At 70.3% G+C, this 56,501-nt stretch carries 54 protein-coding genes and 1 pseudogene (2 of these 55 running past the window's edge); 30 read left to right on the top strand and 25 right to left on the bottom strand.

Translation table 11 applies throughout. The features are described from left to right. The 6 genes from ACQRWP_RS12945 to ACQRWP_RS12920 form a co-directional block, all read right to left on the bottom strand. Positions 1-724 carry the 5' portion of an aldehyde dehydrogenase family protein gene (locus ACQRWP_RS12945; protein ID WP_430502467.1) on the bottom strand. 701 nt of this gene lie to the left of the window's left edge, so only the first 724 of its 1,425 coding nucleotides appear in the window; the start codon lies at positions 722-724; the stop codon falls past the left edge of the window. Positions 725-808: 84 nt separating this feature from the next. Beyond that, complete coding sequence (locus ACQRWP_RS12940) at positions 809-1,777, bottom strand: quinone oxidoreductase family protein (protein ID WP_430502466.1); 969 nt, start codon at positions 1,775-1,777, stop codon at positions 809-811. Beyond that, positions 1,774-2,136: a hypothetical protein gene (locus ACQRWP_RS12935; protein WP_430502465.1), complete on the bottom strand. Its 363-nt coding sequence runs from the start codon at positions 2,134-2,136 to the stop codon at positions 1,774-1,776. Before ACQRWP_RS12935 ends, ACQRWP_RS12940 begins: the two co-directional genes overlap by 4 nt. Next, entirely contained in the window at positions 2,133-2,999 is an 867-nt protein-coding gene (locus ACQRWP_RS12930) for an extradiol ring-cleavage dioxygenase (protein ID WP_430502464.1), read from the bottom strand. The genes ACQRWP_RS12935 and ACQRWP_RS12930 overlap by 4 nt, the downstream gene beginning before the upstream one ends. Positions 3,000-3,029: 30 nt before the next feature. Further along, complete coding sequence (locus tag ACQRWP_RS12925) at positions 3,030-3,800, bottom strand: citryl-CoA lyase (RefSeq protein WP_430502463.1); 771 nt, start codon at positions 3,798-3,800, stop codon at positions 3,030-3,032. After that, positions 3,785-4,921, bottom strand: coding sequence for a CaiB/BaiF CoA transferase family protein (locus tag ACQRWP_RS12920; RefSeq protein WP_430502462.1), 1,137 nt, complete (start codon positions 4,919-4,921; stop codon positions 3,785-3,787). The genes ACQRWP_RS12925 and ACQRWP_RS12920 overlap by 16 nt, the downstream gene beginning before the upstream one ends. Positions 4,922-5,119: 198 nt before the next feature. On the opposite strand from ACQRWP_RS12920, the gene ACQRWP_RS12915 reads away from it, so the two are divergent. The 6 genes and pseudogenes from ACQRWP_RS12915 to ACQRWP_RS12890 all read left to right on the top strand — a co-directional run bounded on the left by ACQRWP_RS12915 (position 5,120) and on the right by ACQRWP_RS12890 (position 10,683). After that, a complete protein-coding gene (locus ACQRWP_RS12915) occupies positions 5,120-6,556 on the top strand; it encodes an amidohydrolase family protein (protein ID WP_430502461.1) in 1,437 nt (478 codons plus the stop codon). Between the two features lie 4 nt (positions 6,557-6,560). Continuing rightward, positions 6,561-7,364, top strand: coding sequence for an IclR family transcriptional regulator domain-containing protein (locus ACQRWP_RS12910; protein ID WP_430502460.1), 804 nt, complete (start codon positions 6,561-6,563; stop codon positions 7,362-7,364). Between the two features lie 68 nt (positions 7,365-7,432). Beyond that, positions 7,433-8,008, top strand: a complete 576-nt coding sequence (locus ACQRWP_RS12905; protein WP_430502459.1) for a DinB family protein — start codon at positions 7,433-7,435, stop codon at positions 8,006-8,008. Between the two features lie 204 nt (positions 8,009-8,212). After that, positions 8,213-8,302 (top strand): annotated as a pseudogene (locus ACQRWP_RS12900) (hypothetical protein); the annotation flags it as partial. 199 nt (positions 8,303-8,501) lie between these two features. Next, positions 8,502-8,897 (top strand): DUF222 domain-containing protein, encoded by a 396-nt coding sequence (locus ACQRWP_RS12895; RefSeq protein ID WP_430502458.1) that lies wholly within the window; start codon positions 8,502-8,504, stop codon positions 8,895-8,897. Positions 8,898-9,102: 205 nt separating this feature from the next. Then, on the top strand, positions 9,103-10,683 hold the full coding sequence (locus ACQRWP_RS12890) for a DHA2 family efflux MFS transporter permease subunit (RefSeq protein ID WP_430502457.1): 1,581 nt from the start codon (positions 9,103-9,105) through the stop codon (positions 10,681-10,683). Between the two features lie 54 nt (positions 10,684-10,737). Here ACQRWP_RS12890 and ACQRWP_RS12885 read toward each other — a convergent pair whose 3' ends face one another. The 4 genes from ACQRWP_RS12885 to ACQRWP_RS12870 form a co-directional block, all read right to left on the bottom strand. Beyond that, a complete protein-coding gene (locus tag ACQRWP_RS12885; protein ID WP_430502456.1) occupies positions 10,738-11,199 on the bottom strand; it encodes a DUF5709 domain-containing protein in 462 nt (153 codons plus the stop codon). A gap of 121 nt (positions 11,200-11,320) precedes the next feature. Next, entirely contained in the window at positions 11,321-12,205 is an 885-nt protein-coding gene (locus ACQRWP_RS12880; protein WP_430502455.1) for an alpha/beta fold hydrolase, read from the bottom strand. A gap of 113 nt (positions 12,206-12,318) precedes the next feature. Further along, positions 12,319-13,242 (bottom strand): RNA polymerase sigma factor, encoded by a 924-nt coding sequence (locus ACQRWP_RS12875; RefSeq protein WP_430502454.1) that lies wholly within the window; start codon positions 13,240-13,242, stop codon positions 12,319-12,321. A gap of 95 nt (positions 13,243-13,337) precedes the next feature. Further along, the gene (locus ACQRWP_RS12870) at positions 13,338-14,306 is read right to left on the bottom strand and encodes a helix-turn-helix transcriptional regulator (protein ID WP_430502453.1); all 969 of its coding nucleotides are present in this window, start codon (positions 14,304-14,306) and stop codon (positions 13,338-13,340) included. Positions 14,307-14,368: 62 nt separating this feature from the next. On the opposite strand from ACQRWP_RS12870, the gene ACQRWP_RS12865 reads away from it, so the two are divergent. From ACQRWP_RS12865 to ACQRWP_RS12855, 3 genes are read left to right on the top strand one after another with little or no spacing between them, the layout of a single operon-like run. Beyond that, positions 14,369-15,502, top strand: coding sequence for an epoxide hydrolase family protein (locus ACQRWP_RS12865; protein ID WP_430502452.1), 1,134 nt, complete (start codon positions 14,369-14,371; stop codon positions 15,500-15,502). Then, a complete protein-coding gene (locus ACQRWP_RS12860) occupies positions 15,499-16,656 on the top strand; it encodes a winged helix DNA-binding domain-containing protein (protein WP_430502451.1) in 1,158 nt (385 codons plus the stop codon). Before ACQRWP_RS12865 ends, ACQRWP_RS12860 begins: the two co-directional genes overlap by 4 nt. A gap of 37 nt (positions 16,657-16,693) precedes the next feature. After that, positions 16,694-17,458 (top strand): YqjF family protein, encoded by a 765-nt coding sequence (locus tag ACQRWP_RS12855; RefSeq protein ID WP_430502450.1) that lies wholly within the window; start codon positions 16,694-16,696, stop codon positions 17,456-17,458. On the opposite strand, the gene ACQRWP_RS12850 is transcribed toward ACQRWP_RS12855, so the two are convergent. After that, entirely contained in the window at positions 17,452-18,429 is a 978-nt protein-coding gene (locus tag ACQRWP_RS12850; protein WP_430502449.1) for an aldo/keto reductase, read from the bottom strand. The two genes, ACQRWP_RS12855 and ACQRWP_RS12850, sit on opposite strands and share 7 nt — an antisense overlap. A 170-nt stretch (positions 18,430-18,599) precedes the next feature. Here ACQRWP_RS12850 and ACQRWP_RS12845 point away from each other — a divergent pair, with 170 nt between their 5' ends. From ACQRWP_RS12845 to ACQRWP_RS12825, 5 genes are all read left to right on the top strand, one after another. Further along, positions 18,600-18,959 carry a hypothetical protein gene (locus ACQRWP_RS12845; RefSeq protein WP_430502448.1) on the top strand — a complete coding sequence of 120 codons (360 nt, stop codon included), beginning with the start codon at positions 18,600-18,602 and terminating at the stop codon, positions 18,957-18,959. 32 nt (positions 18,960-18,991) lie between these two features. Next, positions 18,992-19,552 carry a carboxymuconolactone decarboxylase family protein gene (locus tag ACQRWP_RS12840; RefSeq protein WP_430502447.1) on the top strand — a complete coding sequence of 187 codons (561 nt, stop codon included), beginning with the start codon at positions 18,992-18,994 and terminating at the stop codon, positions 19,550-19,552. A gap of 4 nt (positions 19,553-19,556) precedes the next feature. Next, positions 19,557-20,123, top strand: a complete 567-nt coding sequence (locus ACQRWP_RS12835; RefSeq protein ID WP_430502446.1) for a TetR/AcrR family transcriptional regulator — start codon at positions 19,557-19,559, stop codon at positions 20,121-20,123. A 135-nt stretch (positions 20,124-20,258) separates the two neighbouring features. Continuing rightward, positions 20,259-20,861, top strand: coding sequence for a dihydrofolate reductase family protein (locus ACQRWP_RS12830; protein ID WP_430502445.1), 603 nt, complete (start codon positions 20,259-20,261; stop codon positions 20,859-20,861). 177 nt (positions 20,862-21,038) lie between these two features. Further along, a complete protein-coding gene (locus tag ACQRWP_RS12825) occupies positions 21,039-22,391 on the top strand; it encodes a cellulase family glycosylhydrolase (RefSeq protein WP_430502444.1) in 1,353 nt (450 codons plus the stop codon). 124 nt (positions 22,392-22,515) lie between these two features. Here ACQRWP_RS12825 and ACQRWP_RS12820 read toward each other — a convergent pair whose 3' ends face one another. Beyond that, positions 22,516-23,460, bottom strand: coding sequence for a GlxA family transcriptional regulator (locus ACQRWP_RS12820; RefSeq protein WP_430502443.1), 945 nt, complete (start codon positions 23,458-23,460; stop codon positions 22,516-22,518). A 52-nt stretch (positions 23,461-23,512) separates the two neighbouring features. On the opposite strand from ACQRWP_RS12820, the gene ACQRWP_RS12815 reads away from it, so the two are divergent. From ACQRWP_RS12815 to ACQRWP_RS12790, 6 genes are all read left to right on the top strand, one after another. After that, positions 23,513-24,079, top strand: a complete 567-nt coding sequence (locus ACQRWP_RS12815) for a DJ-1/PfpI family protein (protein ID WP_430502442.1) — start codon at positions 23,513-23,515, stop codon at positions 24,077-24,079. Between the two features lie 113 nt (positions 24,080-24,192). Further along, the gene (locus tag ACQRWP_RS12810) at positions 24,193-26,862 is read left to right on the top strand and encodes a glutamate--cysteine ligase (RefSeq protein WP_430502441.1); all 2,670 of its coding nucleotides are present in this window, start codon (positions 24,193-24,195) and stop codon (positions 26,860-26,862) included. Between the two features lie 99 nt (positions 26,863-26,961). Beyond that, positions 26,962-28,740 (top strand): N-acetylglutaminylglutamine amidotransferase, encoded by a 1,779-nt coding sequence (locus ACQRWP_RS12805; protein ID WP_430502440.1) that lies wholly within the window; start codon positions 26,962-26,964, stop codon positions 28,738-28,740. Continuing rightward, entirely contained in the window at positions 28,741-30,585 is a 1,845-nt protein-coding gene (locus tag ACQRWP_RS12800; RefSeq protein WP_430502439.1) for a prolyl oligopeptidase family serine peptidase, read from the top strand. A gap of 17 nt (positions 30,586-30,602) precedes the next feature. Then, positions 30,603-31,169 carry a hypothetical protein gene (locus ACQRWP_RS12795; RefSeq protein WP_430502438.1) on the top strand — a complete coding sequence of 189 codons (567 nt, stop codon included), beginning with the start codon at positions 30,603-30,605 and terminating at the stop codon, positions 31,167-31,169. A 73-nt stretch (positions 31,170-31,242) separates the two neighbouring features. After that, the gene (locus ACQRWP_RS12790; RefSeq protein ID WP_430502437.1) at positions 31,243-31,797 is read left to right on the top strand and encodes a dihydrofolate reductase family protein; all 555 of its coding nucleotides are present in this window, start codon (positions 31,243-31,245) and stop codon (positions 31,795-31,797) included. A 7-nt stretch (positions 31,798-31,804) separates the two neighbouring features. Here the strand turns inward: ACQRWP_RS12790 and ACQRWP_RS12785 are convergent, their stop codons facing one another. Together ACQRWP_RS12785 and ACQRWP_RS12780 are read right to left on the bottom strand one after the other, a co-directional pair. Further along, positions 31,805-34,846, bottom strand: coding sequence for a BTAD domain-containing putative transcriptional regulator (locus ACQRWP_RS12785; RefSeq protein ID WP_430502436.1), 3,042 nt, complete (start codon positions 34,844-34,846; stop codon positions 31,805-31,807). A 136-nt stretch (positions 34,847-34,982) separates the two neighbouring features. Next, positions 34,983-35,378, bottom strand: coding sequence for a DUF3224 domain-containing protein (locus ACQRWP_RS12780; RefSeq protein ID WP_430502435.1), 396 nt, complete (start codon positions 35,376-35,378; stop codon positions 34,983-34,985). A 236-nt stretch (positions 35,379-35,614) separates the two neighbouring features. On the opposite strand from ACQRWP_RS12780, the gene ACQRWP_RS12775 reads away from it, so the two are divergent. After that, the gene (locus ACQRWP_RS12775) at positions 35,615-35,788 is read left to right on the top strand and encodes a hypothetical protein (RefSeq protein ID WP_430502434.1); all 174 of its coding nucleotides are present in this window, start codon (positions 35,615-35,617) and stop codon (positions 35,786-35,788) included. Between the two features lie 74 nt (positions 35,789-35,862). On the opposite strand, the gene ACQRWP_RS12770 is transcribed toward ACQRWP_RS12775, so the two are convergent. Next, positions 35,863-36,072 (bottom strand): hypothetical protein, encoded by a 210-nt coding sequence (locus ACQRWP_RS12770; protein WP_430502433.1) that lies wholly within the window; start codon positions 36,070-36,072, stop codon positions 35,863-35,865. A 306-nt stretch (positions 36,073-36,378) separates the two neighbouring features. Here ACQRWP_RS12770 and ACQRWP_RS12765 point away from each other — a divergent pair, with 306 nt between their 5' ends. Beyond that, positions 36,379-38,253, top strand: coding sequence for an adenylyl cyclase (locus ACQRWP_RS12765; protein ID WP_430502432.1), 1,875 nt, complete (start codon positions 36,379-36,381; stop codon positions 38,251-38,253). Here ACQRWP_RS12765 and ACQRWP_RS12760 read toward each other — a convergent pair. Genes ACQRWP_RS12760 through ACQRWP_RS12750 form a run of 3 tightly spaced genes read right to left on the bottom strand, consistent with a single transcriptional unit; the run spans position 38,226 to position 41,141 of the window. Beyond that, positions 38,226-38,681 (bottom strand): hypothetical protein, encoded by a 456-nt coding sequence (locus tag ACQRWP_RS12760; RefSeq protein ID WP_430502431.1) that lies wholly within the window; start codon positions 38,679-38,681, stop codon positions 38,226-38,228. The genes ACQRWP_RS12765 and ACQRWP_RS12760 overlap by 28 nt on opposite strands. Beyond that, positions 38,678-39,841: a glycosyltransferase gene (locus ACQRWP_RS12755; protein ID WP_430502430.1), complete on the bottom strand. Its 1,164-nt coding sequence runs from the start codon at positions 39,839-39,841 to the stop codon at positions 38,678-38,680. Before ACQRWP_RS12755 ends, ACQRWP_RS12760 begins: the two co-directional genes overlap by 4 nt. Continuing rightward, positions 39,834-41,141, bottom strand: coding sequence for a glycosyltransferase family 2 protein (locus ACQRWP_RS12750; protein ID WP_430502429.1), 1,308 nt, complete (start codon positions 41,139-41,141; stop codon positions 39,834-39,836). The genes ACQRWP_RS12755 and ACQRWP_RS12750 overlap by 8 nt, the downstream gene beginning before the upstream one ends. 298 nt (positions 41,142-41,439) lie before the next feature. Here ACQRWP_RS12750 and ACQRWP_RS12745 point away from each other — a divergent pair, with 298 nt between their 5' ends. From ACQRWP_RS12745 to ACQRWP_RS12730, 4 genes are all read left to right on the top strand, one after another. Beyond that, on the top strand, positions 41,440-42,492 hold the full coding sequence (locus ACQRWP_RS12745) for a GDP-mannose 4,6-dehydratase (RefSeq protein ID WP_430502428.1): 1,053 nt from the start codon (positions 41,440-41,442) through the stop codon (positions 42,490-42,492). Positions 42,493-42,616: 124 nt separating this feature from the next. Then, on the top strand, positions 42,617-45,004 hold the full coding sequence (locus ACQRWP_RS12740; RefSeq protein WP_430502427.1) for a discoidin domain-containing protein: 2,388 nt from the start codon (positions 42,617-42,619) through the stop codon (positions 45,002-45,004). A 975-nt stretch (positions 45,005-45,979) separates the two neighbouring features. Next, the gene (locus ACQRWP_RS12735) at positions 45,980-46,747 is read left to right on the top strand and encodes a hypothetical protein (RefSeq protein ID WP_430502426.1); all 768 of its coding nucleotides are present in this window, start codon (positions 45,980-45,982) and stop codon (positions 46,745-46,747) included. Positions 46,748-48,287: 1,540 nt separating this feature from the next. Next, positions 48,288-48,845 carry an HD domain-containing protein gene (locus tag ACQRWP_RS12730; protein ID WP_430502425.1) on the top strand — a complete coding sequence of 186 codons (558 nt, stop codon included), beginning with the start codon at positions 48,288-48,290 and terminating at the stop codon, positions 48,843-48,845. Here the strand turns inward: ACQRWP_RS12730 and ACQRWP_RS12725 are convergent. Both ACQRWP_RS12725 and ACQRWP_RS12720 read right to left on the bottom strand, forming a co-directional pair. Continuing rightward, positions 48,833-49,303: an NUDIX hydrolase gene (locus ACQRWP_RS12725; RefSeq protein ID WP_430502424.1), complete on the bottom strand. Its 471-nt coding sequence runs from the start codon at positions 49,301-49,303 to the stop codon at positions 48,833-48,835. The genes ACQRWP_RS12730 and ACQRWP_RS12725 overlap by 13 nt on opposite strands. Beyond that, positions 49,290-50,078: a helix-turn-helix domain-containing protein gene (locus tag ACQRWP_RS12720; RefSeq protein WP_430502423.1), complete on the bottom strand. Its 789-nt coding sequence runs from the start codon at positions 50,076-50,078 to the stop codon at positions 49,290-49,292. Before ACQRWP_RS12720 ends, ACQRWP_RS12725 begins: the two co-directional genes overlap by 14 nt. 207 nt (positions 50,079-50,285) lie before the next feature. Between ACQRWP_RS12720 and ACQRWP_RS12715 the strand changes: the two genes are divergently transcribed. Both ACQRWP_RS12715 and ACQRWP_RS12710 read left to right on the top strand, forming a co-directional pair. After that, positions 50,286-50,447 (top strand): hypothetical protein, encoded by a 162-nt coding sequence (locus ACQRWP_RS12715; protein ID WP_430502422.1) that lies wholly within the window; start codon positions 50,286-50,288, stop codon positions 50,445-50,447. Continuing rightward, entirely contained in the window at positions 50,434-51,681 is a 1,248-nt protein-coding gene (locus ACQRWP_RS12710) for a helix-turn-helix domain-containing protein (RefSeq protein ID WP_430502421.1), read from the top strand. The genes ACQRWP_RS12715 and ACQRWP_RS12710 overlap by 14 nt, the downstream gene beginning before the upstream one ends. Positions 51,682-51,735: 54 nt before the next feature. Here the strand turns inward: ACQRWP_RS12710 and ACQRWP_RS12705 are convergent, their stop codons facing one another. Continuing rightward, on the bottom strand, positions 51,736-52,185 hold the full coding sequence (locus ACQRWP_RS12705; RefSeq protein ID WP_430502420.1) for a hypothetical protein: 450 nt from the start codon (positions 52,183-52,185) through the stop codon (positions 51,736-51,738). A 146-nt stretch (positions 52,186-52,331) separates the two neighbouring features. Between ACQRWP_RS12705 and ACQRWP_RS12700 the strand changes: the two genes are divergently transcribed. Next, on the top strand, positions 52,332-53,528 hold the full coding sequence (locus tag ACQRWP_RS12700) for an epoxide hydrolase family protein (RefSeq protein ID WP_430502419.1): 1,197 nt from the start codon (positions 52,332-52,334) through the stop codon (positions 53,526-53,528). Positions 53,529-53,533: 5 nt separating this feature from the next. On the opposite strand, the gene ACQRWP_RS12695 is transcribed toward ACQRWP_RS12700, so the two are convergent. From ACQRWP_RS12695 to ACQRWP_RS12685, 3 genes are read right to left on the bottom strand one after another with little or no spacing between them, the layout of a single operon-like run. Next, positions 53,534-54,400, bottom strand: a complete 867-nt coding sequence (locus ACQRWP_RS12695) for a metallophosphoesterase family protein (RefSeq protein ID WP_430502418.1) — start codon at positions 54,398-54,400, stop codon at positions 53,534-53,536. 60 nt (positions 54,401-54,460) lie between these two features. Continuing rightward, positions 54,461-54,754 (bottom strand): hypothetical protein, encoded by a 294-nt coding sequence (locus ACQRWP_RS12690; protein ID WP_430502417.1) that lies wholly within the window; start codon positions 54,752-54,754, stop codon positions 54,461-54,463. After that, entirely contained in the window at positions 54,748-55,068 is a 321-nt protein-coding gene (locus tag ACQRWP_RS12685; RefSeq protein ID WP_430502416.1) for a hypothetical protein, read from the bottom strand. Before ACQRWP_RS12685 ends, ACQRWP_RS12690 begins: the two co-directional genes overlap by 7 nt. A gap of 181 nt (positions 55,069-55,249) precedes the next feature. On the opposite strand from ACQRWP_RS12685, the gene ACQRWP_RS12680 reads away from it, so the two are divergent. Continuing rightward, positions 55,250-56,101 (top strand): alpha/beta fold hydrolase, encoded by an 852-nt coding sequence (locus ACQRWP_RS12680; protein ID WP_410817419.1) that lies wholly within the window; start codon positions 55,250-55,252, stop codon positions 56,099-56,101. A gap of 89 nt (positions 56,102-56,190) precedes the next feature. Here ACQRWP_RS12680 and ACQRWP_RS12675 read toward each other — a convergent pair whose 3' ends face one another. Then, positions 56,191-56,501 carry the final stretch of a methyltransferase gene (locus tag ACQRWP_RS12675; protein WP_430502415.1) on the bottom strand. Its footprint extends 706 nt past the window's final position, so 311 of the gene's 1,017 nt are visible here — the last part of the coding sequence; its start codon lies beyond the right edge, outside the window; the stop codon is at positions 56,191-56,193.

Raw genomic sequence — 56,501 nt, 5'->3', positions numbered from 1 at the left:
CGGTCGCCGCGGCCACCGCGGAGATCCGCTGCCCCGCCCGGGTGGAGCCGGTGAAGGAGATCATGTCGATGTCCGGGTGGGCGGAGATCGCCTCGCCGACGGTCGCGCCGGTGCCGTAGACGACGTTGAAGACACCCGCCGGTACGCCGGCCTCGGCGGCGACCTCGGCGAGGATGTGCGCGGTCAGCGGGGCGTTCTCGGATGGCTTGAAGACCATCGTGTTGCCGGCGAGCAGGGCCGGCGCCAGCTTGGAGACGATTTGCTGGAGCGGGAAGTTCCACGGCGTGATCGCGCCGACCACGCCGATCGGCTCGCGGACGATCAGCGAGTTGCCGACCTCCTCGGTCCAGGCGAAGTCGTCGGCCAGGCTGGCGATGGACTCGACCACAGCGGCCGGGAACGCGACCTGGGCGGTCCGGGACATACCGATCGGGGAGCCCATCTCGGCGGTGATCGCCTGGGCGATCTCCTCCGTGCGGGCGGCCAGGCCGGCGCCGAGGCGGCGCAGCACGTCCGCCCGGTGCTGCGGGGTGGTCGCCGACCAGGCCGGAAAGGCGGCCCGGGCCGCGGCGACGGCGCGGTCGACGTCGGCGGCGGTGCCGGCCGGGGTCTCGGCGACGACCTCGCCGGTGGCCGGGTTCACGACGGGAAGGGTGCCGGCGGAGCCGGTGACGGTCTCGCCACCGATCCAGTGGCCTGCGACGGTGTAGGTGGAAGGTGTCATGGACCGACCGTCGCACCACTGCCGAACCCCAACCAGGTGCGGTTTATCCACGGTTCCGCGATCCCTGGCTGGGGCCCGGCCAGGTCAAAGCAGCGCGAGGACGATCCGGCCGGCGGTGGTGCCGGCGTCCTGCCGGGCCCAGGCGTCCGCGATGGCGTCGAACGGCACGATCTCGTGGTCGACGGTGAGCCGGCCGGCCGCCGCGTGTCCGGCCACCACGGTCAGCGCCGCGGCCCGCTCGGCGGTCGACAACCCGTTGTTGGTGTAGCCGATCATCCGCAGTGCGCCGCTGCGCAGCACGGCGGACTCGATGGGTGCTGTCGCGTCGGCCGCGCTACCCAGGTTGACCAGCCGGCCACCCGGGCGCAGCACCCGCAGCGCCGCCGCGGCCGGGACACCGAAGACCGGGTCGAGGACGAGGTCGATCGGCCCGTCGGCGGCGTGGCGCAACCGGTCGGCCATCGCCGCGACATCGTCGTCGGGGAGCAGCGGGACGGCGACGGCGGCGCCGAGCTCCTCGGCGCGGGCCCGTGCCGCGGCCGACCGGGCCACGGCGATGACTCGGCGGGCGCCGCCGAGCAGGGCGAGCTGGACGGCGGCCTGACCGACCACACCCCCGGCGCCGAGCACGATGACCTGGTCGCCAGCCGTCAGGCCGCCGGCGTGGGTCAGCGCCTCGTGCGCGGCGACCGCGGAGAGGCCGAGGGCCGCGAGCAGGGTCAGCGGTACGCCGGCCGGCAGCGCCACCACGTCGACGGTGGGCACGGTGACCGTGGTCGCCATGCTGCCGTCGACACCGGAGCGCATCCCGGCCGACGTGCCGAACCAGACCGCGGTGCCGTCGGCGAGCCGACCGACCCCCTGCACACCCGGCACGTACGGGGTGCTCGGCGGTCCGAAGTAGCTGGTGCCGCTGGCGCAGAGCACGTCCAGCGGGGTGATCGGCACGGCCTCGACGGTGACCGCCACCGCACCGTCGGCCGGCACGGGCGCCGGCCGCTCGGCGATCGTCGGTGCGGCGCCGCAGGTGGTGAGCAGGGCCGCGCGGATCACGTCGCGATGTCCGGGTAGGGCATCGAGAAGTGGGCCAGCCGCGCGCCGTAGGACTTCTGGTATTCCAGCGGCTCGGTGTTGTCCCGCTCGAAGAGGGCGATGAAGAGGGTCAGGGTGAGGAACGGGTGCGCGCCCAGCTCGAAGAGCTTCACGTGGTCGTGGGTGGCCAACGCCTCGCGCTCCACGTCGTCGAAGCGTAGCCAGGTGCTCGCCTCGCCGGTGTGGCAGTTCAGCACCGTGTTGGCGTACTCGGCCTCCCACCGGGCGACCAGCTCGCGCGGCTCGCTGCGGTAGCGCTCGACCAGCTCCGGGTCCCGATCGACCGTGAAGAGGAACTTGTTCAGCAGATACTTGCTCATGCCGTCGGCGCTCCGTTCGGGTACCAGGTGAAGTACGCCTCCATGGTGTGGAACAGATCGAGGGTGTCGACGTAGTCGGCCTTCACGCCGGCACCGGCCACGCCCATCATCAGCATGAAGTCCATGAAGCCGTGGGTGGCGTTGCCCGGTGAGTGCAGGCTGTCCAGGGTGACCTCGCGCAGGCACTCATCCAGGTCGCCGTTGGCGATCCACTCGACGGCCCGCTGGTCGAACTCCGGGTCCGGGCCGTGCGGGCCGAACTGCCGGGGGCCGCCCAGCTCCAGCGAGAGGTGGCCGGTGCCGATGACGGCCACCCGCAGGTGCGACGGCCACGACCCGACGATTTCCCGGATGCTCTGGCCGAGCTGGACGAAGCGCTTCGGCTGCGGCAGCGGCGGCGCGAAGATGTTCGTGTAGATCGGCACGATCGGCAGGTCGGCCTCGGGCCGCAGCGTGATGATCGGGCAGGTGATGCTGTGGTCGATGCGCAGCTCGTTGCTGAACGCGAGGTCGAAGCCGGCGTCGAGCCCGGCCCGCAGGATGTGCCCGGACAGTTCCTCCTGGCCCTTGAGCAGCATCCGTGGCAGCCCGAACTCGCGCTCCTCGTTGTACCAGTTGGCGTCATAGAAGGGCGCCTTGCCGACCAGGAACTGCGGCATGTTGTCCAGCCAGAGCTGGTGGAAGTGGTCGGAGCCGACCATCACCAGCACGTCGGGCCGGGCCCGGGTCAACGTCTCCCGGAACGCAAGGATCTTGCGGGTCCACTCGTCGGCGAACGGTGGTCGATCCTCGCCGGTGGCGGTGCTGGCCCGGTAGTAGAAGGGGTGGTGGGTGGAGGCGATGACCGCGACGATGGAGGCCATTCCCGCTCCTTTCGGGGGTGGACTAGGAGATCAGGGTTCGTAGACGGCGTTGCGGTCGACGGTGCGGTAGATGTCCATGCCGAGCGGTCGTCGTCGCTCCTCGGCGAGGTGCCCGAGCAGCCCCGCCGCGCGGGCCAGCAGGGCGAAACCGCGCAGCATCTCGACCGGGAGCCCGAGGTCGGCGAGGGCCGCCCCGCAGACTCCGGCACCGTTGAGCGGCAGGGTGCGGCCGAGCACCTGCGGGTGGACGCGTCCGATCGCCTCGAACAGCCGCAGGCGCGGGCCGTGCAGACCCTCCTCGCTGGCGATCCGGATCAGCACGGGGGTGCGCGGGTCCTGCTCCTTGTGCACGGGGTGCCCGAGCCCGGGGACCAGTCGACGCTCCTGCTTGGCCCGGGTGACCGCGTCGAGCGCCACCGCGTCGTAGTCGGTCACCTCGCCGGCCTGGGCGAGCGTGTCGGCGAGGAAGCGTCCACAGTCCTCGGTGACACCGAGGAAGCGGGAGCCGCCGCCGAGCAGGCCGGCGGCGAGCGCGCCCTGCAACGACTCGGGAGCGGACAGGTACGTCAGCCGGGCGGCGATCGCCGTCGGGGTGAAGCCGTGGTCGGCGAGGGCCACCAGCACCGCCTCGAAGACCCGTACCTCACCCGGGGTGGGACGGCGGCCGGCGACCAGCCAGTATGCCAGCTCGCCAAAGCCCACCGTACCCATCAGGTCGGCGGCCAGGTCCTGCCCGAGCAGGGAGATGGTGGTCGGATCGGAGGTGCCGATCCCGGTGGGGAAGCTCAGCTCTTCAGCCACGCGCGGATCTCCTCGCCGTGTTCGTCGAGCCCCGGTGGCGGCAGCTCGTACCGGGCCGGGGTGTCGGAGAAGGTGATGGGGTTGCGGACGCCGGGCACGTCGCCGACGGTGACGACCGGGTCGAGCCCCAGCTCCTCGGCGAGCGCCACACCGCCGTCGATGGTGTTGATCGGCGCGCACGGGACGCCGGCGGCGAGCAGGTCCCGGAACCACTCGTCCTTGGTCCGCTTGGCGAGGCGTTCGACCAGCAGGGGTCGCAGTTGCTCGCGGTTGGCCGTGCGGTCCTGGTTGCGGCCGAAACGACTGTCGTCCGGCAGGGCGGGCAGGTCGAGCACCTGGCAGAGCTTGCGGAACTGCCCGTCGTTGCCGGCGATGACGATCAGCTCGCCGTCGGCGGTGGGCAGTGGCTCGTACGGGAAGAGGCTGGGGTGCGCGTTGCCCATCCGGAACGGGACGGTGCCGCCGGCGACGTAGCCGCTGGAGTGGTTGACCAACCCGGACAGTGCCGAGCTGAGCAGGTTGACCTCGACGTGCTGCCCTCGTCCGGTCTCGCCACGGTGGTGCAGCGCGGCGAGGATGCCGATGCTGGCGTGCAGCCCGGCCATCACGTCGAAGACGGAGATCCCGGCGCGGTACGGCGAGCCGTCCGGGTCGCCGGTGAGGCTCATCAGACCCGAGATGGCCTGCACCATGAGGTCGTAGCCGGGGAAGTCCCTACCGGCGCCGGTGCCGAAGCCGCTGATGCTCGCGTACACGATCTTGTCGTTGTTCGCGGTGATGGTGTCGTAGTCGAGGCCGAACCGGGCGAGGCCACCGGGCCGGAAGTTCTCGATCAGCACGTCGGCGCGGCGGGCCAACTCCTGGGCGGCGGCCAGGTCGTCGGGTTTCCTGAGATCCAGGGCGACCGACCGCTTGTTGCGGTTGATGCCGAGGTAGTACGTCGAGACCCCGTCGCGGGTGGGCGGCATCCAGGTGCGGGTGTCGTCGCCACCGGGGCTCTCCACTTTGATCACCTGGGCGCCCAGGTCGGCCAGGAGCATCGTCGCGTACGGCCCGGCGAGGATCCGGGAGAAGTCCGCGACGAGCAGGCCGGCCAGTGGGCCTGTCGATTGCTGCACCATGTTCCCGCCCGTTCTGCGGACACCTGTCCGCCGGGACAGCTTGCGATACCGCACCGTGCGTGTCAACGGTGCGTTTGTGGCGCGGGACCACACTCTTGACACGAATGGTGACCGGGACCACGCTTGCGCCACTCGGGCTGGCCGCACAGCGGACAACAGTCCGGATTCCCCTCGTACTCCGAAAGGAATGGGTGGCGAATGAGCGCAACCGACCGGCCGGTGGTCTTCCGAAACGGCCTGGTTCTCACCATGGACGACGCGCACACGGTGCTGCCCGGCGCCGACGTGCTGGTCATCGGCGGCCGGATCGCGCAGGTCGGCGTCGGCCTCACCGCACCCGACGACGCCCTGGAGATCGACGCCACCGACGGCATCCTCATGCCCGGCATGGTCGACACCCACCGGCACCTGTGGCAGACCGCGATGCGCGGGTACGGCGCCGACTGGACCCTGACCCAGTACTTCGTCTGGTACTACCTCGAGTCGGGCAGGCTGTTCCGGCCCGAGGACGTCTACGCCGGCAACCTGCTCGGCGCGATCGAGGCGATCGACGCCGGCGTCACCACCACTGTCGACTGGTCGCACGGGTTGCAGACACCCGAGCACGCCGACGCCGCCGTGGACGCCCTGGAGGCGGTCGACGGACGGTTCGTGCTCGCCTACGGCAACATCCAGCAGGGGCCGTGGGAGTGGGCCACCTCGCCGGAGTTCCGCGACTTCCACCGCCGCCGCGTCGACGGTGGCAAGCTGGCCGGCTTCCAGTTGGCGTTCGACGTCACCGGCGACCCCGCCTTCCCGGAAGGGGCCGCGTTCGAGGTGGCCCGGGAGCTGGGCGTCGCGGTGACCACCCACGCGGGCGTGTGGGGCGCCACCAACGACGACGGCATCCGACTGATGCACGAGAACGGGTTCATGAACCCCTCGACCGTGTACGTGCACGCGGCGACGCTCACCCAGGACTCGTACAACCGGATCGCCGCGACCGGCGGCTCGGTCTCCGTCTCCACCGAGAGCGAGCAGAGCGCCGGCCAGGGTTACCCACCCCCCTGGCAGCTGCGCCACCACGACATCCCGGTATCGCTGTCGATGGACACCAGCGTGTGGTGGAGCGGCGACCTCTTCTCCGCGATGCGGAGCACGCTCGGCGCGGACCGCTCCCGGGAGCACCTGGAGGCGCACGCCAAGCAGGAGACCATCACCCACTGCCACCTGCGCGCCGAGCAGGTCGTCGAGTGGGCCACCCGAGGCGGCGCCCGCGCGCTCGGCATGGACGCCATGATCGGCGCCCTCACCCCCGGGCGTCAGGCCGACGTCGTCCTGATCAAGAACGACGCCTCGCCGGCGATGTTCCCGATCCTGAACCCGCACGGTCACGTTGTCTTCCAGGCCCAGCGTGCCGACGTGCACACCGTGCTGGTGGGTGGCCGGGTCGTGAAGCGGGACGGTCGCCTCGTCGGCGTCGACCTCGCCGCCGCGCGGGCAGCTGTGGCGTCGACCATCGATCACCTCCGCGAGGCGATGGGGGAGGAGGCGTGGCAGCGGGGCATGAACCCGGACGTCCCCGAGACCGCGATCCTGGAGAACCCGTACCAGTACACCGAGTGGGACGCCGGGTCGGCGCAATGGAAGCATTAAGGACATGAGTGACAACGGAAGGGGCGCCGGGCCCGACTTCATCGAGGCTCTCGCCCGTGGCCTCGACGTCCTGCGCTCCTTCCGTCCCGCCTGCCCCTCGATGACGCTCAGCGAGCTCGCCGCCGCCACCGGCCTGGCCCGCCCCACCGTCCGGCGCATCCTCATCACGCTCGAATCGCTGGGCTACGTCCGCGCGGTCGGCCGCGGCCACACCCTCACCCCGCGCGTCCTGGAGCTGGGGATGGCGTACGTCAACGCGCTGAACATGTGGGACGTGGCCCGGCCGCACATGGAGAAGCTCGTCGCGCAGACCAACGAGTCGACCTCGATGGCCCAGCTCGACGGCAGCGACATCGTCTACGTCGCCCGGGTGGCCGTCCCCAAGATCGTCACTCTGGGCGTCACCATCGGCACCCGTTTCCCGGCACCCGCGACGTCGATGGGCAAGGTCCTGCTCGCGGCCCTCCCACCGGACACGCTGGAGACCGTCCTCGCCGAGCCCAGCCGCTCCGGCATCACGCCGCGCTGGCAGCCCGCGCCGGGCGACCTCGACGCCGTGCTGCGCGAGGTCCGGGCGAAGGGCTGGGCGCTCGCCGACCAGGACCTGGCGCCGGGCATCCGGTCCGTCGCCACCGGCGTACGCGACGGCGACGGGCGGGTCGTCGCCGCCATCAACGTGACAGTGCACGCCGCCGAGACCTCGCTGGAGACCCTGCGCGAGGAGCACCTTCCGAAGTTGCTGCGCGCGGCCGCCGACATCGGGCACGACTGGGCGCTCACCGCCGCCGTGCCGGTGGTCACCGCCTAGCCGAGCTAGACCTCACGTCGGATCGTCCGGGGCAACGCCGACACCCAGTCGGATGCCATAGTGCCGCGATGAAGGCAGACCTGCACAGTTACTTGAAGGGCGGCCGCGACTCGCTGCTGTGGAAGCTCGACGGGCTCGGCGAATACGATATTCGGCGTCCGTTGACCCCGACTGCGACCAACCTGCTCGGTTTGGTGAAGCACTCGGCGGCCATGGAGATCCTCTACTTCGGCGCCGTGTTCGGCCGACCGTTCGAGCAGGAGTTGCCGTATGTCGGCGACGGGGCGGAGACCAATGCCGACATGTGGGCGACCGCGGATGAGACCCGCGAGGAGATCGTCGCACTGTACCGTCGCGCGATCGCCCACGCCGACACCACCATTGAAGCCCTCGCTCTGGATGAGGTCGGCCGCGTGCCGTGGTGGGGCGATGCGGCGGTCACGTTGCACCACGTCCTGGTCCACGTCATCGCGGAAACCCAACGGCACGCCGGCCACGCTGACATCGTGCGCGAACTCATCGACGGCGCGGCCGGGCTGCTGCCCAGGAACGACAACCTGCCTCCCGTGGACGAGTCATGGTGGCTGGACCACCACCAGCGAGTGGAGCAGGCTGCCCTCGACGCCAGCAAGCGCAGCAACTAGTTCTCTGCCGGTCATGGCAGCCAGATCGATCACGATGACTGAAGGCGTCGAACTCCTGTTCTAGATTTGGGTCGTGGTCGAAGAGTTGACGCAGGCAGAGGGCGCCATCACGGCTGTGCCGATACGGCCACCTGGGCACAGTCCGAGGGCGAGCTGACCGCCGCGCTCGACACCGCGTACCGCATCGAGCAGCGTCTCGCCGCAGTGAAGGTGGCCCTGATCCGTGAGCTCGACGGCCGAGGCACCGCCACCGCGCAGGGCGCCTCCTCCACCGCGGTCTGGCTCCGCGAACGCTTACGCCTCACCATCCCGGCCGCCCGCCGCCTCGTCGACCTCGCCGCCGTGCTGGACACCGGCAACCCCGGGGTACGCCACGCACGGCCGATGGCCACGTCACCCTGGATCAGGCCCGGGTCATCGCCGACACGGTCGACAGCGTGCAGACCGCCGCCGGTCCCGAGGTCGCTGACAAAGCCCTCGGAGTGCTCGTCGAGTGGGCCGGGCAATTCGATCCCACCCTCTCGACCACGTCGCACCCGACATCGCCGACGCCGCCGCCAAAGCCGCCCTGGATGCCGAGGCCCGCCGCGCCACCCGCGACCGCCACCTCACGCTCTCCACCCTCACCGACGGCCGCCTGCGACTCACCGGCACCCTCGACACCGGCCTGCACCTCACCCCCGCGGCCGTGCGCCGTCTCGCCTGCGACGCCACGATCCTTCCCGCCGTCCTCAGCGGAGCAGGCCAACCACTCGACCTCGGTCGACAACGTCGTCTCATCACCGGCCCTCTCCGGCGAGCTCTGGTGCTGCGGGACGGGGGCTGCGCCTGCCCTCACCGCGCTGATCCGAACCGCGACCCGCTTCTAGCTCGCGGTTCTGCCGGCTGATCGCCACCCCGACGTCCGGCCACAGTCGCACGGCCGATCGGATACGCGGTCGGGCGGTCACGAAATCCGGCGGCGAATCGTCACAGCTGGCGGTTAGTCTTCCTGCGCGCGTCGTCGTCCTGGCACCTCGCGCCCCGCGCCCGGTTGGCGCGGCATCGCCGCCACCGCCCACCATCGGCCGGCTCAATCGACTTCAGGAGAGTTAGTGACACAGCAATCCCTCGCGACCTCGGACAAACTCGACGGCGCGGTGCTCAAGGTGGCCGGCGTCGTGGTCATTGGCGCGATCATGTCGATCCTCGACGTGACGGTGGTCAGCGTGGCGCTGCCCAAATTCCAGAGCGAGTTCGATGCGTCCTACGCCCGCGTCGCCTGGACCATGACCGCCTACACCCTGGCTCTCGCCACCGTGATCCCGCTCAGCGGGTGGGCGGCGGACCGGTTCGGCACAAAACGGCTCTACATGGTGGCGCTGGCTCTGTTCACGATCGGGTCGGGGCTCTGCGCCATGGCCGACACGATCGGCGAACTGATCGGTTACCGCGTCCTTCAGGGCCTCGGTGGCGGCATGCTCATGCCGCTGGGCATGACCATCATGACCCGGGCGGCCGGGCCGCACCGGATCGGCCGGTTGATGGCCGTCCTCGGCATCCCGATGCTGCTGGGGCCGATCGGCGGCCCGATCCTCGGTGGCTGGCTGATCGACACCGCGAGCTGGCACTGGATCTTCCTGATCAACCTGCCGATCGGCGTCATCGCCCTGATCTACGCGCAGGTCGCGCTGCCGAAGGACGCGCCCGAGCCGTCCGAGTCGTTCGACTTCGTCGGCATGCTCATGCTCTCGCCGGGCCTCGCCCTCTTCCTCTACGGCGTCTCGTCCCTGCCGGAGACGGGCACCTTCGCCGAGACCAAGGTCTGGGCCCCGATGCTGGTCGGCGGCGCGCTGGTGGTGGCGTTCGTGCTCTACTCGTTCAAGCCCCGGCACCCGCTGCTCGACCTGCGGCTGTTCCGCAACCGCAGCCTGACCATCGCGTCGGTGACGATGTTCGTGTTCATCATCGCGTTCATGGGCGCCGGGCTGCTGTTCCCGAGCTACTTCCTCCAGGTGCGCGGTGAGTCGACGCTGGCCGCGGGTCTGCTGATGGCCCCGCAGGGCATCGGCGCGATGATCACCATGCCGATCGCCGGCACGCTGGCCGACCGGGTGCCGATCGGGCGGACCGTCCCGTTCGCGCTGGGGCTCATCGTCGTCGGGTTCTTCGGCTTCACCCAGGTCGACCCGCAGACCTCGTACTGGCTGCTCGGTGGGTCGCTGTTCGTGATGGGCCTGGGCATGGGCGGCACGATGATGCCGATCATGACGTCGGCGCTGCGGACATTGTCGGCCAACGACGTGGCCCGCGGCTCGACGCTGGTCAACATCCTCCAGCAGATCGGCGGCTCGGTCGGCGCCGCCGTGATGTCGGTGATTCTCACCAACGAGCTGAACGGCTCCCGGCCGATCCCCGGCCTGGTGGACGAGAGTGGCAAGCCGGTCACCGAAGCCGGGCTGGCCATCGCCTCCCAGCAGCGGCCGGAGCTGCTTCAGCAGATGCCGGTGGACCCGTCGCTCATCGAGCGCGGGCTCGACTTCGCCGCCAAGTCGTTCGCCAGCACGTTCTGGGTCGCCTTCGCGCTGGTCGTGCTCACGATCATCCCGGCGGCGTTCCTGCCGCGCCGACGTCAGCCGGCGCAGCTCGACGACCCGCAGGGCGAGCAGGTCAGGACGCCCGTCGTCATCCACTGACCGACCCCGCCGCGCTCGGCACCCGATGAGGTGCCGAGCGCGGCGGGTACGGCGTCAGCGCAACGGCCCGTCGCCGGGCCCGTCCGGGTCCTCGACCAGGTGGATCGCCGCTTCCTCCGCGCTGGCGGCACCCGCGTCGATGCCGGCGTCCCACGCCACCGACTCGGCTTCGTCGTCCTCTCGGACGCCCTCGTCGTAGGCGACGAGACGGCCGGCGCGCGCCTCCGCCTCGTATCCCCGGCGGGTCAGCTCGTCCTCGTCGTCGCCACCCTCGGCGTACGGGTCGACATCCGGCACCTCTTGGGCGAGGTGTTGCTCCAAGGACTCGCCCGCCCGCTCCTCGGCCGGCGTGGTGCCGAACCGGTTTGCCGCCGTCCAGTGGTCCTCGGCGATGATGCCGGTGTCGAGGGGGTCGCCGACCCGGTTGTCGTCGAGGGTGTCGGAGGCGTCCAGGACGCCGTCGTCCTCGGCCACGTTCCACTCGTCGACGGAATCCATCCGTTCGGTCTGGCTCACGGCGGTCTCCTCTTCGTCACGGTGCAGCAAAGCGCTCAGCCTATGACCGTGCAACGCGCCCCCACCCCGAGGCCTGCCCGCTGTGACGAACGGACCTCGGGGCGGGCGGCGCCGCGATGGGTCAACGCTTCAGCAGCTCCGCCACGGCGTCGGTGAACTCCACCGGCTGCTCGATGTGCGCGAAGTGTCCGCTTCGCCCCAGCGTCACCAACCGCGAATCCGGAAGCCCCGCGTGCAACTGCTCGGCCCAGCGGGGGCCACATATGAAGTCGTACGCCCCGACGATCACCACGACGGGCACGGTGATCTCACCGAGGTTTCCCCGTACGTCGAAGGGCGTGGGGTCCTGCGCGCCGGCCGGCGTCGCCCAGATCCGGACGGCCGCCTGAAACGGGGCGAATTCGTCCTGTCGGCCCCAGAAGTCCGCGAAGTACACCGGCAGGGCGGCGCGCAGAGCGGCCCCCAACGACTCGTCGTCCGTCGCGCCGCCGATCTGCGCGAAGGCAGCCGGGACCGCCGCCGCCTCCGGCCGGTCCGGGTGCCGCTGCGGGTAGGCGGCGAGGCCGGCCATGGCCTCGCCCCAGAACTCGGCGCCGGTGACCGGCGAGGTGTCGTAGAGGGCGAGGCCGGCGATCCGGTCCGGGTGGGCGAGCGCGTACCGCTGGACGACGAAACCGCCGTGCGAGTGCCCGAGGAGGTAGACCCGGGGTTCGCCGAGGTGCTCGACGACGGCGTGCAGGAACCGGACATACGTGTCGAGACGGTAATCGTCGGCGTTGTCGAGCGGCCCCGACGCGCCCGTGCCCACCGGCTCGACGTAGACCATTGTGAAGTGCGTCTCAAGGCTGGGCGTCCGCAGGTACGCCCACTCGATGCCCGGGCCGCCGGAGTGCGCCACGCAGACCGGGCCGGTGCCGGCGACGTGGTAGACCTGCCGAACGCCATCCACTGTGAACGTGTGGGCACCGGGTGCGAGGGCGCTGACGTCGTGGCTGGTGGAACCCATGAACTATCTCCCGATCCGAGACCCGCGCGGCGTCCGCCGACACGGCAACTGGTGCATGACACGGACCAGATGCGCGGGTCGAGGCAAAAGTTCGCTCGGCCGGGGAAGTTTTTTCAGACCAGCGCCGGGACGGGGTGGAAGAGGGTGAGTTGGCGTACCCGGCCCTCGCGCAGCACCTGCAACCACAGCGCTGCGGGTGGGCAGTGCTCCGGGTCGTCGGGTGGGCTGATCAGGTCGGTCTCCCAGATCAGCACGTCGCCGCTGGCCGCCACGTTGCGCAACCGCTGACGTACCCCGGCGGCCAGGTCGCGGTTCATGCCACTGATCGCCAGGTCCCGGCCACCGCGCGGGCCGCCGGGCACGATCATCTCGGCGTCCGGCCACCAGCTCTCGCGGACCACCCGCTCGAAGTCGCCGCCCATCGCCGTGGTGATCATGTCCCGGCCCTCTCGCCACCGCGAGTCGTTCGAGGCGCCGACGTCCGTGTGCGCCGCGTCCGCCGCCGTCCGCAGGCCACCGGCGAGCGCCCGGCGGGCGTGGCTGAGGCGGCTGCGGACGGTGCCGACCGGCACGCCACACACGGCCGCGATCTGCTCGTACGAGGACGCGTCGCTGAAGTACCGCAGCAGGGTGACGAGCCGGTCAGGTTCGGACAGTTGCCCGATGGAGTGCCACACCCAGTCGCGCATCGCAGCCCGGTCCAGTGCCTCCTCCGGGGTGGGTGTGTCGGAGGGGCGGGTGAACCACTCGGGTTCGGCGACCGGGACGGCTCTGGGCCCGCGCAACGCCATCCGGCTGTTGTTGCGGACGATGGCCCGCAACCAGGGGCCGACGGCGTTCGGGTCGCGGACTTCGCCGATGCGACGTAGGGCGACGACCATCGCGTCCTGCACCGCGTCCTCGGCGTCCGGCCCGTAACCGAGGACGCTCAGCGCGACGGCCCGCATCCCGGCCTCGTGCCGGGCCAGCAGCGCCCCCAGCGCAGCCGCGTCTCCCGCCTGCGCGAGCACGACCAGCTCCCCGTCGCTCTGCGTCACGCCCAGTTCCTCCCCGAAGCGCCTGTTCTGAACGCTTGTGCTCCATCAAGCGTACGGCGGACCGGCGTGCCGATGTCCCGGGCCGGTTGGTCGTCCTACGCTGCGGTCGGGCTGGCGGCGCGGGTCGCGCGGGTGCCGATCTGCCGCAGGTGCGCGATCAGCTCCGGCGGCTCGTGCACCTCCATGTCGCAACCGAGGGTCAGCAGGCGCCACGCCAGCCACTCCAGGGTGTCGGCGTTGCTGCGTAGCCGGCACGAGGTCGCGTCGATCGGCTCCAGATCGACGCCGGCGCCACCGAGCGGGCCCGCCATCCGTTCGATCGGCGCGTGCAGCGTCACCACCGCCCGGTAGACGGGCGTCAGCTCCAGCAGCTTCTCCGTCATGAACGATGCGGCGTCGGACGCCGGCAGTTGCCGGGCGGCGACCCGGGTCCGGGTGGGCCGCAGGTCGGTGATCCGGTCGAGCCGGAAGATCCGCCAGTCGTCGCGGTCGTTGTCGTATCCCACCAGATACCAGCGCCGACCCGCCGACACCAACTTGTACGGCTCGACGAGCCGTTCGGTGTCCACGCCGTCGCGGCGGCGGTAGGTGAACCGCAGCTGCTCACGATTGTTGACGGCGGCGGCCAGCGCGCTCAGGTGTTCGGGGTCGACAGTCGGTCGGTCCCAGGTGAGCAGCGGCTCGGTGGCAGCGCCCAGCGCGCTGACGCGGTGCCGCAGCCGGGACGGCAGCACCTGTTCGAGCTTCGCCAGCGCCCGTACCGAGGCCTCCTCGATGCCGGCCACCGCGTGACCGGCGGCGGTGCGCAGACCGACTGCGATCGCCACCGCCTCGTCGTCGTCGAGCAGTAGCGGCGGCATCGCCTTGCCGGCGACCAGGCGGTATCCGCCGATGGCGCCCATCGTCGCCTGCACCGGGTAGCCGAGGTCGCGCAATCGCTCCACGTCGCGGCGGATGGTGCGCAGGCTGACGCCGAGCCGGGTGGCCAACTCGCTGCCGGGCCACTCGCGGGGCGTCTGCAACAGCGACAGCAGGCCCAGCAGTCGGGCGGGGGTGTCGGACATGGTTCCACAATGCCAGCGATGTGTGCCAGAACCTGTCCTATATGGGCCGTAGCGTTCCCGCCATGACGCCATTTCGCATCGACATTCCGCAGGCCGACCTCGACGACCTGCGTGACCGGCTCTCCCGCACCCGGTGGCCCCGCTCGTTGCCCGGCACCGGCTGGAGCCGTGGGGTGCCGGTGGAGTACCTGCGCGAGCTGACCGAGTACTGGGCGAATGATTACGACTGGCGGGCCCACGAGGCGCGTCTGAACGACTTCCCCCAGCTCGTCACCGAGATCGACGGCTTGGACGTGCACCTGCTGCACGTCCGCTCGCCGGAGCCGGACGCGCTGCCGTTGTTGCTGACACACGGCTGGCCGAACTCCGTGGTCGAGTTCACCGAGTTGATTGGCCCACTGTCCGACCCGCGCGCTCACGGCGGGGATCCCGCGCAGGCGTTTCACGTGGTGGTGCCGTCGGTGCCCGGCTACGGTTTCTCGCAGGCGCCGCCGGCCGGGTTCACGATCGACCGGCTCGCCCGGATGTGGGTCGAGCTGATGGCCCGCCTCGGCTACCACCGTTACGGCACCCAGGGCGGCGACCTCGGCGCGTACATCGCGCCACGGGTGGCGGCGGTGGCACCGGAGCAGGTCGTCGGCGTGCACATCGACGGCGGGTTCGGCTTTCCGACCGCCGCCGACGTGCCGGACATGAGCACGGCGGAACGCGCCGAGTGGGAGCAGATGCAGCAGTGGATGAGCGGTGGCGTCGACCATCACGCGCTGCTGCGGGCAGCGCCGCAGACCTTCTCGTACGCCTGGAACGACTCGCCGGTCGGGCTGCTGGCCTGGATGATGCAGAAGTTCAAGGAGTTCACCATGACGGTGCCGACGCCGGAGCAGGCCATCGACCGGGACCACCTGCTCACCAATGTGAGCCTCTACTGGCTCACCGGCACATCGGGAACGTCATCGTGGCCCATGTACGAGCGACTCACCGTCTCCGACGATGGCGGTTTCGCCTGGCCCACGGGCCAGCGGCGGGTGCCGTCCGGCGTGTACGGCGGCGGCTCCGCGCTGATGCGCCGGCTCGCCGAGCGGGACAACACCATCGTCCACTGGCCGCAGGGCAACCCGGGCAGCCACTTCGTGGCGATGGATGAGCCGCTGGCGCACGCCGCGGACATCCGCGCGTTCTTCAGGGGCCTGCGATGACCGAACTGAGCTGGGCGCAGGTGTCCGCCCGACGGCTTGCGCGACACCGGCTCTGCACCTCGGCGGCGGGCGCGGCACCGGACGCCGGTAGCGTCGCCGACGTGGTGTCGGCGATCTGCGGCGCGCACGCCCAGATCGCGTCGGCCGCCGAGCTGTCCATCGGACTGCGGGTGCCGGGCACGACCCGCGCCCTGGTGCGCCGGGCACTGTGGACGGACCGCACCCTGGTCAAGACCCGCGGGCCGCGGGGGACGGTGCACCTGCTCGCCGCGGCGGACCTGCCGATGTGGGTCGGCGCCCTGTCCGCGCTGCCGGCCCCGTCGTGGGAGCGGAGTGTGGTCCTGCTGACGCCCCGGCAGACCGAGCAGGTCCTCGCGGCCATCGCCGACGCGGTCGCCGAGGCCGACCTGACCACCGCCGAGCTGACCGAGGAGATCGTCGCCCGAACCGGCCCGTGGGCTGGCGACCTGGTGATGGAGGCGTTCCAGGACAAGTGGCCCCGGTGGATCGCCGCGATGACCGCCGCTACCCGGGCCGGTGTGGTCTGCTTCGGCGCGAATCGCGGTCGGGTCAGCACGTACACCAGCCCGACCCGTTGGCTGCCCGACTTCGCGCCGATGCCCGGTCCCGCCGCCCTGGCCGCCCTCGCCCGCGGCTACCTGCACGCGTACGGGCCGGCCACCCCGGCACAGTTCGCCCGGTGGCTGGCGGTGGCGCCGGGGTGGGCGACGTTGCTGTTCGACTCGCTGGACCTGACCGAGTTGACGGTGGAGGGCACCCGGGCCTGGGTGGCCGCCGACGACACCGAATTCCCCGACGACCGGCCGTCCGGGTTGCGGCTGCTGCCGTACTTCGACGCGTACGCGGTCGGCTGCCACCCCCGCGAACAGCTCTTCCCCGGTGCCGCCGCCGAGCGGGCGCTCGCCGGTGGCCAGGCCGGTAACTATCCGGTGCTGCTGGTCGACGGGGTGGTCGCCGGCGTGTGGCATCAACGCCGCTCCGGCCGCTCGATCCGTGTCACGGTCGAGCCGCTGCGGACGCTCGATGCCGCCCAGCAGCGGGCATTGGGGGAGGAGGTCGAGCGGGTCGGCGAGATCCTGGAGGGCAAGGCGTCGCTGACCATCGGCACGGTCAGTGTCGGTCCGCACGCCTGAGGCCACGCCGGCCCACCGCCTGGGCCACTATGGGAGCGTGCACCCCGAACCGGTCGACCACGCGCCCCGGCAGGCGTTCCCCTGGGCGCTCCTGCGCCAGCGCTGGGAGGACCTCACCTTCCTGCACTGGGCCGTCGCTCCGGAAGTCGTCGCGCCGTTGCTGCCCGCCGGCACCCGCCCGGACACGGTGCAGGGGGTCAGCTACGTGGGCCTGATCGGTTTCCGGATGGTCGGGCTGGGCTTCGGCCGTGGCCCGGGGGTGCCGTACTTCGGCACCTTCTGGGAGACCAACGTCCGGCTCTACTCGGTCGACGACGCCGGCCGCCGAGCGGTCGTGTTCCGGTCGCTCGACGCGTCCCGCCTGCTGCCCGTGCTGGTGGCGCGGGCGACGCTGCGCCTGCCGTACCTCTGGTCGTCGATGCGGTTGGATCGCGACGGCGACCGTCGCACCTACCGCTGCCGGCGGCGCTGGCCGGGGCCGGCGGGCACGACGAGCCGGATGGTGGTGCGGGTGGGGGAGCGGATCGTCGAGCCGACCCCGCTCGAACACTTCGTCACCGCCCGGTGGGGCCTGCACACCCGGGCGTACGGGCGCACGCTGCACCTGCCGAACTGGCATCCGAGCTGGCCGCTGCACCGGGCCGAGGTGCTGCACCTGGATGACGAGCTGGTCGCCGCCGCCGGGCTGCCGGCACCGGTCGGGCCGCCGGTCAGCGCGCTCTACTCGCCAGGTGTCGGGGTCAGGTTCGGCCCGCCGGTGGCGGCCCGGCCGCGTGGTGCCGGGCCGCCAGAGTCTCAGTAGCGGCCACCCTCGGGTGCGGGCAGCGCGTCCAGGTCGGCCAGGTCCTCGGCGCTGAGGCGCACGTCAGCGGCCGAGCAGTTGTCCACCAGGTACTTCGGGGTCTTGGTGCCGGGGATCGGGATGACCTGTTGGCCCTGGGCGACCACCCACGCGAGGGCGACCTGCGCGGGGCTGAAGCCCGCCCGGTCGGCGATCTCCCGGACCCGGGCGACGATGGCGAGGTTGGCGCGCAGCGCGTCCTGCTGGAAGCGCGGCAGGCCGCGCCGGAAGTCGTCGGCGGGCAGGTCGTCGAACGAGGTGAACCGGCCAGCGAGGAAACCGCGACCGAGCGGGGAGAACGGCAGGAAGGCGATGCCCTGCTCGGCGCAGTACGGCAACACCTCGGTCAACGGGTCGCGCGTCCACAGTGACAGCTCGGACTGCACCGACGCCACCGGGTGCACCGCCTGGGCCCGCACGATCTGCGCGACAGTCACCTCGGATAACCCGATCTGCCGGGCCTTGCCCGCCGCGACGACCTCGGCCATCGCGCCCCAGGACTCCTCGATGGGCACCTCCGGGTCGACCCGGTGCAGCTGGTAGAGGTCGACGTGGTCGGTGCCGAGCCGGCGCAGACTCTCGTCGATCGCCGCGCGGATGTGCTCCGGGCGGCCGTTGTTGCCGATCTTCGGTGAGTTGCCGGGACCACCGGTGGGGGAGGTGGCCACCAGGCCGACCTTCGTGGCCAGTACGGCCCGCTCCCGGTGACCGTCGGCCAGCGCTCGCCCGACCAGCTCCTCGTTGGTGTACGGCCCGTACACGTCCGACGTGTCGATCAGCGTCGCGCCCAGGTCCAGTGCCTGTCGGATGACGGAGATCGACGTGTCGTCGTCGCGAGGGCCGGTGATGTCGTAGCCGTGGCTCATGCCCATGCAGCCGAGGCCGATGACGCCGACCTCGGGACCGGTGCTGCCCAGCGTGGTGGTTCGCATGCGCCCCACGCTACGACCGGACCGGCCGAGTCGCACCCGCGGTGGCGGGCGCAGCTGGGCCCCGGGTACGTGACGACTCTCACCGTAAGCGGACTCGGGAGTCCGGTACGGTGGGCGCTAAGCGGACCTGCGAGTCCGGATGCGCTCGACAGTGACCCACGAGGAGCCCCATGACCCCGGTACGGATCAGCGACGCCCTGCGCGCGGTGGTCTTCGAGCCGACGCGCGACCTGACCGAGGCGCTCGACGAGTTCTACGCCCCCGACTACACCCACCGCAGCGACGGCGAGACCCTCGACCGGGCCGGATTCGTCGAGATGGTGACCCGGGTACGCGGTCAGATCGTCAGCGGCACCGTGCGGGTCCTCGACGAGCTGCGCGACGGTCCCCGCTACGCCGAACGACACGTCTACGAGATCACCCTGGCCGACGGGTCGACCGCCCAGCGGGAGATCGCCATCTTCGGGACGTACGCCGAGGACGGCCGCTTCCGCCACCTCAGTGAGACGGGTTTCGACCTGCCCGCCTGAACCGTCTCGACGACCACCGCAGGAGAGAAGCCATGCCCCGCCTTGCCGACCCCGACCCGAACGCGATCCCGGCCGACGTCCGGGACGTCCTGTCCGCCCTGCCGCCCGACCCGATGGTCAAGATGCTGACCCACTCGGTCGGCACGGTGGCACTGTTCATCCAGCTCGCGAGGGCGCAGTTCAGCTCGTTGGAGCTGCCCGCCCGCTCGCGGGAACTGGTCATCCTCACAGTGGCCGAGTACACCGGGTGCGAGTTCGTGGCGGCCCAGCACGCTCCGATGTCCGGGGCGGCCGGCGTCGACGAGCGCACCCGCGAGATCATCAGCAGTCGGGACATCGACAACCCGGACCTCTCCGGGTACGACCGGACGCTCATCCGGTTCGCCGCCGAGGTGGTGCGGTCACCGCGCGTTCCCGACGACCTCTTCGACCAGGTGCGGCACATCCTCAGCGAGCGCGAGATCGTCGAGGTGCTCCAGGTGATCGGCTACTACTGGTCGTTCGGCCGGGTGGCCACGGTGCTCAACGTCGAACTCACCACCGTGTACGGCGACGAGCCGCTGCTGACCAACGAGACCGAGCGGGCAGACTGAGGCCATGACCGCACCGACGCCGAGCGACCCGGACGCTTCCCATCGGCGTCTGGACGCCCGTCGCAACCAGGAGCGGGTCATCGCCGCCGCCCGGGAGCTCTTCAGCGAGCAGGGTCTCCAGGTGACGGTGCCGCAGGTGGCGGAGCGGGCCGGGGTGGGCCGCGCGACGGTGTACCGCAGCTACCCCAGCAAGGAAGACCTGATCGTCGCGGTCGTCCAGCGGCAGTTTCAGGAGCTGGAGCAGCGCACCCGCGCGGCGCTCGACGGCGCCGACGCGTACCGGGAGTGGTGTTCCTTCGTGCCCGACCTGTTCGGACGCCTCGCCCGCGACCGGGTCCTCGCCGACGCGTTCTTCGAGGGCAGGCTGGTGCCCGCCGCGCGCATCCTGGGCCTGATCGGGCAGTTGGTGGCGGCGGCCCGAGCGTCCGGCAAGATCCGCCCGGACGCCGGGGAGCTGGACATCCGCGTCATCCTCTGCGGAGCGGTCCGGCAGCTCATCGTGCTCGACGAGCGCGACCCGGCGGTGTGGCGCCGATACGCCGACCTCGTGCTCAACGCGCTGCGCCCCTGACGGCCACGGCTGACACTGGGAGAAAGCTCGGCCGACGTGTCGAGGACGGTCGCGCCGGCTTCGACCATGGGTTGAGGGCCGGAGACAACCGGTCTCGCCGACGAGCCGACACGGCACGGACCGAGGAGTGGATCGATGACGAAGGTGACGACCGGGGCGACGATGTCGTTGGACGGCTACATCGCGGACGCGTCCCACGGTGGCTTCGAGTATCTCTTCCAGTGGTACGAGAACGGCGACGTCGAGACGCCGACGGCCGACCCCGAATTGACCTTTCGAACCTCCGCCACGAGCGCCCGGCATCTGCGGGCTCTCACCGAGCGGACCGGCGCGCTCGTCGTCGGCCGGCGGCTCTTCGACATCACCGGCGGGTGGGGTGGCCGGCATCCGATGGACGTGCCCGTCGTGGTGGTCACGCACCGCGTGCCGGAGGGCTGGGAGCCGGAGAGCGACTCCTTCGTCTTCGTCACCGACGGCATCGAGAGCGCCATCGCCCGGGCGAAGTCGATCGCCGGCGACAAGGAGGTCGGGGTCAACGGCGGCACCATCGCCGCCCAGGTCGTCGAGGCCGGCCTGCTCGACGAGGTGCACGTCGATCTCGTTCCGGTCCTGCTCGGCGCCGGCATCCCGCTCTTCGCCGACCTGAAGATCGCGCCACTTCAGCTGGACGGCCCGTTCAGCGTCGTCGAGGGCGACGGCGTCACCCACCTGGCCTACCGGGTACGCCCAGCGGCCTGAGCGCCGCGGGGCCGGCCCGGCCAGGGTCGGTCCCCATTGCGGGGAGCGGGTGTGGCGCTGGTGTCGACCCTCTCCGGCCGGCGCCCCGCACCTTGCCCCCATCGGCATTGATCGATATTGTGCGCGCAGGCGCCGCCCCGCCTCAGACCACCACTGTCGATCCGAAGCGGGTTCCGCATGCGCACACTGAGACTTGTCACGACCCTGGCCGTCGCCGGCCTGCTCGCCGGTGGGGTGGCCCTGGTCGCCGCCACACCGGCCAGCGCGGCCACCGCCGTGTTCTCCGTGACGAACAACTGGGGCAACGGCTACCAGGGGCAGGTCACCGTCACCAACGACACCTCCGCGCCGATCAGCAGTTGGCGGGTCGAGTTCGACCTGCCGTCCTCCTCGACCGTCAGCCAGTCGTGGAACGCGCAGCAGACGACCTCGGGCAGCCACTACACCTTCGCCAACGTGTCCTGGAACGGCACCCTTGCCGCGGGCGCCTCCACCTCGTTCGGCTTCCTCGTCAACGGCACCGGCACCCCGGTCAACTGCACAGTGAACGGCGCGTCCTGCGCCGGCGGCCCGCCCCCGACCACGCCGCCGCCCACGACCCCGCCGCCGACCACCCCTCCGCCCACCACCGGCACGCCCGTCGAGCGGCACGGGCAACTGCGGGTCTGCGGCACCACGATGTGCGACAAGTCCGGCGCGCGGGTGCAGTTGCGGGGCATCAGCAGCATGTGGCTCAACTGGGAGACGGCCCCGTACGCCGAGAACCTCTCGGCGTTGACCTGGATGCGCGACAACTGGAACCTCCAGGTGATCCGCGCGGCCATGGGGGTGGAGCCGGCGGGGGCGTACCTCAGTGACCCAACCAAGGCGCGCGCCCAGGTGGAGACCATCATCAACAACGCGGTCACCGCCGGGGTCTACGTGATCGTCGACTGGCACGCGCACGAGGCGCAGAACAACCAGTCCCAGGCGGTGGCGTTCTTCGGTGACCTGGCCCGCCGGTACGGCCACCTGCCCAACGTCATCTGGGAGCCCTACAACGAGCCGCTCCAGGTCAGCTGGACCAACGTCATCAAGCCGTACCACCAGGCGGTGGTGTCCGCGATCCGCGCCGCCGACCCGGACAACATCGTCGTGCTCGGCACCCCGACCTGGTCACAGGACGTGGACGTCGCGGCGGCCAGCCCGGTCACCGGCACCAACCTGATGTACACCCTCCACTTCTACTCCTGCACGCACGGGGCGTCGCTGCGCGCCAAGGGTGACGCGGCGATCCGCGCGGGTCTGGCGCTGTTCGTCACGGAGTGGGGCGCCAGCAACGCCGATGGCGGCCTCGACGGCCGGGCCTGCCTGCCGGAGGCACAGTCCTGGATCGACTGGATGAAGGCGAACGGCATCTCCTGGACGGCCTGGAAGCTCGACGTCGGCACCGACACCACCAACCTGCTCAGCCCGGGAGCGCCGGTGACCGGCGGGTGGAACAACTACCTGCACGGCCACGCGCCGTTCGTGGTGGCGAACATGAGGTGATCCCGGCCGTTCCTTGACCGTGATTGATCGAATCGAGACTGCTGATGTCGGGGTGTCCAGGCCGGCGGGACACCCCGACATCACCGGCCGCCACCACGACCGCGCCACGGCCGCCGTCGGAGGGTCACTGTGTGAAAGCCCGCCGGTACGCGGTAGGGGTGGTGGCGAAGGCCCGCTGGAAATGCGCACGGAGGTTGGTCGCCGTGCCCAGGCCGGTGCGCCGTGCGACCTCGTCGATGGTGATCCCGCCGTTCTCCAGCAGGGTGCAGGCGGCGCGCAGTCGTTGCTGGATCAGCCAGGCTCGTGGGCTCATCCGGAACCGACTCTGGAAGGTGCGGTGCAGCGTACGGCTGGACATCACACCCTGCCGGGCAAGGTCCGCGACGGTGATCGGGCGGCGCAGGTTGCTGCTCGCCCAGGTGATGACCCCGGCCAACTCGTCGTCCTCACCCGGGACGGCAACCGGGATGAACTGTGCCTGACCGCCGGCTCGGTGCAGTGGGGTGACCATGTGGCGGGCCCGCTGGATGGCGGCGGCCTGCCCGTGGTCGCGGCCGAGGAGGTAGAGGCACATGTCGAGACCGGCGGCGAGTCCGGCGCTGGTGAGCACCTGACCTTCGTCGACGTACAGCGCACTCGCGTCCACGAACACCAGTGGATGCTCGCGAGCGAGCGCGTCGGCGTGCGCCCAGTGGGTCGTCGCCCGGCGGCCGTCGAGCAGACCGGCCTGGGCCAGCGCGAAGGCGCCGGTGCAGATCGACGCGACGCGGGCGCCACGACCGTGTGCCTGCCGCAGCGCCCGGAGAGCACGCGGCGGTGCCGGGCCACGGCGGAACCCGGGCACGATCACAGTGTCGGCATCGTCGAGCGCGTCGAGCGTCGCGGCGACGGTCAGCTCCAGGCCCGCGGTGGTGGTGGAGACCGAACCGCCGTCCAGTGCGCACACCGTCATCGCGTACCGGCCGTGGCCCTCGTGGCCGAAGACCTGCGTCGCGATGGTCAGGTCGAAGGCGACAACCCTCGGTAGGGCGAGGACGACGACCCGATGCGTGGCGGAACTCTTACGCATGATGGCAAGAATGCCACTCGTCGCCGCCCGCTCGACAGGACATCCTGACCGGGTGCGAATCGAGATCGTGGTGTTCGACGGCTTCGACGAACTGGACGTCTTCGGGCCGTTCGAGGTGTTGTCGATGGCCGGCTTCGACGTGGCGCTGGTCGCCGTCGAACGATCGGGGCTGGTCACCAGCATGCGTGGTGTCCAACTTCAGGTGCCCGAGGTGCTGAGTCAGGCCGACGGCGTGATCGTCCCGGGTGGCGGATGGCTGAACCGGGCCCCCGAGGGTGCCTGGGCGCAGGCGCAGCGCGGTGTGCTGCCGGCGAAGCTGGCCGCACTGGCGCCATCGGTGCGGTGGATGGCGTCGGTGTGCACCGGTGCGCTGGTACTCGCCGCCGCCGGCCTGCTGACCGGCCGGCGGGCGACCACCAACCGCAACGCGTACGACGAGTTGCGCGCCCACGACGTCACAGTCCTCGACGAGCGGGTGGTCGACGACGGTGACCGGGTCACCGCTGGCGCGCTCTCGGCCGGGCTCGACCTGGGTCTGTGGCTCACGGAACGGGAACTGGGCGCCGCCACCGCCAACCGGGTCGCCGCGACCATCGAGTACCCGGCTGCGCGTCGCTGAGCAGCCCGGACAGAACGGGCGCGTCACCTTAACGCGCCGGAAACACCCCCGGTATCAACCCTGGGAACGCTCGTCGGACAGTCGAGACCACCGACACGCGAACCGGGGTGACCATGGCCGACAACACCACGAACGCGCCGACGTACGACGAGCCGGTGGGCCGGTCCGGCAACGGCCGGACGCCGCCCACCCCCCGTACGAACCCGGCCCTGTCACTGGACGACGGCGACACGGCGGACCTGGCCACGATCGGGGTGGAGGAGGAGTTCCACGTCGTCGACCTGCACACCCGGGAGTTGGTGCCTCGCGCCGGGGAGTTGCTCGACCGGCTGCCGGCGGCCTCGTTCACCGCCGAGCTGCACCGCAGCGTGGTGGAGACCAACACCGCGGTCTGCCGCACCCTGGACGAGATCCGCGCCGAGCTGACCCGGCTGCGTCAGGCGGCTGTCCAGGTCGCCGACCGGGCCGGCTTGGGCATCGTGGCGGCCGGTACGGTGCCGCTGCGCGCCGACGGCGACCCCAGCGTCACCCCCACCTCCCGCTACCGGCGGATGCTCGACGAGTACCAGCTGCTCGCCCGGGAGCAGTTGATCTGCGGCGCGCAGGTGCACGTCGGCGTCTCCGACCGGGACCTGGCGGTGGCGGTCACCCGTCGGGTCCAGCCGTGGCTGCCGGTGCTGCTCGCCCTCTCCACCAGTTCGCCGTACTGGATGGGCCAGGACAGCGGCTACGCCAGCGTCCGGTCCCTGGTCTGGCAGCGTTGGCCCACCGCCGGTGACCCGGGCGAGGTGACCAGTGCCGCGGACCACGAGGCGCTGGTCGCCGAGCTGATCTCCTCCGAGACCATCACCGACCCCGCCATGATCTATTTCGACGTCCGGCCGTCGGCGCACGTGCCCACAGTGGAGCTGCGGATCACCGACGCCAACGCCGACGTGGAGACCATCGTCCTGCTCACCGGCCTGTTCCGGGCGCTCGTCCGGCGAGAGGTCGCCGCCCTGCGCGCCGGGGTGGAGCGCACGGCCGTACGGCCACCGGTGCTGCGCGCCGCCGTGTGGCGGGCGGCCCGCTCCGGGTTGGAAGGTGACCTGCTCGACCTGCCCCGGTCGGCCCGACCGGTGCCGGCCGCCCAGGCGGTCCGCCGCCTGGTGACCGACCTGCGCCCACAGCTGGAGGCGACCGGGGACTGGGAGCAGGTCAGCGAGCTGACCCGGTACGCGCTGGAACGTGGCAGCTCCGCCGCCCGACAGCGGCGGGCGTACGAGCGACGGGGCCGGTTGGCCGACGTGGTCGACCTGCTGCTCGACGAGACCCGGGGCCGGGTCCGAGGTCCGCTGCCTGGTGCGCCGACACCGCCGGCGCTGCCCACGTACGCCGACGCCGGCGACGAGGTCTTCGGACCGGCCGGACCGCAACCGGCGTACGCCCCGATGCTCGCGGCCCTGCGTCAGCTCGGCGCCGGCGCCCTGCGTCAACGCGAACACGACCGGGACGAGGAGCAGCGGGCCCGCGGCGTGACGTTCAGCGTGGCCGGCGAGGCGAGCACCCGGCTCTTCCCGGTCGACCTGGTGCCCCGGGTGGTGCCCGCCGCCGACTGGCGGACCCTGCGTACCGGTCTGGTGCAGCGCGCCCGCGCCCTCGACGCGTTCCTGCGCGACGTGTACGCCGACCGGGCCGTGGTGGCCGACGGCGTGGTGCCGGCGTGGGTGGTGGAGTCCTCACCCGGGCTGCGCCCGACCGGGGCGCTGATGGGCCGGCGGGGCACCCGCGCCCAGGTGTCCGGCACCGACCTCGTGCGGGACCCGGACGGCGGCTGGTACGTGCTGGAGGACAACCTGCGGGTGCCCTCCGGGATCGGCTACGCGGTGCAGAACCGTCGGCTGACCCAGGCGGTGCTGCCGGAGCTGCCGGTGCCGGAGGATCTGCTGCCCGCCGACGAGACGCCGGCGATGCTGTACCGGGCGCTGGTCGCCGCCGCGCCCGCCGCGGCCGACGACCCCGCCGTGGTGGTGCTCAGCAGCGGCCCCGGTGATCCGGCGTGGTTCGAGCATCGGCTGCTCGCCGACGAGATGGGGGTTCCGCTGACCGAGACCAGCGACCTGCTGGTGGAGGACGGCCGGGTCCGGCTGGTCCGCGAGGGCTGCCGCCGCGAGGTCGACGTGATCTACCTGCGGATGGACGAGGACGCGCTGCTGCACGCGCCGGGCGCGGACGGGGTGCCGCTGGGGTGGCCGCTGCTCGCCGCGGTGCACGCCGGGCGGCTCACGCTGGCCAACGCGCTGGGCAACGGTGTCGGTGACGACAAGGCGCTGTACGCGTACGTGCCCCGGCTGATCGAGTACTACCTGGGCGAGAAACCGCTGCTCGGGGACGTGCCGACGTACCTGTGTGGGCTGCCCGAGCAGCGGGCCGAGGTGCTGGGCCGGCTCGACGAGCTGGTGCTCAAGCCGGTCGACGGGTACGGCGGTGACCGGGTGGTGATCGGCCCCCGCGCCGAGGCGGAGGAGTTGGACGCTGTCCGGGAGCAGATCCTCGCGGCCCCGCACCGGTGGATCGCTCAGGAGATGATCGCGCTGACCACCCACCCGGTCTTCGACGGCACGGCGCTGGCTCCCCGCCACGTCGACCTGCGGGCGTTCGTGTTCCTCGGTGACACCGCCGAGGTCGCGCCGGTGGCGCTGACCCGGGTGGCGCCGGCCGGCAGCATGATCGTCAACTCGTCGCGCGGCGGCGGGTCGAAGGACACCTGGCTGCTCGGTGGAGCCGACGAACCGTCGGCGTAACCGACGCTTGACCCACCCGTCATCGGGACGCAACCCGGTCCGCCAAGCCTGGACCGGTCAGCGGCCCCCAGCGGGTCCAGCCGATGAGAGGTGTGTGCCATGTGCGGTATCGGAGGCGAGTTCCGCCTCGACGGGGCGCCATCGGACCTGGCCGCCGTCGAGCGGATGCTCCCCGCCCTGGCCTCCCGAGGCCCCGACGGCGAGGGTCGGTGGCAGCAGGGGCCGGTGGCCCTGGTGCACCGCCGGCTGCGCATCATCGACCTGTCCGACGCGGGCGCCCAGCCGATGGTCGACCCCGAGCTGGGTCTGGCCATGGTCTTCAACGGCTGCATCTACAACTACCGGGAACTGCGCGATGAACTGACCGCGGCCGGTTACTCCTTCCGGTCCACCTCGGACACTGAGGTGATCCTCAAGGCGTACCACCGGTGGGGGACGGGCTGCGTCGAGCGGTTCTACGGGATGTTCGCGTTCGCCCTGGTCGAGCTGGCCACGCACACCCTGGTGCTGGCCCGGGACCGGCTGGGAATCAAACCGCTCTACCTGGCCGAGGGGCCGGGCCGGGTGCGCTTCGCCTCGACCCTGCCGGCGTTGCTCGCCGCCGGTGACGTGGACACCGGCCTCGACCCGGTGGCGCTGCACCACTACATGAGCTTCCACTCGGTGGTGCCGCCGCCGCGCACGATCCTCGCCGGGGTCCGCAAGCTGCCACCGGCCACCGTGCGGGTGATCACCGCGGACGGCCGAAGCACCGACACCACCTACTGGCGGCCGGAGTTCAACCGGGCCGCCGCCCCCGCCATGTCCGCCGACGAGTGGCAGGAACGGCTCATGGCGGCGTTGCGCACCGCAGTACGACGGCGGATGGTCGCCGACGTGCCGGTCGGCGTGCTGCTCTCCGGCGGTCTCGACTCCAGTCTGATCGTCGCCCTGCTGGCCGAGCAGGGCCAGACCGGCCTGGCCACCTTCAGCATCGGTTTCGAGGCGGCGGCGGGGGAGAGCGGCGACGAGTTCCACTACTCCGACCTGATGGCCCGCCACTTCGACACCGACCACCAGCAGATCCGCATCGGCGCGAAGCGGTTCGTCCCGGCCGTGCACCAGGCCATCGCGGCGATGAGCGAGCCGATGGTCAGCCACGACTGCGTCGCGTTCCACCTGCTCTCCGAGGAGGTCTCGCAGCGGATCACTGTGGTGCAGTCCGGGCAGGGCGCCGACGAGATCCTGGCCGGCTACGACTGGTACCCGCCGATGGCCAATGTGGCCCGCGCGGACGCCGTCGAGGCGTACGCCCGGGTGTTCTTCGATCGTCGCCACGACGCGCTCGGCGGGCACCTGGCGCCCGAGTGGATGCTCGACCGCGACGCCAGCCTGGAGTTCGTCGCCGCGCACTTCGGCGCGCCCGGCGCGGACACCGCGCTGGACGCGGCGCTGCGCCTGGACAGCCTGGTGATGCTGGTGGACGACCCGGTCAAGCGGGTCGACAACATGACGATGGCCTGGGGGCTGGAGGCCCGTGTGCCGTTCCTCGACCACGAGGTGGTCGAGCTGGCCGCCGCCTGCCCGCCCGCCATGAAGCTGGCGCAGGGCGGCAAGGGGGTGCTGAAGGCGGCGAGCCGGGGCATCGTCCCGGACGAGGTGATCGACCGGCCGAAGGGCTACTTCCCGGTGCCCGCCATCCGGCACCTCTCCGGTCCACTGCTCGACGACGTGCGGGACGCGCTGACCGCCCGGCCGGCGCGCGAGCGGGGTCTGTTCCGCAAGGACTACCTGGAGGAGTTGCTGGACGCGCCGAACGCCCGGCGGACCACGCTGGGCTCCAACGCGCTCTGGCAGCTTGGGCTGCTGGAGCTCTGGTTGCAGCGGATCGGGGTTTAGATGAGCGTACGGATTGAGCCGCCGCGCACCACCCGGCGGGCCCGACCCGCGAGCCGCCGCCCGGCGTCGTCGCCGGTGCCCATCAGCGAAAACTTCGCCCCCGCGCCGTCCCCCGACGGCCGCCGGGTGGCGTTCCTCTCCGACCGGGCTGGCACGCCCGGCGTCTGGGTCTGCGAGGTCGACGCGGGAGCGCCCGTCGCGCTGCCCGTCGGTGACGAGCCGGTCCTCGCGCTGAGCTGGTCCCCGGACGGCCGGTGGCTGGCCTGTGTCGTCGCCCCCGGTGGCGCGCCCCGCACCGAGCTGTGGGTGCTGCGCCCGGACGGCACGCGACGCCACCAGATCGCCGGGTTCGGCCGCCGCAGCGCGGCGCTGGCCGGCTGGTTGCCCGACGGCGCGGTGCTGGCGGTCACCGAGACCGATGAGCACGGGCAGGCGCTCCTGGTCGACGCGGACACCGGGCACCGGCGGGTGCTCGCCCAGGGTGACCTGCTCACCCTCCTGGACGTGACCCCGGACGCCGGTGTGGCGCTGCTGCGTCGCGGCCCGCGCAACGCCCGCTGGCTGGAGCTGCTCGACGTGGCCACCGGTGTTCGACGGCGGCTGTTCCCGGACACCGGGCGGGGCAGCACCGACCAGGGTTGGTTCGGCCCGGACGGCACGAGCGTGCTGGCCCGCACCGACGCGTACTCCGAACTCGCCGCGCTGGTGCGGGTCGACCTGACCCGACCGGAGCAGCCGCCGACCCGGCTCGCCGGGCGACCGGACGCCGAGCTGGAACACGTCACGCCCAGCGCGGACGGGCAACGCGGCGCGCTGCTGTGGAACACCTACGGCGGGCGCAGCGAGCTGAGCCTGCTCGACTTCGCCAGCGGTGTGCAGCGGGCCGTCACCGCCCCCGGCGAGGTGCTCGGCGACGCCGTCTTCGCCGCCGACGGCGGCCTGCTCTGCCTCACCGCGCAGGGGCCGGTGCAGCCCCGGGAGGTGTGGCTGGTCGACACGTCGACCGGGACGCCGCGCCCGCTGCGGTCGGACACCGCCCCGCGCACGGACGATGCCGGTGTCGCACCGCAACTTCTCGACCTGCGCGCCCGGGACGGGCTGCCGCTCTCCGGCTGGCTCTACCGCCCGGCCGGGCCGGGCCCCTGGCCGACCGCGATCAGCCTGCACGGCGGCCCGGAGGCGCAGGAGCGTCCCGGCTACAACCCACTGTTCCAGGCCCTGGTGGCGCAGGGCATCGCGGTCTTCGCGCCCAACGTCCGGGGGTCGTCCGGGTTCGGCCGCTCGTTCGTCGCCGCCGACAACCTCGCCGGCCGCTACGGTGCGATCGCCGACGTGGCGGCCTGCGCCGACTTCCTCGTCGACGCTGGCGTCGCCCGGCCCGGCCAGCTCGGCTGTCTGGGCCGCTCCTACGGCGGTTACCTGGTCCTCGCGGTGCTGGTGAACTTCCCCGGGCTGTTCGCCGCCGGGGTCGCCGAGTGCGGCATCTCCGACTTCCGGACCTTCTTCGCCGGCACCGAGCCGTGGATCGCCGCCGCCGCCGTCAGCAAGTACGGCGACCCGCACCGGGATGCCAACCTGCTGCGCGACCTCTCCCCGCTGACCCACATCGACCGGCTGGACGTGCCGGTGCTGCTGATCCACGGCGCCAACGACACCAACGTCCCGGCGGGCGAGTCGGCGCAGGTCGCCCAGGCCCTCGCCGACCGGGGTGTGCCGCACGGGCACCTGGTGCTCGCCGGGGAGGGGCACGACTTCCTGGCGCGGGCCAACGCCGAGGCGGCTCGTACGGCCACCACCGGTTGGCTGACCCGGCACCTCGCCGCGACCGCGACCGTCGTCGGCTGAGGCGTTATCCTGCGCCGGTGGAGGTCGCGGCGCAGGGTGAGCGGTTGGCCGCGGACCTGGGTCGCTGGCTGGCCGAGGTGACCTTCGTCGACCTGGACACCGACGAGGTCACCGCGCGGGTGATCGACTCGGTGGCGCGGTGGGCCGAGGCCCAGGGCTGGCGGGTCTACCGGCGCGCGCCCAGCGTGTTGCCGTTGCCACCGCCGATGGAGCAGCGGTACTCGGTGCTCGACGTGGCGTGTGCCCGTCCCGACGGTCCGCCCGTCGTGGTGGAGGTCGACCACACCGACCGGGCCCGTACGGTGCAGAAGCTGCGCGCGGAGGCGGACGCCGGCCGGATCCCGATCTGGGTGCGGTGGGGCATCGGGCGCTTCACCGCCCCGCCACCGCCGGTGCGGATGGTGACCGTCGAGGTGACCCGGCGGGCCGGTCCGGCCGGGCGCGGGCGTCTGCACAGTCGCGGCGGCGACCGCCCCGCCCCGGCCCACTCGACCGGCGGCGGCACGGTCACCCCGCAGGCGCTGCCGATCCCGTCGACCGACCCGGCGCCGGGCCCGGCCGACGACGCGGGTAAGGACACCTGAAGCGAATCGTAAGCGGCTGCCGGCAGAGTTCTGGGTGTCACCGGAGAGCACGACAAACACCCAGGAGATCCCGATGCGCAAGCTCATCAACTCGACCTACATCACCCTCGACGGCGTCATCGAGAACCCGATGTGGACCATGCCGTACTTCGACGAGGAGGCCGCCAGCCTCGCCGGGGCGCAGACCGAGGAGGCAGACGCGATGCTGATGGGCCGGGCCACCTACGACGGCATGTCCGCCGCCTGGCCGACCAGGGACGAGAGCGACCCGACCACGGGCGCCGCGTACTTCAACAACGTCAAGAAGTACGTCGCCTCGACCACCCTGACCAACCCCACCTGGAACAACACGGAGGTGCTCCAGGGCGATCTGGTCGAGGCGGTCACCGCGCTCAAGGCGCAGCCGGGCAAGAACATCATTCAGTACGGCTTCGGCTCGGTCACCGCGCAGCTGATCCGGGCGGGCCTGGTGGACGAGGTCCGGTTCTGGATCCACCCGGTGCTGGAGGGCGGCCCCAGCCTCACCACGCCGCTGGCCGACGTCAAGGCGTCGTTCGACCTGGTCGACACCCGGGTGCACAAGAGCGGCGTGATCGTCGCCTCCTACCAGCCGAAGGTGACCCCCTGAGCACCGGTCAGAGCTGGGCCCGGGCCTCGCCCGGGCTCAGCTGCGCGCCCTCGGCGAGCAGCGCGTCGAAGCGTTCCGGCCCGAGTTCGGCCCGCAGCCGTGCGGTCACCCGGTCGGTGTCGTCGCGTTCGGCCGGTGCGGCGGGGGACTGCGTGGCGAGCCGGGCGGCGGCTGCGGCGCCCAGCAGCCGGGCGGCGACCTCGGGGGAGCGCACTGCCGCCGCCATCCCCTCCAGTGGGTTGATCGCGTCCCGCATCGTCGCCATCGCTGTGGCGACCTCGAACGCCTCGATGTGCAGGGCCAGGGCGGCGTCCGGGTCGCCGCCCTGCTCGACCGCGTAGCCCAGCTCCACCAGCACCATCGGCAGGTAGAGCGCGGGTTGGCTCTCTGCCCGACCCAGGTCGGCGAGGTGGCTGAGGTGGGTGACGGCCAGGTCGAGCTTGCCGTCGCGGCGGGCGGCCAGCCCGAGGCTCATCTCCGCGAAGATCAGCGCACCGGGCGAGCCCTGCTCCACCGCCAGGTCATAGGCGCGTTCGGCCAGTTCCCGACCCTGGGCGTAGTCGCGGGTCTGCACGGCGAGCCAGGCCAGCCAGGACAGCTCTGCGCAGACCTGTGGCCACAGCGCCAACTCCTCGGCCCAGCGCAACCCCTCCCGGTGCAGCGCGGCGGCGCGCTCGTGCTCGCCGCGCATGTCGGCCAGCCCGCCCACCCACTCGGTCGCCCGGAGTCGACCCCACCGGTCGCCGAGGTCGGCGAAGAGCGCGGCGCTGCGGGTCGCGGTGCGTTCCAGGGTGCTCTGGTCACCGTTGGCGTGTGCGATGTGGGCCAGGGAGGTGAGCACCGCGGCCTCGGTCCACGGGTCGGCGTCGGCGGTGGGCAGCAGCTCCGACACCAGGGCCAGATCGCCGTGTTCGATCACCGCGTTGGCCGCGAACCACGCGGCGTGGCTGTCCGGATCGGCGGCCACCGCGGCGCGTACGTCGTCCGGTGCGATCACCTCGCCCTGCGACAGGGCGAAGCCGACCCGCCAGGGTGCCGCGCGGGCCTCCTGCTCCGGGTCGCCGGGCACGGCCAGCGCCCGCCGTGCCTCGGTGAGCCGGCCGCGCAGGAACCAGTACCAGCTCAGCGCGACCGCCAGGCGTAGCCCGCCACCGTGCGCCAGCGCCGACCGCAGGTTCGCCAGCTCGGTGTCGAGCAGCGCCAGCCACCGCTGCTGGTCGGCCCCGCGCAGCCCGGGATCGGCGCGCTCGGCCAGCTCGGTGTAGTAGGTGGCGTGCCGCCCGCGTACCTCGTCGGCGTCGGTGAGGCGTTCCAGGCAGAACGCGGCCACCGATTCGAGCAGCCGGTAGCGGGGGGCCGCGCCGGATTCGTCGAGCACCACCAGCGACCGGTCCACCAGCCGGGCGAGGGTGTCCAGGTCGGTTTGGCAGACCTGTTCGGCGGCCTCCGGGGTGCAGCCGTCCGGGAACACCGCCAGTTGGGCGAGCACCACCCGGTCGGAGTCGTCCAGGAGGTCCCAGCTCCAGCCGATCACCGCGGTGAGCGTCCGCTGCCGGGGTGGCACGTCCCGCTGCGCGGTGGTGAGCAGCCGGAACCGGTCGTCGAGCCGGTCCACCACCCCGCGTACGCCCAGCGCGCGGACCCGGGTCGCGGCCAGCTCCAACGCCAGCGGCAGACCGTCGAGGCGGCGGCAGAGCTGGGCCACCGCCGTCGCGGTCTGCCCGTCGAGGCGGAAACCGCGCTGCTGCGCGGCGGCGCGGGCGACGAACAACCGGGCCGCCGCCGAGCGCCGGACCGCGTCCAGGTCACCGTCGTCCGGCACCGGCAGTGGGGGTACCTCCCAGAGCAGCTCACCGGTCAGCCCGAGTGGCTCTCTGCTGGTGGCCATCACGCTCACCCCGGGCACGTCGCGCAGCAGCCGGGCGACCAGCTCGGCGACCGGTTCGATGACGTGTTCGCAGTTGTCCAGCACGAGCAGCAGCTGCCGGTGTCGCAGGGCCGTGACCACCCGGTCGGCGGGGGACACTGTCGTTCCGGCGGCCTCGTGGGCGCCCAGAGCGCCGAGCACCTGTTCGGCGACGCCCGCGTCAGCCGCCGGGAGCGGGGCCAGCTCGACCAGTCGGACACCGTCCGGATAGGACGCCGCGCGGGCCGTCTCGGTGGCCAGCCGGGTCTTGCCGACGCCACCCGGCCCGACCAGCGTGACCAGCCGCTGCCGGGGCAGCAGCGCCCCTAGCTCGGCCAGCGCCTCGGCCCGCCCGATCAACTCGTCGAGCGGGGCCGGCAGATTGCTCCGGATGATCGTCGCCTTCGGCGGGGCGTTCAGGCCGGCGTCCTGTTCGAGGATCCTGCGGTGCAGGGCGACCAGCTCCGGGCCGGGGTCGAGGCCCAGCTCCTCGGCGAGCCGGGCCCGCAGCTCGGCGTAGCTCTCCAACGCCTCGGACTGGCGGCCGGCCGCGTACAACGCGCGCAGCTGCACCGCCCGCAGGCCCTCGCGCAGCGGATGCTTGGCGACAAGCTCGGCCAGGTCCGCGGCCACCAGGTCATGCTCACCTCGGGCCAGCCGGGCCTGCGCCAGCCGCTCCTGAACGACGAGGCGCTGCTCGGCGAGGCGGGCCGCCTCGGCACGCACGAACTCGGCGTCGGCCACGTCGGCGTACGCCTCGCCGCGCCACAACGCGAGGGCCTCGGTCAGCCGCTCGACGTCGGCGCAGCGGGCCAGCTCGTCGAAGCGGCCGACGTCGACCGCGTCGACCCGCAGCAGGTAGCCGGGTGGCCGGGACTCGACCAGCTCGCGAGCGCCGGGCTCGGCATCGTTGAGCGCCTTGCGCAGCTGCGACACCCGCACCTGGAGGGCGCCGGCCGGGTTGGCGGGGGCGTCGTCACCCCACAGGTCGTCGATGAGGCGGTCCGCCGAGACCACCTGGTTGCGGTTGGCCAACAGGTCGGCCAGCAGCGCCCGTACCTTCGTGCCGGGCACGACCACCGGCTCGCCGGCGTCCGTGGTCACGGCGAGCGGCCCGAGCACCCCGAACTGCACGGCGGTCATCCTAGTGCCGGTAGCGCGACCCGACGTGGACCGTAAGCGCGTTGGCGCACGGTGTGGGCATGGACATCTATTACGAAGCGCATGGCAACGACGAGGGTCGTCACCCCGAGGGTCTGGACGGCGACGCCGGCATGCGTCAGGCCAGGGTGTACTCCAAGACATAGGAGTGGCTGCCGTCGTCGGACTGGATGATCTCGAAATCTCCCACGATCCCTGTGAGGTCACCGGAGCCCGTTCCCGGGACGACGCGGATCGCGAGTTGCTCACCGTGGCTGCCGGGTGCGCTGTGTTGGAGGACGAACGAGCCCTTGAGGCCGTCGAGTTCGCCCGTGAATCGCTCCACGGCGACATAAGCAGCGGGGCTGCCCTCGATGTCGGCCACCGACAGCATGTTCACCGTACTGATGCCGGCCAGGCCGCCCTGGAAGGTCTTGGTGACCCTTACGCGGCCAAGCGCGGCCCCGGGGTCTTCGTCGAGCACCTCCGGCTCGAATGATGTGACGTCGAATGTCCCGCCAGCCTTCGTGCTCACTTCGCACCCTCTCCTCTTGATCGCATTTACCGCGGAGCAGCCTTGCACACGGCACTGACATTCCCCGGACGGTGACCCTCGGAAGCCCTGCTCGATGCTTCCGGCGGAGGGCCGACAGAGCGTCGATGTCCGTCCGCATGTCGACGAGGAACTGGTCGAGGGTGGAGCCAGGACCGCGGGAATCCTCCTGAAAGACGACGCAGGATACGGGGATGGGTGCGGCCTGGTGTCGCCCGTTGTCCGTCGCCCCTGAGGTATCGGCCGCCTTCATCTCGTGCCCCTGGATGTTCCGGCTGCTCGGCGGTGCGGTGCCCGGCGACCTGACGGGCCTACCGGCGTGCCGGCTGGCCATCCTGCCCGGCACCACGCACACGTCGATCCGCGGCGTGCCGACTGGCTGGCCCCGATGATCGACGAGTTCCTGACCGAGGTCGGGTCGGAACTGTAGATCCCTGGATCCCTCAAGTTGACGTGAGGGGGTCGGTCACTGCTGTTCGGGCGACCGCCGGAGCCACAGCCAGACGCCACCGAGGCCGCACGTCACGCCGAGGATCACGATCGCCGTCCGTGCCGCCACCGGGATGTCGTCCAGGAACGGAACGGCCTTCGATGCTGCCAGGGTGAGCAGTGCGATCACCAGCAACAGCCCCGCGACGATCCGGTCACGCATCATGGCGATCTGTATAGCAGCCACGCCCATGAGTCCGTGAAGCGTCCCTCGCCCCGACCAACTCCGCGATCTTGCACTTTGTGCAGTGCGATAAGGCGCGAAAGCCGCGTGATGGCCGCAGAAAGTGCAAGATCGCGGGGAGGGCGGCTCGCGCCCCGGTCCGGCGCGAAGTTTCGCCATCCCTGGTCATGGCGTGCGGGCGGATTAACGGGTAGAAACATGTCAACCCCTTCCGGCCCGGCCCAATCTCCGGCGGCAGGGGTCAGAGAGCGCTCTCACCGCCCCCAGCTGCGCCGGAAGAACGCCCGGCCAGCGGAGAGGACGAACCACATGACAGCCCCGTCCCGAGGTGTACGCCGGAGATCCGGTCGCACCCTCCTGCTCGCTCTGGTGATGACCACCGCCACCACGATGTCCAGCACGGCGGCCAGCGCCGGGCGCCCGACGCACGGCGCACCCGACTTCGGCCCGAACGTGACGATCTTCGACCCGTCCACGCCGGTCGGCGAGATCCAGCAGACCCTCGACGCGGCGCACGCCCGGCAGGTCGACAACGAGATGGGCACCGAGCGGCACGCCTACCTGTTCAAGCCGGGCACGTACGGCACGGCAGCGCAGCCGTTGCAGGCCAAGGTCGGCTACTACACCGAGGTGTCCGGCCTGGGCGCCTCACCCACCGACGTCACCGTCAACGGCAAGCTGGAGGTCTACAACCGCTGCCTCGCCGACGGCGGTACCGGCAACTGCCTCGCGCTGGTCAACTTCTGGCGCACCCTGTCCAACCTCTCGCTCACCATCAACGCGGCCGGCCAGGACGACTGCCGGTCGTCGGCGAACTTCTGGGCGGTCTCCCAGGCGGTGTCGATGCGCCGACTGAACATCGGCGGCGGCGGTCTGTCGCTGATGGACTACTGCACCGCCGGCCCGCAGTACGCCAGCGGCGGGTTCATCGCCGACTCTCGGCTGCCGGCCACGACGAATGGTTCGCAGCAACAGTGGCTGACCCGCAACAGCGAGGTCGGCGGCTGGTCCAACGCGGTGTGGAACCAGGTGTTCGCCGGGGTTGAGGGCGCGCCGGACGACGCTACGTTCCCCGACCCGCCGTACACCACCCTGGAGACCACCCCGCTCAGCCGGGAGAAGCCCTACCTCTTCGTCGACGGCAAGGGTCGCTATCAGGTGCGGGTGCCCGCCGCGCAGCGCGACAGCCGAGGTGTCTCCTGGGCTGACGGCATCACGCCGGGGCGGACCATCGGGATCGGCGACTTCTTCATCGCGAAGCCGTCCGACTCGGTGCGCGTCATCAACAGCCAGTTGGCGCGCGGCAAGCACCTGCTGCTCACGCCCGGCACGTACGACATCGCGCGCAGCATCGAGGTCCGGCGTGCGAACACCGTGGTCCTCGGGATCGGGCACGCCACGCTGACCGCCGTGAACGGCGCGATCCCGCTGGACGTGGCCGGTGTTCCCGGGGTGATCGTCGCCGGTGTCACGATCGACGCCGGCCTCGTCGAGTCGCCGGTCCTGCTGCGGGTCGGGCGTGGGCACGGCCGCAACGCGAGCAGCCCGCACAATCCGACCACGCTCTCCGATGTGTACTTCCGGGTCGGCGGCCCGCACATCGGACGGACGAACACCGCGCTGGAGGTCAACAGCGACAACGTGCTCATCGACCACACCTGGGTGTGGCGCGGCGATCACGGCGTCGAGGGCTTCACCGAGGGCGTCAACGGTGACACCGACCGCTGGCGTACCAACACCGGTCGGTACGGGGCCGTCATCAACGGCGACCACGTGACCGCGACCGGCCTCTTCGTCGAGCACTTCCAGCGCTACAACACGGTCTGGAACGGCGAGCACGGCACCACGATCCTCTACCAGAACGAGCTGCCGTACGACCCGCCGACGCAGGCCGACTGGATGAACGGCGCGGTCGAGGGCTGGGCCGGGTACAAGGTCGGTGACCGGGTGCGTCACCACACCCTCTACGGCGGCGGGGTGTACGTGTTCAACCAGAACAACCCGTCGATCCACACCGAGAACGGCTTCGAGGTCCCGAACCGGCCCGGGGTGCGGCTGCACCACATCATGACCGTCAACCTCAGCGCCGGCACGATCGACCACGTGGTCAACGGCGTCGGGGCCGCGGCCGACATGACCAAGGTCGGCGCTCCGGTCTACCTGACCCAGTACCCGACCCCGTAGCGGGGATCGGGCGTACCGACGGGGCCGGAGCCGGCGATGGCTCCGGCCCCATCACCGTCAGCGCGGTGGTGTCGTCGAGGTGGTCGGCGCGCGGTGCGACCGAACCGGTCGGGCGCGGCGTCGCGGTGCCGTCTCGACCCCAGCCAATGGCGCACGGCCAGCGCGGCGCCGCCGGCGGCCAGCAGCAACACCTCCACCGCGATGTAGCGGCGCACGTCACCGCCGCTGAGCAGGGCGCCGACCACCGCGCCGCCGATGATGCCGACCGGCAGCACGGCCCCGGGCCAGAGTAGGAACGCCCCCGCACCCAGCACGCCGATGGCGGCGGCCAGGCCGACCGGCCCGGGTAGCAGGGTGACCACGGTCAGCACTCCGCCCAGCCCGGTGCCGGCGAGCAGCACACCGGGCGCGACGACCGGCACTCTCATCGCGGCAACCCCACCAGCAGGGAGCGCAGCTCGGCACCTCGTGCCGACCAGCTGTTGCGGGTGGCGACCTCCCGGCGTCGGGCGGATTCGTCCGGTGCGCCGGCGCGCTCCAGCGCGTCGGCCAGCGCCGCGCCGAAGCTCGACGGGTCGGTGGCGAGGGCGATGGTGTCGGCCAGCGCACGCAGCGCCGGCAGCGGTGTCGCGACGACGGGCTTGCCGAGGGCCAGGTACTCGTAGCACTTCTGCGGGTGTACGTAGTCGGCCAACCCGCCCACCCGGTAGGGGATGATGGTGGCGTCGCAGGCCCGCAGGATGCCCGGGACGTCCGCGAAGCCGACGGCGTCGACCAGCTGCACATTGGACAGACCCGCCAGCGGGGCGCGGCCGCCCCGGGTGGACGGGCCGAGCAGGACGAACGTCCACTCGGGGTGGGCCCGCGCCACTGCGGCGACCAGGTCCGCGTCGAAGGCCCGGGTGTCGACCGCGCCGCTGTAGCCGATCAGTGGTCGGCGCAGGCCGAGCAACCAGGGCGCGACCGGGCCGTCCGGCGAGAAACGGTCCGGGTCGCACCCGTTGGCCAGCACCACCGGTGCCGGGTCGGAGGCGGGCATCCGGTCCGGTAGCGCGGTGGAGGAGGCGAGGACGAGGTCGGCGGCACCGACGGCAGAGCGCAGCGCGCGGCGCAGGTGCCGACGGTTCCACGGTCGGGTGAGCGTCCAGTCCAGGTCGGTGGCGTCGTACACGACGGCGGACGCGTCCAGCCGGGAGGCGACCGGCGCGGCCAGGTCCTCGTCCAGCCACAGCAGTCGGACTGATGCCGCTTGCCGCCGGAACCACCGGCGCAGCACGCGCGCGGCGAGCCAACGGTTGACCCGGTTGACCGGGGGCAGGTGCCGACCGAACGGCAGCAGCACCGGACCGGCGCACTGCCACAGACCGTCGGCCACCTGCCGGATCTGGACGCGCCAGCGCGGGAGGTGCCCGGCCGGGTCGACGAAGAGCACCTCGTGGTCGACGGTGAGCTCGCGGGCCAGCGCGTGCTGCCGGTGAACGCCGTTCGCCCACGGCGTGCCGCTGAAGATGACCACCCAGTCGCGGTCGGGGGCGGGCGGGGCGACCGCTTCGGCCGCCGGCTGCAGGGTGATGGTGTGCTCAGCCACGGCCCGACCGCTCCATCGGCCGTGGCGCTCCGGCGGGCAGCAACTCGTCCTCGGCGAGGCGGCCGAGCGCCGGGCGGGCGCGCTCGTCGTCGAGTCGCAGCAGGCGGGCGCCGGCGTGCCGGTCCAGCCAGCCACGCAGCGCGCCGGCCGCGATCCGCCGGTTGATCCAGTTGACCAGCGGCACCGAGTCGCCCAGCGGCAGGGCGGTCGGTGCGACGGCGTGCCAGGCCGCCGAACCGATCGGGGTCACCTCGCACCGCCAGCGCGGCCGGCGTCCCGGCGGGTCGACGAAGAGCAACCGTTGCCCGGGCGCCAACTGCCCCAGCACCGTCGAATGCCCGTCGACGGACCATCGGGTCCGGCTGAACAGCACCACCCAGTCGCGGGTGTCACCGTCGGGCAGCGGGCCGACGTCGCCGCGCAGCGCGGCGAGCAGGTCGCCCAGGCCCAGCGGTACGGATCGACCGAAGACTCGCTTGACCAGGTGGTCGGCGAGCAGCGCGGCCCGGAACACCGGCAACCGGTACCGGGGCTGGGTCATCCGCAGATATCCGACCAGGCTGCCCAGCAGGTGTCGGAATCGGATGGTCGGCCCGAGCGACCGACAGGACGCGCCACGGCTGTGCGTCACCACCGCGTCCGGAAGCATCCACAGCTCGTGCCCGGCCTGGTCGAGCTGCCGCGCGAGGACCGTGTCGTTCCAGTAGACGGGAAACGTCTCGTCGAAGATGGTCTGCTGCCCGAGCACCTTGCGGCGCAGCAGCACGCAGCTGCCCGAGGCGAGTTGCCGGGGACGGCTGAAGTCCTCGCCCCGCATCTGGAACCGGTGCAGCGCCTGGCGGAACCCGGGCAGCCGGCGCAGCGCGGTCACCAGCGCGATGGTGGCGGCGAAACTGGGCTGTTGGACGTAGTGCTGCTGGAAGGTGCCGTCCGGGTTGAGGTACAGCGGGCTGACCCCTGCGACGTCCGGCCGCTCCCGCAGATGGTCGACCATTCGGGACAGGGCGCCCGGGTGAAACCGGATGTCGCTGTTGAGCAGCAGGATCAGCTGGCCGTTCGCCCGGCGGTACGCCTGGTTCACGGCGGCGGCGAAACCATTGTTGTGCTTGTTGCGGATCAGTCGGACCCGGGGTTGGTCGGCGAGCAGGTCGGCTGAGCCGTCGGACGAGCCGTTGTCGACGGCCACCACCTCGTAGTCCAGATCGGGATCGGCGGTCGACGCCAGCGACTCCAGGCACTGTCGGGTCTGCTCGCGGGTGTTCCAGCTGACCAGCAGTACCGACAGCAGCGGAGCGCTCATCACGCCACCGCCCGGTTGTCGCCGTGGCGGACCCGGAGTCTCCCTCAACATGCCGTCCTCCCTCTCGGTCCGGTGCTCCCAGGGCATGCCGGCGGACACCCCCGGGGAGAAAGTACTAGCGATAAAAGGTGAATAATGATGAATACGGCAAAACGTGCTTATCGATATAAAATCTCGTATATCCGCGCAAGGCATCCGGGCTGATAGTCCGTTTGGTGGCCTTTGGTGGGTTACGGTCGTGTCCGGCCGTCCGGTTGCCGCAGCGGGCCGACCGTTCCGTCGTTCCGAGGAGTCCGAGATGGACCTGCCCGTTACCGCCGTCGGTGTCGACCCGCCGACGGACCTGGTGCCCCGGCGCGTTCTGGTGACCGGAGGCGCCGGCTTCATCGGCAGCCACGTGGTTGCCCGGCTGATGCTGATGGGCAGCCAGGTCCGGGTGCTCGACAACTTCTCCAGCGGCCGGATCGAGAACCTGGCCGACGCCGCGTACGGCGGGCTGACCGAGGCGGACGTCATCTCGGGTGACATCCGCACGCCGGAGGGTGTCGAGGTCATTTACCAGTGGCAGCCGGACGTGGTGGTGCACCTCGCCGCGCAGTCGAGTGTTCCCGCAGCCCGTCGCTCACACCTGTACGACGCCGACGTGAACGTGTTCGGCGCCGTCAACGTGCTGGACGCCTGTGCCCGCAGCGGCGTACGGCTGGTGGTCAGCGCGGCCAGCAGCGCCATCTTCGGCAGCATCGCCGCCCACGAGTTGCCGGTCCGGGAGGACCATCCGATCGCGCCGGTGAGTCCGTACGGCATCAGCAAGGCTGCCGGCGTGCACTACCTCGACTGGTACGCGCGTCAGCACGGCCTGCCGTACACCTCGATGGTGTTCGGAAATGTCTATGGGCCCCGGCCGGAGGGCAGCGACTGCGGCGTGGTGTCCCTGATGGTCGACGCCCTACTCGGCGGTCGACAGGTGGTGATCTACGGCGATGGCACGCAGACCCGGGATTTCATCTACGTCAGCGATGTCGCCGAGGCGATCGCTGTCGCCTGTCACCACAGCGGGGTGGGAATGGTCAACATCGCCTCGGGTCGGCAGACGAGCGTCAACGAGGTGTACGACACGGTCCGGGAGGCGTCCGGCGTCGACAACACGGCCCGCTACGAGCCGCTGCCCTGGCCGGGCGAGGTGCGCAACATGGCGCTGGACACCAGAAAGGCGCGCGAACTGCTCGGGTGGTACCCGAAGATCGGCTTCACCGAGGGCGTACGGATGACGGTGCGCGACGCCCGCCGCCGCCAGGCCCCAAGTCAGATCCTGTCCCCGTTGCGGGCGCTGGAGCGGCCCATCAGTCACTGACGACCCAGCGTGTAATTCCCGTCATCTGATCCGGAATTTCATCGAACAGTCTAACTCTTGCGGGTCGGCATCCACTGCTGCCACGATGGCCGTCAATGCCTTCCGTCCCGAAGGAGTGGTCGTCATGGCGGTCTCCCGCCGCAGGTTCGTCACATCGGTGCTGGCCGGGTCCGCCCTCGCCACCGCCTCCACCACCGAGCTGCTCACCAGCATGTCCAGCCCCGCGCACGCCGCCAGTCCCCCCGGGGACGTGGTCGGCAAGGTGACGGTCGGCTACCAGGGCTGGTTCAGCGCTCCCGGCGACGGGGCGCCGATCGGCGGATGGTGGCACTGGGGCCGCGACCGGTTCCAGCCGCCCTCACCCGCCAACACCACAATCGTGTCCTGGCCGGACATGCGCGAGTACACGCGTACCTATCCCACCGCGTACCCCAACCTGGGCAACGGTCAGCCGGCCACCCTTTTCTCCTCGTACGACCAGCAGACGGTGGACACCCACTTCCGCTGGATGCAGGAGAACGGCTGCGACACCGCCGCGCTGCAACGGTTCAACCCGATGGGCGACGAGGGCCCCACCCGCGACGCGATGACACAGAAGGTCCGCTCCGCGGCCGAGCGTCACAGCCGCAAGTTCTACATCATGTACGACGTCACCGACTGGCTGACCTTCCAGTCGGACATCAAGACCGACTGGACGACGAAGATGGCGGCGCACACCGCGTCCTCCGCGTACGCCCGGCAGAACGGCAAACCGGTCGTCTGCATCTGGGGGTTCGGCTTCAGCGAGCCCAGCCGACCCTTCACCCCCGGGCCCTGCCTGGAGGTCATCAACTGGTTCAAGGCCCAGGGCTGCTACGTCATCGGTGGCGTGCCCACCTGGTGGCGACAGGGCATCGAGGACTCCCGCCCCGGCTTCCTCGACGTCTACCACGCGTTCCACGCGATCTCGCCGTGGATGGTCTACCGGGCCAGGACCGTGGAGGAGCTGGACTCCTACTACAACAACGTCAACGTCGGCGACATGGCCGACTGTGCGGCGCGCGGCATCGACTACCTGCCCTGCGTGATGCCCGGCGACCTCGCCGGAGGGCACCGCAAGCACGGCGACTTCTACTGGCGGCACATCTACAACATGGTCCGGCTCGGCTCCCAGGGCCTGTACGTGTCCATGTTCGACGAATACAACGAGGGCAACCAGATCGCCAAGACGTCCGAGACCCAGGCCACCACCCCGGCCGGCGCGAACATCCGGGCCCTGGACGAGGACGGCGTCGCCTGCTCCTCCGACTACTACCTGCGGATCACCGCCGACGGCGGCCGGATGCTCAAGGGGCAACTCGCGCTCACCCCGGTGCGTCCCACCCAACCGATGGTCGGCACTCCGCCACCGGTCAGCGGCAACCTGGCCGCCGGCCGATCCACCTCGGCCAGCAGCCAGGGTGGCGGGTTCCCGGCGTCGAACGCTGTGGACTCGAACGCCGGCAGCTACTGGGAGAGCGGCGGCGGCTCCTTCCCGCACTGGTGGCAGGTCGACCTCGGCGCCAGCCACCAGGTCAACAAGCTGGTGGTGCGGCTGCCCGCCGGTTGGGGAGCGCGTACCCAGACCATCACCGTGCAGGGCAGCGTCGACGGCAGCTCCTTCGCCACCATCGCCGGGGCCTCCGCGTTCGCCTTCGACCCGGCGACCGGCAACACCGTCACCCGCACGCTGACGGCCACCACGGCCCGCTACGTCCGCCTCAGCATCAGCGGCAACACCGGCTGGCCGGCCGCGCAACTCGCTCAGGTCGAGGTGTACGCCGGGAGCACCGTCCCGGACAACCCGCCGACCACCCCGAGTGGCCTCACGGTGACCGGCAAGACGTCGACGAGCGTGTCCCTGGCGTGGACGGCCTCCACCGACGACGCCGGGGTGACCGGTTACCAGGTACGCCAGGGCGGCAATGTCGTCGCGACCGTCACGGGCACCACGGCGACCGTGAGCGGGCTCAGCCCGTCCACCGCGTACACCTTCACGGTCACCGCCCGCGACGCCGCCGGCAACACCTCCGGCGCGTCCTCGGCGGTCACCGTCACCACGGACGCCGCGGCCAACGCGGACCTCGCCCGGGGTCGACCCACGTCGGAGAGCAGCCACGTCCAGAGCTACGGGTCGGGCAACGTGGTCGACGGTGACGCGAACAGCTACTGGGAGAGCGCCAACAGCGCGTTCCCGCAGTGGGTCCAGGTTGACCTGGGCGCGACGCGCCCGGTTGGGCGGGTGGTGCTGAAGCTGCCGCCGTCGTCGGCGTGGGCCAGCCGGACGCAGACCCTCTCGGTGCAGAGCAGCACCGACGGGAGCAGCTTCGGCACGCTGGTCGGATCGGCGGGGCGGACCTTCAACCCGGCCACCGGTAACCAGGTGACGCTGACCTTCGCCGCCGCGCAGACGCGCTACGTGCGGATCACCGTCACCGGCAACACCGGTTGGCCCGCCGGGCAACTGTCAACGCTGGAGGTCTACGCCAGCTGACCGAGGGCGTGGGCGGCCGCCGGGGGAGCGGCCGCCCACGCGGAGGGCAGCACACTCTTCAGAACAGAACTGAACCTTCGGCTAGGACGAGACTCCTGCGGTCGACGTACGTTGCCCGTCAGACCATCGCCAGCCGGAGAATCCCGAACAGCTACCGGGCACTGGGGTGAGACGGGCGGAATCGAAACGATCCCCGACCCAGAGATCGGCAATGCGGACTCGCTCGATCCGCTGCGCTGGCCAACGGTGTAGGGGCACCTGGTGCGGTCTCGTCAGGTGCCGTCGGTTGCTGTGCTTCACTGCCGTACTCGCGCGCCCCGGCTTGGGTGCCTACTTCAAGAGCCCGACGACACTCACGACGGTCCCGACGGCGAAGCTGAGAGTGGCCAGCTTGGCCTGACCCCCCGTCCAAAGCCCTTCGCTCTTCTGACGCCAACCAAGAGACCACCAGTCGCGCCCAAACTTCTGCCACTTGTGCTGGCGGAGATGGCATCCCAAGATCAGCCCGGTCGAGTTGTTCCGGCAGAACTCGACCGAAGTGCCTCGTCTACGGTTGATCGCTCCGCAATAGACCGGAGCCGTAAAAAGTACGAAGACGAGTAGCAGGCCCAACAGCACCAGGTAGACGGCGGGACCAAACCTCGCGCTACCAAGCGACAGAAGGAGCACTGCCAGAACGCCGTAGCCCCAGTACTGCCACAGCTTTGACTTGCTACGGGACGCCATGGGCGCAAAGAGTACTGAGATAGATGCAGAACGTGAAGATCTTACCTTCGTCGCCGATCCGACAGTCACCGCACCACCAGCGGTATTGATCAAGGCCAGGGCGTAGCAGTCAAACCGGACGACCTGGCGACTGGGCTGCTGCCATACCTTGGCTTGGCCGTGTCGCGCGCTGCGATCCGATCGATGTGGACTGCCGGTAAGGCGGTTGGGTCAAGGCGCGGCAAGAGTTCGCAAGGTAGCCTGCGCGCCATGACGCAGTCGGCTGAGGATCCCAACGGGGCAGACGACCCTATCCCATCCTCAGACGACCTTGCCGATCCACTGGATCGCTGGGCACGGCTCTTAGCCGTGGTCCTGGGGATCGGAGCCGAGGCAGCTGGATGTGTCGCGGTATTTCTGACGGAAAACCAGGCCGGAACGGCAGTCCTTCTCCTAGTCGGGGCTGTTCTACTCCTGCTGGGCTTACAGGGCACTCCCCTGCGCAGCTTCGGTGGCGGCGAATACCGATTTGAACTGGCCCGGTTGCGCCGTCGGGCTGCGGAAGTCGTAAGCCAAGCCGCCCGTGAGGAATCAGCCGATGTTGCAGCTGCTGTCGCGGATGCAGTTAGCGCGATAGATCCCGGAATTCGCCTTCCTGATTGGCATGGAATGGTGTACTTGGACCAAGCACGGGAGACGATCAGGGCGCTATTCCCCGACTCACGCGATCTCTCAGTCAAGAGAGATGGAGGGGTCGACATGCATGTTCGACTTTCTGAGGGTCGGGTTAACGTGCAGGTCATCTACCGCAAGCATGGCAAGCTTGGATCGGGATCGGTTACAGCAGCAGTCGCAAAAATGCGGAACAGTCGCCATGATGGCGGCTACCTCATCGTCACTAATGTGGCTCCGACTGCTGATGCGCATATGCGTGTCGCGACCCTCCTGGGCGGATCGGGCCGTGTGGAAGTCGTGACTTGGATCGATGATCGAGACACCGAAGAATTGAAGGCTGCGCTACAGCGATGTGCTCGCTGACGTTAGTAACCCATTGAGTGTCGCTTGCCATCGCCCTCCCAGCCATCCGTCGGCCTTCGTCCGCACACCAGTGGAGTGGTGGCCTGCCCGGTCAAGGTGCGGCACCCCACTATCTGAACCTTGACCGGGTAGGCCCCACCTGCTCAGCTCTGCCCGGACGGAGGTGGCCGGGATGGCGCCACCATCCTGAAGTGCCTGAGCGCCCCGCCGGAGGCACGCCCTGGTCGTCGCCTTCAATATCGAAGCCCCGGATCTGCCATCACTCATGGCTGCCCGGGGCTCTTCGTATGTCGCGCCGCCGGCGGGGCTGCAACCGTTCGGGGTGCGCCCGTGCGCTTGCGCTAAGGGCGCGGGATCCCCCAACCGGCAACCCGCTTCCGTCGGCCCCTGGTTGGCGGCGCGAGCGGCCTGCGAAGCGGGCCGCCCTGATCCCGTACAGAAATTGCTCACAGTCAAATCGAGAAGGCCGATGCCCAAAAACTGAGGGACGTAGGCCCTGGCGCCGGGAATGTCAAGAGTTCTATCTGTAGGTTGACAAAGCCTGAAGCGCGGATGGGGTTGGCCAAGTTGCGGGAGGCTCTTACTTACCCATTCGTGTTACGGTGCCGGCTCTGCAGATTAGCTGACTCATCTAGGGGCCAACATGCCACGCGCGTCCATCCTACTGGCAGCGGGAATAGCAGGTGTTCTCCTAGCCGCTTGCGGCGATGGCGATGCCAGCAAGAAGGCGAGCGGAACAACTCCTTCGCCAACTCCGTCGTCCAGCGCGCCTGCCGCCGCTGCGACTTCTGCAACCCCCACCTCGATCGCAACCCCCAGCCCGACCCCTGAGCCTGGTTTCACAATCAAATGCTCCGCCGTCGGCAGTTTCCAGGAAGTCATTTTCAACTCCCTCGAAGAGGCGTGGAAGAACGGCAAAACGTATTTCTGTGAGACATCAGTCCTCCCTACGTACAAGCTGACTGCAAATGATCGAAAAGCGATCAGTATCGCTCGACGCGACCCCGAGAGAAATGAAAGCGATAAAGAGATCTTGGCCGACCTCCTGGGGATGTGCGCAGAAACTGTGAGCACCGATGGGGCGGGACGGATGGCTTCGAAGGCTCTCCCTTGACGGTTGCGGACTTTCTTGGCTGGGATCGGAACCTGCTGAGCGGAGTCCTCACGCTGTGCCCAAAGACTCCCGCTGTCTCGAAAATCCGTCCAGTAGCAAACAGTGAAGTATTCGAAGATGGGAAGTATTTGGTTGGCCGAGAAATCAAGTCGGGAACATACAAGATCAAGGGAGAAGTGAATGAGTGCTACTGGGAGCGATCAGGGAAGAACGGCGACATTATCGCCAACAATTTCGTTACGTACGCGCCAAACGGAATAACCGTGACTGTCCGGAGCGGGGAGGGATTCACGAGCAAAGACTGCGGAGTGTGGAACCGCGTTAGATAGAACGCGACTGGTGGGACGGCAGCACAGAGGCCACTGGGCGGCAGTATCGGATCCTGACGATCTACCGGTCTTCCTTGCACCGTCGTACCATAGGCCGGTGAACGACACCGTAGGCCAAGCCGCCCGGATCGCGGGTATGCATCTCGCTCGACCACTTCCCCGTCGGTGGCAGCACGTCCAAGCAGTAGCGACCAAGACCCAGCGGATTGGGCGAGTCGTTTCTGCCAAGGACCGCGAGACGCTCATCGCCGCCGCGTGGTTACACGATATCGGCTACGCGCCCGACATCGCCGATACAGGGTTTCACTCGCTAGACGGCGCTAGGTGGTTACTGAGCCAAGGCTTCACACCACGGCTAGCCGGCTTGGTAGCTCACCACTCGTGCGCATCGTATGAAGCAGCGGAGCGAGGGCTAAGCGAGGATCTGGCCATCGAGTTCCCACGAGAGGAGTCGGCTACCGCCGACGCTCTTTGTTTTGCGGACATGACAACTGGACCCGCTGGTCAGGACTTGACGGCCGAAGAACGCTTGGCCGAAATCCGGGAGCGGTACGGCCCGGATGACATCGTGACCCGGTTTTGGCGGAAGGCTGAGCCGGAACTGATGGAAGCTATTCAACGGACACACACCCGTTTGGCTGCTTATCCAATGTAGGGCTCGTTCCGTCGCGCATAGCCGTGGTCAATACGGAGCCGCGTAGACGGATGGATCGAGAGGTTGTTCAACTTGTTGTGGGCGATCCAACAAACTGCCGAAGACTCCTCGCTGGTCACGAGTTGCCCACTGACGTACTCGCCACGGAAGCAGATCGAGAATTGCTGCCGCACCTCGCCGTCGCTGTACTCCACGACGTGGTTGGGGTTGGTGTAAATCCCCACAACACCGGTCACCTCGATGTCGACGCCGGTTTCTTCTCGTGTTTCACGTACGGCTGTCTCGGCGATGTACTCGCCGAGGTCCTGGGCGCCGCCGGGCAATGCCCAGAGGTCGTTGTCAGTTCGCTGGATGAGCAGTACCCGCCCCTGCTCATCTTGGACGAAGACGGTTACTGCTACGACGATGCTGTTCGGCTTCGGGGCGTTCGGGTTGTTGAAGTGCTCAATCCGGACCATGGCCCAGCCTCTCACCGCTGGCGGCTAAGTGCTCGGGCCACACGGCCCGCTTCTTCCCGAGGACTCGGTTGAAGCTGGCGACGTAGCTGTCGAACAGGTCCCCGCCGCCGAGGCGCCGCAGGTGCAGCACCGGCGCATACGCGGCCGGCGTGCCGTAGAGGTGGGTGTTGACCAACATCTCGTCGTCAAAGCGGTAGATGGAGTTGTAAAGGATTGTGTCGTGGTAGTAGATGCCGACGTTGTCCAAGTCCCGTAGGTCTTTGTAAAAGGCCAAGGCGTTCAGAATTTTGTTGGACATCGCTGGCCCGATGCCTTCGGCGTCTCCACGCTCGGTGATGTGCTCGCCCTCCGGGTCGCCAAATAGCAACTCCACCTGCGCCCCGGCCAAGGCCTTCTCGCGGAGCGTCGCGATCCAGCGGTGGTTGAACTCGGGCAGGAACAGTCCTCCATAGACCAAGACGCCGACCTGTCGCGTGGCCTGTTCCAGGAGCCGCTGCCAGAGGTCGGTGGGAACGGCTCCGCGGCGCGGGTAGATGTGGACGAGTTCCGACTGGCTGATCTGCACGGCTCGCTGCGTCGGAAGCGCGTCCGGCCAGAGGTACGACTCACTCTCGTTCAGCAGTTCGGCGATGGTGTGGCGATAACGCGGGTACGGGTTGCGGGTTTGTGTCACCCACCGCTCGACAGTCTTCGGGTCGACCCCCAACTTTTCCGCCAGCGTCGATGCCGTCAGACCGTTCTTGAGCATGCCGTTGCGAAGACGGTCGTTCGGCATCGCGTCTCCTGCTCAGTGGGCTTGGAGGACGGCATGGGGACGACTCAGCCTAGCAAGGACGTCCCCAGTCGTCCGTGACTCGCGGTGAAGTTGTCGCTACCAATTGGCGGAGCCTGGTTCCGCCGGACAGGTCATCCAGACAGGACGCGAGAGGCCCCGCTGAAGTTCGGCGAGTCCAAGCGTCGGCACCGGCTGACGGAGGTGGGCATGCGAGGCGACGAGCCGGCGAGCAGGGGCGAGCAGTGTGAGGCGGTTGAGCGGGAGGCTGCCAAACAGCGCCTCCTCGCGCAGGCCGAGGCGCAGCGCGTACCCGTGGAGGACACGACCCGCGCGGTCCCGGACCGGCGGTGGCGGCGTGAGCAGCGATGACGTGCCGATCGGTCGGCGGGTGGCGCGGTGGCGGGTGCGGCGGTCGATGACGCAGCAGATGCTCGCCGACCGGCTGCGGAGGTCGAAGAGCTGGGTGGACAAGGTGGAGCGGGGCGTGCGTGCCCTGGACCGGTACTCCGTGATCCAGGAGCTGGCTTACGTCCTGCGGGTCGACCCGGAGGTGCTGCTCGGTCAGCAACGCAGCAGTTCGGCGGGCCCGCCGGATGGGGTGGACGACATCCGGGCTGCCCTCGCCCGCTACGACATCACGCAAGCCCCGAAGCAGTCGACGGAGGACGTGAAAAGGCAGGTCGGGTACGCCTGGTTGAGCTACCAGCACGCGCACTATGGGCAGTTGGTGCGGGTGTTGCCGGGTCTGCTCGACGCTGTCCAGGGCGCGCGGTCGGCGGAGTTGCTGGTGCAGGTGTACCGGATAACCTCGTCGTTGCTGGTGAAGCTCGGCGAGGCCGACCTCGGGTGGCTGGCCGCCGACCGGGCGATGTCCGCCGCCGGCGATGACCCGATCCTGGCGGCAACAGCAGCCATCTCGATAGCCCAAGCAGTCCGCGCGTCAAACCGCGACCGCCTAGTCCTAACAGCGACCCTAGCTGCGGCGAACCGCATCATTCCCGCCCCATCTCGCCCGGGTGATCATGAGGTTGGCGGGCTTAGTGGAGATCAACTCGCCCGTCAGCCTCATGATCAACAAGGCGAGGGTGCGCCCGCGCGACGGCGACCACCGGGGGAGTGGGCAGTGGGTGGGACGTTGCTGCTCCAGGCGGCATTGGCCGCCGCCGGCTGCGGTGAGCACCGTCAAGCCGACGAGCTGACCGACCGGGCTGCGGGCGTCGCCGCCAGCCTGAGGGGGTACGACGATCCGCACCGCACCAGCTTCGGGCCGATCGCCGTCGAGTTGGCCCGGGTTCTGGTGGCGGCGCAACGGGGTGATGCCGTTGAGGCGCTACGACGGCATTCGACCGTCATGCGGCGGGAGGGGTGGCGGCGGTTGCCGGCCGAGTATCGGGGCGCATACCTGGTCGACGCCGCTCGGGCGTACCTCCAGGTGGGTGACTTGCGTGGTGCCGCCCGCGCCCTCGTCGACGCGGACAGCGTCGCGCCGGCTGAGGTTCGGTGTCGGCCGTTGGCGCGTACCGTGATCGCCGATGTTGCCCGTGCGCAGCCGGCGCCGGCCGGCGTGGCGCGACTGGCCACGTTGGTCGGCCTCACCCGCTGACGGACGAGCGCCGGCGCAGGTCGTAGGCCGGGTGGATGGTGCGTACCGGCAGCGTCAGTGCTCCCAGAGGTCCTCGGTGCGGAAGTACCTGGCGGTGAACGTCTCTTCCAGGGAACCGGTGTCTGTCTCATCTGTCCACCAGCCTGGCCAGACGTCGACACCGGAAGGCGCGCTGATGGCCGTCAGGACGGTGGAGCACCGGTGGCAGCGCCGAGGCGCCGAGTCCCGGAACCGCCCGCCGCAGTCGCATCGCCGTAGCCGCGCCTCAAGTGCCGCCATCAGCGTGGAGTAGGTCCTGTCCCGGGAAGGAAGGGCGTCGGCGATGGTCATAAACGTGCCGTCGTAGTAACCGACGTCTACCCGCATCGGGCAGCTGTCGCAGTAGAGGAAATAGCAGTCCAGCAGCGGCGAGTGGTCGAGGCGGTAAAGGCGTTCGTGGCACTCCGGACAGGCAACTTCCTCGCCGTTTAGCCAGTTGTCGTCGAATTCGTCCGGTTGGCTCACCTGTTGATCATCCCACGGGTTCGGCGCGGATGCGCGTCGGCGATTCGCGTTTCGGCCCGGGTGGCGTCGGCCCGCTGTGAGACTGGGCGAGTGCGGCACCGTCGGTGCATCGGCACTGGCCGACTCGACTTGGCGAGGTGGGGAAGATGTCCAACGACAACGAGATTCGTCCCTTCCGGCTCGACACACCGGAGGACGCGATCGCCGACCTGCGTCGCCGGATTGCGGCTACCCGCTGGCCCACTCGCGAGTTGGTCACCGATCGCTCGCAGGGGGTACAGCTGGCGACGATCCAGGAGTTGGCCCGCTACTGGATGAGCGATTACGACTGGACTGCGTGCGCAACGAAGCTGAATTCGCTGCCGCAGTACACGACGAACATCGACGGCGTCGAGATTCACTTCATCCACGTGCGATCGCAGCATGAGAGCGCCCTGCCGCTGATCATGACGCACGGCTGGCCGGGCTCGGTCGTCGAGCTGCTCGGAGTCGTCGGCCCGCTGACCGACCCGACGGCGCACGGCGGCACGCCCGAGGACGCGTTCCACCTGGTACTGCCGTCGTTGCCGGGCTACGGCTTCTCCGGCGAGCCGACCGAGCCTGGCTGGAATTCGGCGCGGATGGCACAGGCGTGGGCGAAACTCATGGACCGGCTCGGTTACCCGCGCTACGTCGCGCAGGGTGGCGACGTCGGCGCCGCCGTCACGGACGCCATGGGGCGCCAAGGACCTCAAGGGCTGCTCGGCATCCACGTGAACCTGCTCGCCGGGGCGATCGGCATCAAGGACAAGTTGCCGGCGAGTTCCGAGCAGGAACGTGCCGCGCTCGACGCGCTGAACCTGTTCGCCAAGGACGGCTTCGGCTACTTCCTGGAGCAGTCCACTCGGCCGCAGACGATCGGCTACTCGCTGCTGGACTCACCTGTCGGGATGGCGGCCTGGATGCTCGACCACGACACGGACAGCTACTACAAGATTTCCCGCGCGTTCCTCGACGGCGATCCGGCCGGCGGTCTCACCCGGGACAGCATCCTCGACAACATCACGCTGTACTGGTTGACGGGCACCGGTGCTTCGTCCGCCCGGTGGTACTGGGAGCAGGGGCGGTTTCAAGCAGCGGCCCAGGCGGCCGGTCAGGCTCCGCCGCCGGTCACGGTGCCGGTCGGCTTCACCACGTTCCCCGGCGAGATCTGGGCCGCCCCGCGTAGCTGGGCCGAGGCGGTCTACCCCGGCATCGCGTACTTCAACGAGGCTGACCGCGGCGGGCACTTCGCGGCGTGGGAGGAGCCGGAACTCTTCTCCGCCGAGGTGCGGGCCGCGTTCCGGCCGCTGCGGAAATCCTGACGGCCTCACCCGCTGACGGACGGGCGCCTACGCCTGTCGTCGGCCGGGTTGATCGTGCGTACCGGGTCGGGCACCGGCCCCCGGGGCTGCCACTCGCGGGGGTAGCCGAGGGAGACTTCCTCGAAACGCACCCCGTCGTGGAACGTGGTGCGGGGGATGTGCAGGTGCCCGTAGACGACTGCGGCGGCGTCGAAGCGCAGGTGCCAGTCGCTGGTGCGGACGGTGCCGCACCACTGGGCGAAGACCGGGTAGCGCAGCACGTCGGTGGGCTCCCGCACCAGCGGATAGTGGTTGACCAGCACCGTCGGCAGCGCCGGGTCGCGTTCGGCCAGCCGGCGTTCGGTCTCGGCTACCCGCGCCGCGCACCACGCCTCCCGACTCGGGTACGGGTCGGGGTGCAGCAGCGCCTCGTCAGTGCACACCACACCGGCCGCGTACGCCAGGGCCAGCGACTCCTGCTGGGTGCGTGCCTCCGGCACCCGGAACGTGTAGTCGTAGAGCACGAAGAGCGGGGCGATGGTCGCTGGGCCGCCGTCGCCGTCCCACACCGGGTACGGATCCTCCGGGGTGACCACCCCCAACCGCCGGCACATCCGCACCAGCTCGCGGTAGCGCTCCTCGCCGCGCAACGTGACCGGGTCACGCGGGGGTGTCCACAGCTCGTGGTTGCCCGGCGCCCAGACGACCCGCGCGAACCGACTGCTCAGTAGCCCGAGCGCCCACTCGATGTCGGCGAACCGGTCGGCGACGTCCCCGGCGACGAGCAGCCAGTCGCCGTCGTTGTCCGGGTGCAGCTCCTGCACGAACACGCGGTTCTGCGGGTGCCCGACGTGCAGGTCGCTGACGGCCCGCAGCCGGGGCGGAAGGCTCACACCCCGAGGCTAGGCCGTCACGGCCCGATCAGGACACCCCTGTCCCGCCAGCGGGCACGGTCAGCAGAACCAGCCGTCCTGCACCCAGCCCCGCCGGTTGATGTGCCCGTAGGCGAAGCCGTAGACGTAGCCGCCGCTGCGGGGACCCTCGACCAGGAACGTCTGACCCTGGTAGAGGGTGCCCATCCAGGCGCCGACGGGTTGGGTACGGACGAACAGGTCGCTCGCGCACACCGTCTCCCGTTGACCGATCGTGCCGTTGGCGGCCTGTGCCGGGGTCGGCATGGCGAGTGCCGCGGCGACGACTCCGGCCAGCAGGCCGGCGGTCATCCGGGTGCTGCGCCGGCTCACCATGAGTCGTACCCGCCGATGCACTCGGCGCGGAGGTAACCCCAGTCGTTCGGACCGAAGTCGAAGGAAGCCGCCCACCCGTTGTAGACCGGGTGCGCCCCCGGGGTGTGGCCGATCTTGTTGCCGTAGGCGAGGGTGCGCTTGAGGCCAGTGGGCCCGCCGGCGGAGTCGTAGTTGGCGTAGAAGCTGGCGCTCTGGCAGACCACGATGGCGTGCCGTGGCACCACCGGGTCGGCCTGGGCCGGCGCGGCGCCCAACGCGATCGTTGTCGCTCCGATGGCCAACGCGGCGGCCCCCGTGCGGACTCGTCGAAGCATGCCCACCTCCAGTACGGCGAAACTTTCCTACCGCCGACCCTACCGACGAGGTTGATAAATGTCGATGGGGAGGTGGGTGGCCGAGCGGGCTCCCCAGGTGCCTTCGGTGGTCCGCATATCCGGCGACCCGACGGGAAAGCGCGGGGCGTCCGACAGCCCGAGACCGGAGCAGGAGACAAACATGCCTTTCATTACCGTGGGGACGGAAAACTCCGCGCCCATCGACCTTTACTACGAGGATCACGGTTCCGGTAAGCCGGTCGTGCTGATCGCAGGCTTCCCGTTCAACGGGGCGACCTTCGAGAAGGCGACCAACGCGCTACTCAACGCCGGATACCGGACGATCACCTACGATCGGCGCGGTTACGGCAACTCCGCCCAGCCGGCGTTCGGGTACGACTACAACACGTTCGCCGCGGACCTGGACGTGCTGATGACCGAGCTGGACCTGAAGGAGGCGACCCTGGTCGGTCACTCGATGGGCACCGGCGAGGTCGTTCGCTACCTGGCCAACTACGGCTCCCAGCGAGTGAGTCGCGGTGTTCTGCTCAGCCCGCTGCAACCCATGCTGGCCAAGGCGAAGGACAACCCGGAGGGCGTCGACACGAGCCTCTTCAAGGGCTTCCAGGACGCCATCATCAAGGACCGCTACGCCTACCTGACCCAGTTCTGCGACGCGTTCTTCAACTACAGCGAGAACAAGGGCAAGCTGGTCAGTGAGGACGCGTACCGTGGGCACTGGCAGATCGGCGCGATGGCCTCGGCCAGGGCCACCCACGACAGCGTGACCGCCTGGCAGGAGGACTTCCGTCAGGACCTGCCGAAGATCGACGTACCGATCTTGATCATGCAGGGCGACAAGGACAACGTGCTGCCCTACCCGGTGACCGGTCAGCGTCTCGGGCCGATGATGCCGACCGCGCAGCTGATCACGATGAAGGGCGCGCCGCACGGCATTCCGTGGACCCACGCCGACGAGGTCAACAAGGCGATCATGGACTTCATGAAGCAGCCGGCCAAGGCTCGCGCCTGACCCGTACCGGTAGCCGATCGGACGCCCGCGCCGTGAGGCGCCGCGACACCCGGCCCACGGTTCGCACCGGGGCCGGGTGTCGTCGTCGGTCAGGCCCTCCGGGCCACCACCGCGCCGTTGGCGCCGGGCGCGTCGAGCGGCACATTACGCACGTCGACGAAGCCGGCGTCGGTGAGCCAGGCCGCGTACTCGGCGCCCGAGTAGTTCCGGCCGCCCTCGGTCTCAACCAGCATGTTCATGCCCATCAGGGCCGCCTCCGGCGGTCCGGTGCGTTCGTCGTTGAGCAGCAGTTCGCAGACGACGATCGCCCCACCCGGCGGCAACGCGGCGCGGCACCGGGCCAGCAGTGCCCGGTTCGTCGGCTCGTCCCAGTCGTGCAGGATCATGCTGAGCAGGATGA

This window comes from Micromonospora trifolii (genome assembly GCF_050516465.1).
Taxonomy (GTDB): domain Bacteria; phylum Actinomycetota; class Actinomycetes; order Mycobacteriales; family Micromonosporaceae; genus Micromonospora; species Micromonospora trifolii.
This window is presented reverse-complemented; position numbering and strand designations above follow the sequence as displayed.

Bases quoted from the DNA above. Each gene is read 5' to 3' on its own strand.
- ACQRWP_RS12935 (WP_430502465.1), bottom strand. From the start codon at position 2,136: ATGAGCAAGTATCTGCTGAACAAGTTCCTCTTCACGGTCGATCGGGAC.
- ACQRWP_RS12930 (WP_430502464.1), bottom strand. From the start codon at position 2,999: ATGGCCTCCATCGTCGCGGTCATCGCCTCCACCCACCACCCCTTCTAC.
- ACQRWP_RS12920 (WP_430502462.1), bottom strand. From the start codon at position 4,921: ATGGTGCAGCAATCGACAGGCCCACTGGCCGGCCTGCTCGTCGCGGAC.
- ACQRWP_RS12915 (WP_430502461.1), top strand. From the start codon at position 5,120: ATGAGCGCAACCGACCGGCCGGTGGTCTTCCGAAACGGCCTGGTTCTC.
- ACQRWP_RS12910 (WP_430502460.1), top strand. From the start codon at position 6,561: ATGAGTGACAACGGAAGGGGCGCCGGGCCCGACTTCATCGAGGCTCTC.
- ACQRWP_RS12905 (WP_430502459.1), top strand. From the start codon at position 7,433: ATGAAGGCAGACCTGCACAGTTACTTGAAGGGCGGCCGCGACTCGCTG.
- ACQRWP_RS12880 (WP_430502455.1), bottom strand. From the start codon at position 12,205: ATGGGTTCCACCAGCCACGACGTCAGCGCCCTCGCACCCGGTGCCCAC.
- ACQRWP_RS12870 (WP_430502453.1), bottom strand. From the start codon at position 14,306: ATGTCCGACACCCCCGCCCGACTGCTGGGCCTGCTGTCGCTGTTGCAG.
- ACQRWP_RS12865 (WP_430502452.1), top strand. From the start codon at position 14,369: ATGACGCCATTTCGCATCGACATTCCGCAGGCCGACCTCGACGACCTG.
- ACQRWP_RS12860 (WP_430502451.1), top strand. From the start codon at position 15,499: ATGACCGAACTGAGCTGGGCGCAGGTGTCCGCCCGACGGCTTGCGCGA.
- ACQRWP_RS12850 (WP_430502449.1), bottom strand. From the start codon at position 18,429: ATGCGAACCACCACGCTGGGCAGCACCGGTCCCGAGGTCGGCGTCATC.
- ACQRWP_RS12845 (WP_430502448.1), top strand. From the start codon at position 18,600: ATGACCCCGGTACGGATCAGCGACGCCCTGCGCGCGGTGGTCTTCGAG.
- ACQRWP_RS12840 (WP_430502447.1), top strand. From the start codon at position 18,992: ATGCCCCGCCTTGCCGACCCCGACCCGAACGCGATCCCGGCCGACGTC.
- ACQRWP_RS12835 (WP_430502446.1), top strand. From the start codon at position 19,557: ATGACCGCACCGACGCCGAGCGACCCGGACGCTTCCCATCGGCGTCTG.
- ACQRWP_RS12830 (WP_430502445.1), top strand. From the start codon at position 20,259: ATGACGAAGGTGACGACCGGGGCGACGATGTCGTTGGACGGCTACATC.
- ACQRWP_RS12825 (WP_430502444.1), top strand. From the start codon at position 21,039: ATGCGCACACTGAGACTTGTCACGACCCTGGCCGTCGCCGGCCTGCTC.
- ACQRWP_RS12820 (WP_430502443.1), bottom strand. From the start codon at position 23,460: ATGCGTAAGAGTTCCGCCACGCATCGGGTCGTCGTCCTCGCCCTACCG.
- ACQRWP_RS12810 (WP_430502441.1), top strand. From the start codon at position 24,193: ATGGCCGACAACACCACGAACGCGCCGACGTACGACGAGCCGGTGGGC.
- ACQRWP_RS12805 (WP_430502440.1), top strand. From the start codon at position 26,962: ATGTGCGGTATCGGAGGCGAGTTCCGCCTCGACGGGGCGCCATCGGAC.
- ACQRWP_RS12800 (WP_430502439.1), top strand. From the start codon at position 28,741: ATGAGCGTACGGATTGAGCCGCCGCGCACCACCCGGCGGGCCCGACCC.
- ACQRWP_RS12790 (WP_430502437.1), top strand. From the start codon at position 31,243: ATGCGCAAGCTCATCAACTCGACCTACATCACCCTCGACGGCGTCATC.
- ACQRWP_RS12785 (WP_430502436.1), bottom strand. From the start codon at position 34,846: ATGACCGCCGTGCAGTTCGGGGTGCTCGGGCCGCTCGCCGTGACCACG.
- ACQRWP_RS12765 (WP_430502432.1), top strand. From the start codon at position 36,379: ATGACAGCCCCGTCCCGAGGTGTACGCCGGAGATCCGGTCGCACCCTC.
- ACQRWP_RS12760 (WP_430502431.1), bottom strand. From the start codon at position 38,681: ATGAGAGTGCCGGTCGTCGCGCCCGGTGTGCTGCTCGCCGGCACCGGG.
- ACQRWP_RS12750 (WP_430502429.1), bottom strand. From the start codon at position 41,141: ATGAGCGCTCCGCTGCTGTCGGTACTGCTGGTCAGCTGGAACACCCGC.
- ACQRWP_RS12745 (WP_430502428.1), top strand. From the start codon at position 41,440: ATGGACCTGCCCGTTACCGCCGTCGGTGTCGACCCGCCGACGGACCTG.
- ACQRWP_RS12740 (WP_430502427.1), top strand. From the start codon at position 42,617: ATGGCGGTCTCCCGCCGCAGGTTCGTCACATCGGTGCTGGCCGGGTCC.
- ACQRWP_RS12735 (WP_430502426.1), top strand. From the start codon at position 45,980: ATGACGCAGTCGGCTGAGGATCCCAACGGGGCAGACGACCCTATCCCA.
- ACQRWP_RS12725 (WP_430502424.1), bottom strand. From the start codon at position 49,303: ATGGTCCGGATTGAGCACTTCAACAACCCGAACGCCCCGAAGCCGAAC.
- ACQRWP_RS12720 (WP_430502423.1), bottom strand. From the start codon at position 50,078: ATGCCGAACGACCGTCTTCGCAACGGCATGCTCAAGAACGGTCTGACG.
- ACQRWP_RS12715 (WP_430502422.1), top strand. From the start codon at position 50,286: ATGCGAGGCGACGAGCCGGCGAGCAGGGGCGAGCAGTGTGAGGCGGTT.
- ACQRWP_RS12700 (WP_430502419.1), top strand. From the start codon at position 52,332: ATGTCCAACGACAACGAGATTCGTCCCTTCCGGCTCGACACACCGGAG.
- ACQRWP_RS12690 (WP_430502417.1), bottom strand. From the start codon at position 54,754: ATGGTGAGCCGGCGCAGCACCCGGATGACCGCCGGCCTGCTGGCCGGA.
- ACQRWP_RS12685 (WP_430502416.1), bottom strand. From the start codon at position 55,068: ATGCTTCGACGAGTCCGCACGGGGGCCGCCGCGTTGGCCATCGGAGCG.
- ACQRWP_RS12680 (WP_410817419.1), top strand. From the start codon at position 55,250: ATGCCTTTCATTACCGTGGGGACGGAAAACTCCGCGCCCATCGACCTT.